Below are 53583 nucleotides of genomic sequence, written 5' to 3'. Positions count from 1 at the left end.
AACGATGGCGTTATTTCAAGAAAAGAAGAACTTTCTTAACTCCGAAGTTCCTAAATTTTTGTGCTATATCAACATTAACCTTTAACACAGCCAAATACTTAAAACCGTTTCAACCTGTTCTGGAGTTAAACACTTCTAAACATCGTTCGACAATTTTTCTCCTTACATACAATGCATCTTCACTAATTTTAAGATTGTTCGACTCGCGCATTTCTGCCATGTCGCAACACTCCTTTTCTGATTTTTTGAAAGGCTTTGTTATCGTTAATTGCTAATTTTCGACCAAATGAAAAGCCACCTTATGATGATAAGGTAGCTTTTTTTGTACTTGTTCTATTCAACTCTCGCACTCATTAGTTCATTAAGATTGAATAAGATTTAATTAATACAATCTAAAAATCCTTCCATCTAAGGAAGAGATTTTTTAATTAACTTCGGCTAGTCTTTTTGCGATAGGCTTCTTCCAATACTGATTTTAAACCTTCACATTTTTTTGAAATAAATGTTGTCCAGAATTTCTTACCTTTTTCTGCAAGTTCTTCAGGAGTAAAACTATTTTCATCAAGTTTTCCCCAACATCCATCCTTCGTCAATTTATCCCAGAAGATATAATCAGCGTATATTCGATTTTCTGTTGGAACATCCGAACCCATAGATTTTAGTTTTACAAGTTCAGGACATAACCACATTGCGGTACATACTGATAATAAACCACCGTGCATCTCATTAAGTCCTTCTAATCCAGCTGCTTTAATAGCTTCTTCCCAAGGAGTACGACCGTTATGATGAGGGGTTATAACAATCAAATCTTGATACTTATAGTTGATATGCTTGATAAACGCTGCTTCCCAGTAGGAACCCCCGTGACCACAACAAAGAACGAACTTTTTAAAACCCTGCCTATTTAAATTAACTATAATCTCTTCTAACATATTAGTTAATACATTAGGACTTACAGTAACCGTTCCTTTACAGTTAGCGTGTTCTTCAGATGTATTAAAAGGAAGAGTAGGTAATACGTAAGCATTTAACTCTTTCCCATAGGCTTCAGCATATAATTCTGCAATTAAAGTATCCAAATGCATCGGTAAATATGGACCGAATTGTTCCGTGGCTCCAACAGATAAAATAGCTGTATCCGTGCCACTTTCTAATAATTCTTTTGTAGAATTTTTATAACTAAGCATATAAATTCCTCCATATTGTTTATTAATTTTTATCTTATCGGATTTTTGTTCATTCCAACTCACTCCTATCATTAATCTCCAATCATTTAATTCAACAAGGACTAAATAATTCCTTTTAAATCAATAACCAACACCCTCAGCTTATTTAACTAAACTGCTCCGTTAGTTAAATAAAAATCAACATGGAAATTTAACAGAGCCAAAAAGAAAAGAATTTGTACGCGGGAAAATGGTTGAACAAGGAAAAAGTAATCGGAAATAATCCGGTTGCTTTTTTTACAGGCAAGCGTCCACCGCTGCACGAAATTTTGTTTGCCCATCCATGCAAATATTTTGCAATGCCGGGCTCTGCGAAGGAAAGAGTAAATGAGAAAAATAACCCGTATTTCGAACGGCTTGAATAAGAAACCAAAAACCGCCGTTGTAACGGTAAACCATAAGCGGTGTTTTTTCCGTGGGGTAAGCACCATTGGTAAACAAGCAAGATTGTCACTGGAATAATGGAAGCAACCAGTGGAAAGCTTCATAAAAAAGCAAAAAAATATCGGCAAAGGTCCCCAAAGTTTTGAGGGTTATAGCCTTTTTGCGCCGATATAACGTGGTTTCCAATAAGGATTATTCAGGCTGTCGATTTTTACCCCTTGCGATACGGAATGGATGACTTGGTTATGGCCAATATAAATGGCAACATGCGATACTCCTCTTGTATAGGTATGGAAGAAAACCAGATCTCCCGGTTTTAATTTCGATTTGCTGACTTTTTTGCCTTTTGTATACATGGCGGCTGCTGTTCTTGGGAGGGTTTTTCCGTTCTTTTTGTAAGTATATTTTACAAATCCTGAACAATCAAAACCGGATGGAGTAGTTCCGCCCCATTTATACGGCGTGCCAATGTAATGTTTTGCTGTTTTTACAACTTTTGCCGGTGAGTATGTAGCGGCTTCCGTTTGTTTAGATGGAAGCAGAAAACCAAAACCTAACATACAAGAAAGCAGTATTGGAGCTATCTTTCTCATTTTTCCACCTCTATCTCGTAATCACGCAAATCCAATATACCAATTTTTGTCGAATTTTTGGTTACGCTAACATTAAATAATATTACAAAAACATTACATAAACGACAAAATTTTAAATGAGTGGCACTGTTCTGTCTTAATAAACAGAGGGTTCAGTTTCCAATCTTTTTTGTTTGTTAAGGGGAGTGCCGTTCAAACTGGCAGAATTATGTCTAATTTTGAATTAAAAATTTATTTTTATATAATGGAAGCATACTCCACTATTGAAAGGAACGATCTCGATGATTGTCAGGTCAGAAGAAGATTTGGAAGGATTAAAAAAAATCGGCCGGCTCGTTGCGGCGATCCGCGACGAATTAAAAGAGAAGGCAAAACCCGGCATCTCGACGAAAGAATTGGATGAATTGGCAGGTAGAAGATTTGAAGAAAACGGGGCAATTTCAGGCCCAAAAGGAGAGTATGATTTTCCGGGTTACACATGCATCAGCGTAAATGAAGAAGTGGCACACGGAATCCCCGGAAACAGAGTACTGCGCGAAGGGGATCTTGTGAATGTCGATGTATCGGGATCGTTGAACGGATATTATGCCGATACGGGGATCTCTTTTGTGGTTGGAAAAGGGGATTCGGAACTTTTCGCCCTTTGCGAATGTGCGCAAAGGGCGTTCGACCGGGGCCTTGAAAAGATCAGGGCTGGGAAAAAACAAAACCAAATCGGTCGGGCGGTTGAAAAAGAAGTGTACAGAAGCGGATTCGAGGTGCTGCTGAATTTGACGGGCCACGGTGTAGGAAGGGCGCTGCATGAAGATCCGGAGTATATTTTAAATTATTACGATCCGGAAGATACAGATTTGTTACAAGACGGTATGGTCATTGCATTTGAACCGTTTGTGTCGACCGGCGCCGATGAAGTGGTCGAATCAGGTGACGGATGGACATATGTGACGCCGGACGGGAGTTTTGTGGCGCAAGTGGAACATACCGTCATTGTAACAAAAGGCAAGCCTATCGTTTTAACGCGATGACTGGGGAAACCGCCCGGATACGGTGTGCCAGCCAGCCCGCAAACAGCGATAAGATGATGTCTTTCGGAAGCGGCACAGCCATCCAAAGCCAGGCCATTTTGTAACTGAACGCCTGCGGGGCCTGTGCCCAAATTTTATAGGCAGCGTACATCCAGTTGGTTCCTATGAAATAATTGAGAACCAGACCGATGATGGCAGCGATGAAGTACGCTGTTAGATTTTGGCGCTTTTCAATGACTTTGCCGGTTGCATATGCGGCTGCAATAAAACTGAGAATGAATCCGAATGACGGGCTTACGACGGTTTGGAACCCGCCGCTGAACTGCGCAAAAACCGGCGCCCCCAATAAGCCGATCAGCATATAAGCAACCATTGATAGGGCCCCGAGCATGCTCCCGAGTACTGCCCCCGCCAGCACGGCAAAAAAGGTTTGTAATGTAATCGGCACCCCTCCGACGACAAGAAACGGCGCAATTGATGTAATATTTGCCCCAATCGCCATCAGCGCGGCAAACATCCCCGCATAACACAAGTCAATGGCACGGAATTTTTTTGCTGACATTTATTCCACATCCCTTTTTCTTGTTTTGTATACTAATAGATTAAAAAAACAGTAAATATATGTCAACTTAAATTTTAAATAGGTTTACATATAAGCCGGTTTGTTTCAAAATGAGCGGTTTTAGCACTAAAGTGTGGAATGGAATATAGTTGAAGTTTTGGTTCATTCCAAAATGGGGTTGTGCGTTCCCATTTGAAGTTGTTCCATCCCCCGAAAAAGCAGAGATCTAATGGAATTTCGCAAATGCAAAAAGGAATCTGTATTATCATATTGAAGTTAACGTTAACGTAAATAGTATGATAGTTCAAAAGACAGGAGGGGAGTGAGGTGCCTTATACCACATCCGAATTGGCGGGCGAGTTCGACGTGACGACCCGGACGATCCGCTACTACGAAGAACTCGGCCTGCTTAAACCAAAACGCGCTCCGAACGGCAGAAGATGTTACTCCAAAAAAGACTACACAAGGCTAAAACTCATTTTCCGCGGGAAACAATTACACTTTACTCTCGAAGAAATCAAAGAAATGATTGAGCTGTTTGACCGCGACCGCACCGGTATCAAACAATTGGAAAAAACGATTGAATACGGCGAGCAGAAACGGCAGGAAGTCATCCGGAAAATTCAGGAACTTCGGGAACTACAGGCCGAATTGGAAAAATACTTATCTGACTTTCAAACACGCTTAAAAAAGCTAAGGGAGGAGCAGGGATGAACATTCCTGAATTATTGGCACGAAATGCACGAAAGTATCCGTTCCAGGAAGCCGTTGTTTCACCGGATGAACGGCTGACGTACCGGGAACTGGACAAAAAAGTGAACCGTTTGGCGAACGCTCTTCAAAACCGCGGCTTCCGGCCGGGCGCCGGAGCGGTAATCATGATGCCGAACACTGTTGAATTTGTCATTTCTTATTTTGCCGTACTCCGCCTTGGCGGCATAGCGGTACCGATCAATGCTAAATCAAGCCGTGCTGAACTCGAATATATTTTAGAGCACAGCGAAGCATCCGCGTTTTTGGTTCATGAACGGCTTTTTGACGGCATAAAAAAGGCGGAGTTTCCGGAGCAACTTTTGAAAATAAAAACCGGTACTGCTGCATCCAGTTGGCAAACTTTTACAGAACTGATCGGGAACGCGACCGATACGGAAATCCGCTGCCTTTTAAAGGAAGACGATGATGCATCCATTCTCTACACTTCCGGCACGACAGGGAAACCAAAAGGCGTGCTGTTTACTTGCCGTAATATTTTGACTTCCGCTTGGATGATGTGTGTAGAAATGTCGATGAAACCGGAAAGCAGAATTTTGCATATGATGCCACTCAGCCATTCGGCACCGTTGCACCTGTTTTTGGTTGCGGGCACGATTGTAGGTGCAACCCATGTGCTTTCGCCTGTTTTTACGCCGGGAGCGCTGGCCGAAACGGTCGAACAAGAACGCATTACCCATTTCTTTGGTGCCCCTGTTGCTTATTTGTTTACGGCAAAACTGCCAAATTTGAACGATTACGATTTATCCAGCATGCAATATTGGGTGTACGGCGGCGCACCGCTTTCAAAACAGGAAGTCGAAATGGTGCAGAAAGCTTTTCAAACAGACCGACTTGTATGCGTTTACGGTCTGACAGAAGCGGGGCCAAGTGGAACCTTGCTGCTACCGGAAGAACACAAAGAAAAAGCGGGAAGCATAGGGAAACGCGCAGCCCTTGGAACGGAAATCAGGCTTGTGAATGATCAAGGGGAAGAAGTGGGAATGAAAGAAGTCGGTGAAATCGCGTTATATGGGGAGAGTGTGATGAAGGGTTATCTCCGCGATCCCGAGGAAACAAACCTCGTCTTACAAAACGGCTGGCTGCTCACGGGTGATCTTGCAAGAAAAGATGAAGACGGCTTTTTCTGGGTAGTAGACCGAAAAAAAGATATGGTCATCTCAGGCGGCGTCAATGTGTATCCGAAAGAAATCGAGGATGTGTTGATTAACCATCCGAAAATAAAAGAAGTTGCGGTCATCGGTGTATCGCATCCGGAATGGGGCGAAACTGTAAAAGCTTTTCTCGTGTTGGAGGAACCGATCGGTGATATTGAAGGAGAATGCAATCGCTTCCTATCTGGAAAACTTGCCTCCTATAAAATTCCAAAACTGTATGAAGTAATCGATGAGCTGCCGAGGAACGCCACGGGCAAAATTCAAAAACAAGTGTTGAGGGGGATGACGAATGAACTTTTATCTTGACGACCCGAATTTAGGACGGCTGCTGCAAAAATATTTAGATCCGCAGTTTTTTGAGTGGGCTGAAAAAGAATGCACCGAATTCGGGGCGATGTGTGCGGAGGAGATCGATGAGCGTGCGGCGCACACCGACCGCGAAGGCCGGCCGAAACTCATCAAATACAACCGTTACGGGGAAGATGTGTCAAAAGTATGGGTGAATGAAGGCTATTTAAAAACGGTTGAGCAGGTATACAACAAAGGAATTGTCGGCTATGTCCATAAAAACATTCCAGATTTGGGCCGTAGAGGCAACTATGTGTATGCGTTTACGCAAGGCTATTTGTTGTCGCAGGCGGAACCCGGGTTTTACTGCCCGGTAACCTTGACGGCGGCGGCTGCATTTTTGCTCGACCATTACGGAAGCGAAGAACTCAAACAGGCCTATTTGCGGCAGCTCATTTCAACGGGGGAAGTTGAGCGTTTTGAAGGGGCGACTTTTTTAACGGAACGGCAGGGCGGCTCTGATGTCGGCGCCAATGAAACGAGGGCAGTTGCAGAAGGGGGCCATTACCGGCTTTACGGTGAAAAATATTTTGCCTCCAATGCAGGGATGTGCGGCGTGGCTATGGTATTGGCAAGGCGTGAAGGGGTGCCGTCCGGAACGAAAGGCTTAAGCTTATTTTTAGTGCCGTGGGAAAAAGAAAACGGTGAAAAGCACGGCATTTATATCCGCCGCTTGAAAGATAAACTCGGCGTGCGCGCGGTGCCGTCCGCCGAAGTCGTGTTTGATGGCGCGAAAGCTTATCTCGTGGGGGATCCTGCGAAAGGTTTTTACTATATGATGGAGGCGTTAAACCTTTCGCGCGTCTGCAATGCCGTTGCTTCAATTGGTATTATGCGCCGGGCTTACAGGGAAGCACGGGCATATGCGCTAAGAAGAACGGCATTTGGCCATAGGCTTGCCGATTACCCGATGGTGAAAGAAACGCTTGTCAAAATGGCGGCGAAGCAGGAAGTTGAAACAAGTGCCGTTTTCAGACTTGCCCGACTTTTTGACCGGACTGCTTTCGGAAAAGCGGATAAAAAAGAACAAATCATGGCGCGCCTTCTGATTGCACTCTTAAAAATGGAGACGGCCGAGCAGGCGATCCATTTTGCGCATGAAGCGATCGAAATGCACGGAGGGAACGGCTATATTGAAGACTTTGTCACACCAAGGCTTTTGCGCGATGCACAGGTGCTTACCGTCTGGGAAGGGACAGCCAATATTCTCGGACTTGAAGTGCTGCGCCTGATGCGGAAATTCAACGCCCATGAAATGTTCATTAAAGAGATGAAAAGAAAAACTTCTGTCTTGCAGGCGGGAGCCTTGTTATCTGCCGGGATTGAACAGCTGGAAGAAACTTGCCGGTTTGTCATGGAAGCGAAAGACGAGGCAGCCCAAACTTACCATTGCAAACGGATCGCCAAGCAAATGGTGAAAATTTTCGAAAGCGTGGTCGCGTTGGAAGATGCAGGGACCGGGGAACGTCAAAAATCCGTTGTCGAAGCATTTCTTCAGTTAACATGGCATGATCCGCTTTGTATCGACCCGGAAATGGCTTTCGTAAAAAATTTTGATGAAATTGTATTGGAAACGGTTCTGGGAAATTAGTGCGGCTGTCACGGAATTTCTTATGGCGAATACACTAAATGGAAAAAGCCTGGATAAAGAGGTGATCCATTTTGTATTGGCAGCAGCCTTATGCATATTTTTATCCGCCACAGCATGAACCGGTTTCACGGCATCACAGGCCGAAATATACGTTTCCGCCGCAGCATCAGCCGAAACAGCCGGGGATCGAGAAGCTGATGAACCCGCGCCCGTTGGTGGAAGATCTATCGTATTCGGGATCGGGCAAATTGAAAAATAAAATGGCAATTGTGACCGGCGGGGACAGCGGAATCGGGGCGGCCGTTGCGATTGCTTTTGCCAAAGAAGGCGCAGATATGGTAATCCCGTATTTTTACGAGTACGAAAACGAAGATGCCGAGCGCACGAAACGGAGAATTGAAGAGCTGGGGAGGCGGTGCCTGCTTATTCCAGGGGATTTGAAGGAGCCGGCTCATTGCCGGAATGTGGTGAAACAAACGATCGACACTTTCGGGCGCCTGGATATTCTTGTCAACAACCATGCGATGCAGTTTACCCAGGATAACTTCCTCGATATTACAAACGAGCAGTGGGATTTGACGTTTAAAAACAATATTTACAGCTTTTTCTATATGGTAAAAGCCGCGCTGCCTTATTTGAGAGCGGGCAGTTCGATCATCAATACAACATCGGTTGCTGCTTATGAAGGGCATAAATCTTTGATTGACTATGCCTCGACAAAAGGAGCGATTGTGGCATTCACAAGGTCGTTGTCGCAAAATCTTGTTAAGAAAGGGATCCGTGTAAATGCGGTGGCGCCCGGTCCGATCTGGACGCCGCTGATCCCGTCGAGCTTCAGCGCTGAGCAGGTTGCAAAATTCGGACGCGACGTGCCGATGAAACGTGCCGGCCAGCCGTATGAACTGGCGCCGGCTTATGTATATCTTGCATCCGGTGATTCCAGCTATGTTACCGGGCAGGTTCTTCATGTTAACGGCGGCACGATTACCGGATCATAGAAGTTAAGATATCCACATAAATCGGGGATTCGGAACATGAACGCGTGTGAATTTTGCATGAAAAAAAGCTGAACTCGCATGAATCTGCGTAGCAAATCTGCATGAAGTGTAAGCTGCGTTCCAAAAAAGAAGATAACTTACTCGTTATCTCCTTCATCATGCTTCTGAGAATTATCCAAAAATTGTTCGGTGAAATCGACCAGCGCCCGCTGTTTCATCAGCCTGGACAGGGCCGCGCCGACAAAACCGGTTTTCACTTTGTGGCTGCGTTCAAAAGCGCGGCCGATTTTATTGAACAAATCGGAGTTTTCTTCATAATCTTTGTATGACTTCCATACCCTTTTGCCGTTTACCATCATGGCGCAGCTCTGTTTAAATACGGTTGTGTACCGCGACGAACGGTATTCGCCAAGGTGCATCGAAGTATTGGAAAGATAATCAACCCCGAGCAGCAAAATATACCCGTTCTTATCGTAAATGCGGGCGAGCGGGGATTTTTCCCCGAACGGGAAGTCAAGCGAGTGGCCTTCCACAATATATTTTGCGTCACGGCCCCATGCTGTAAACGAACAGTTTGGGTGATTGCTCCTTAAAACGCCCGGGAATGTCCGGAAAAGTTCAGCAATCCGGCCCATCCCATAAGTGGGGGTAATCCGCGGATCGAAGGCCGGTATGGATTTGCGGATCTCATCCCACCATTCTTCCGGGATAGGCGGATTTTCCCAATAAGCCGGATCCGAATTATTCGTTGTTTGCGCCGGCATCACAATGGTCCCTTGATTGGTAATGACTTCCATTAATGCTTGGATTACGGCAACTTCTCCCCCGCAAACCCAGCCAATCGAGCTTAAAGAAGAGTGGACGATCACGGTCATGCCTTCCGCAAGCCCCAGTTTGCGGAAATCTTCCATAAGCCTTTCTTTTGTGACCAAGATATGTTTTTTGCGGATGACTTGTTCTTCTGACATACAGGCTTCTCCAATCTTGCATATTTTTATTGTAATGTTTCTCCGGGCTTGCCTCATATCCTTTAATATTGAAAAAGTTTTCCAAGATAAGGAGAAGAGGCAGAACATGGCAGTGTTTTTTAAAGGAGCGCTGATTCTGATCGGTGTCGCTTTTATAGGAGAATGCATTGAATTTTTGACCAATATGGTGCTAGCGAACGAACTCGGGGCACATGGCATGGGTTTGTATATGTCGATTTTGCCGGTGATTTTTTTAATTGTGACGATTGCCAGCATGGAACTGCCGATCTCGATTTCAAAATTTATTGCTGAAAAAGAAGAAAAATACCACCGCGGCATGCTGCAGTATACGATCCGCCTGACGATTCTGTTTGTGCTTCTTTTGATGGCAGCAGCCGTTTTGTGGCTTCACGCACTGCCGGTTTTCCGGCATTACCATCCGTATATCCGTTGGCTGATCGTTGCCCTTATCCCGATTATAGCATTTTCCTCGATCGCAAGAGGGTATTTTATGGGTGTCCAGCAAATGGGAAAAATTGCCGTCGCCAATTTCCTGAGAAAAATCATGCAACTCGTTTTGCTTGTTTTTCTATTCCATTGGATTCAGTTTGATTTGGAGCTGTCCATTTTCATTGCGCTGTGCACGCTTGTCGGGAGCGACCTGATTGTGCTGCTGTATCTTTTCCATATGTTTGTGCTACAAATGAAAATGCTGAAGAAAAAAGAACAGGCGGAGATGGGCGGGAAAACGATCCGGAGAAGTTTGCTTGCAGTTTCCCTGCCGACAACTGGCATGCGCGTCTTTCATTCGATTACAAACGCCATTGAGCCATTTTTTATTAAATGGGTGCTCGTCAAATCGGGTATGACGGAAACAATGGCGAATGAACATTTCGGGCTGATGGCGGGCGTAGCTTTTACGATCGGTTTTTTCCCGGCTTTTATTGCCCACTCCTTATCAACGGTGCTGATTCCGACCGTTTCGGAAGCATACGTCAAAAAAGACGGCTTGAAGCTGCAAAAACTGTTGCAGCAGGTCATGATGATGACATTCGTTTACGGGTTGCCGGCCGTAGTGATCATTTATCTATTCGCTGTTCCACTCGCTGCGCTGTTTTCACATTCTGCCGCCGCGGCCGTTTATGTGCAGCTTTTATGGCCGTATTTTTTGTTCCATTATTTTGTCATTCCGATGCAGGCGTTTTTAATCGGGCTCGGGCTGGTCAGGGATGCATTGGCGCATTTTGTTTGGTCAACGGCCGTGATGTACTGTCTGATTTATTTTCTCGGCGTCAATCCGCAGTATCAAATGGCGGGTGTCATGATCGCAATGAATACGGGGACGCTTCTTGTAATGATGATGCATTATTTAACGATTTGCAAAAAAATTGAAGTTTCCCTCATTTTGCGGAAGCCGATGAAACACACATTTTAACGCGCTTATGGACATGCGGCATTCCTTACGTTTAAAATGGGGGAAACAAGGAGGGATGATGATGCTTGAATTTATTGGCTGCGGCAGCGCTTTTCATACGGAACTCGGAAACAATAGCGCTTTTTACATAAAAGGCCAGACGCTTTTTCTCATTGACTGCGGGAGTAGCACATTTGCAAGGCTGCGGGAATCAGGGATTTTGCAAAAAGCGGACCGAATCCATGTCGTTTTGACCCATACGCATGCCGACCACGTAGGATCGCTTGGGGATCTGGTGCTTTATGGTTATTGGATCATAGGGAAAATGGCGGAGCCGGCTGTAACGGTCTATGCGCCTAAAGACTTAAACATCCGTATGCTATTGGACATGATGGGCGCGGAGGAAAAAACGTATATCCTGAAAGAATTCACTCCCGGAGAAGAGATTGAAATTCCAGAACTTTCTATCCGGTTTGAAGCGGTTCCGGTCAGGCATGTTCCCGAACTGCACTGTTTCGGCTATGTGCTGAGGATTCAAAACGAGTTGATTTATTACAGTGGCGACTGTTGTGAAATTCCCGCGTCTATTTTAGAAAAACTAACCGGCGGTGCATTTGGCGCTTTTTATCAGGATACGTGCAAAGCGGATTACGAAGACAATGTGCACTTGTCGCTCCGCAAATTGGCAGAAATCATCGGCCCGGCATTCAGGGATAAAGTGTACTGTATGCACCAGGACGAGGGTTTTGACAGGGATGAAGCTGAAAAACTCGGTTTTCAAGTTGTAAAACCATACGGAGAAAAGTAAAAACACAAGGGCATGGTACCCTTGTGTTTATTTGGAAGGCCTGTACCCGGCTTTTTTCGCCTGCGCCTCTGTACAGAACCATACAATATTGTCCTTTGTCCGGTTGTAATATGGATTCCCCGGTAAATGATAAATTTTGCTGTTTGCATTGCCTTTAATTTTTCCTTTGCAGACCATGTTGCTTTCCTGGTCATCTGCAGGGTTGTTTTGGTATGCACTTGAGCTTCCGGCCCCGCCCGTACCGGACTGCTTTGCGGATGATGATTTCGCAGCGGCAGTTGATTTCGAGCAGCCGTTAAATCCGGAATCGGTGGCATATCCTTTTTGAGACCAAATATGTAAGTGCTTGTTTTCTGCAATCTTTTCGTCTTTTTCGTATTTTGACAAATATTTGTACGGCGGATGATAAATATAAGCGACCCGGGCATAACCGTCTTTCAGCAATTCTTCCTGCACCGATTTTCCATTTACATACACATAGGCAAGAAGACGGCCGTATTTATCGCGGGTATCGCCGTTTGTTTCGAATTCCAGCGTCAACTTGCCGCTGTTGACCAATTGTTTATTTTTGTTATAGGCACTCACGGCATACGGCTGGACGCAGGTACCCGGTTTTTTCTCTTCCGGTGTATCCACCAGCAAATAGCGCACTGTTTTTTCTTTCCCTTTATAGATGACTTTGATTGTATCCCCATCAACCGTTTCTACCAATGTTGCGGCATGCTGGTTGGATGGAGTGGAAATTTTTTTATGTTTTTTTACTGCAGGTACCGCAGCCTCAGCCGGTTTGCTTTTATCTTCTTTAGGATTGCTGCCGGACTTGCCGGCGGTGTTTTTCGCTTTGGTAGCAGCTGTTTGATAATCACTCTTTTGATGCGTTGTATCCTGTGTTGGTGCCGTGATTCCGAAAAGAATGAAAAAAATGATGGCAAGGATGAAATATCCCGTACTGGAAGAAAACTTTGTTTTTTTCTTTGCCCAAAAGCCGAGGCGCGGGAAGAAAAAACTTAAAAAAGCAAAAAGCAAGGACAGGAATGCGAAAGCCAGGAAAAAGCCGTTAATATGTGAAAACAAAAATTTAACGGCATTTATGACAACAGCGATGACCGCCAGAACGACAAAAAATCCAAGGCAACCAAAGCCAGCTTTTTTCATTTTATAATCCCCCTTAAAATTTCCACGCAATGACATCCTGAAAGCTTTGGAGCCATGGGAAACGACATGATAAAAAGCACAAGGGCAACCTTCCCTTGTGCTTTCTCTCTATATAAGCGGCCCCGAGAGGACTCGAACCTCCGACGCACGGTTTAGGAAACCGACGCTCTATCCACTGAGCTACGGAGCCATATCTGTGTTGTTAAAATGAACAGATATTATTATATACGAAAAAGTTGTTTTTGAAAAGCCTTTTTGCATTTTTCGGCGGATTTGTTGCAGCTTTACTAAGGTATCCAGGCGAGGACGGTTTTCTTCTGCACGTAGAGAAATAAATTTGTGATCCATCTTGCAATGGCACCGATGTTGTTTTATATCTTTAGTAATATATTAATCAATTTAACCGTAATAAATTCAGTTTAAAGCACTTCCAAATCTTTATTTTTTGTGGAGGATAAAGGCAAATTTTCCTGCCACGAGATTTCCCGCTTCTAATTCTAACCCCTTGAATAGCATATGGAAAAGGGGGACGGTATATGTAAGACGTCTATCAGGTTGGCATGATCCCAATCATCATGGGCTTGGGGGAAATGTTCAAGCGGATCGGGTTTCCGGCAAAATATTTCCCGCTTCTTGCCGTTATTTTCGGCCTCGGGTTCGGAATTTTTTATACCGGAAGCAATTTGAAAGAAGGGATCATCAAAGGGTTTATGCTCGGGCTGTCAGCGAGCGGATTGTAAAGCGGCGCGAAACATATGGCGGGAAAGTGACCGGAATTCAGTTTAAAAGATATGTAGGGAGTGAGGGAAACGAAAAGGGGTGAAGAAAATGTTTAAACTTTTTCTTGATCCCGGGCATGGAGGAAAAGACCCGGGCGCAACAGGAAACGGGCTGGAAGAAAAGGATATTACTTTGGTGATTGGCAAAAAAATCCGGACCATTTTAACAAATGATTACGAAAATGTTTCCGTAAAAATGTCGCGGACGACCGATACATTTATTTCCTTGGAAGACCGCACCGATACAGCGAACAGCTGGGGTGCTGATTACTTTCTCTCGATCCATATTAATTCAGGAGCGGGGACGGGATTTGAAAGTTATGTTTACCCCGATGTCTGCTCCCCTACCACAACATACCAAAAGACGATCCACCAGGAAGTGCTGAAACTCAATGATTTACAGGACAGGGGCAGAAAAGAGGCCGACCTCCATGTGCTCCGGGAATCGCGCATGCCGGCGTTGCTGACGGAAAACGGCTTTATTGACCGGGCAAGCGATGCGGCAAAAATGAAACAAAACAGCTGGATAGAAGATGTCGCGCAAGGGCATGTCAACGGGTTGGCCAAGGCGTTCGGCCTGAAAAAGAAGAGCGGGGCAACGTACCAGAAAGTGGTCAAAGGGGATACAGTCTATTCGTTAAGCAAAGAATATGGTTCCAGCATCCAGCAAATCAAGGAATGGAATAATTTGGATGATGACTATACGATCTATGTCGGGGAAAGATTGCGCGTAAAATAAGAAAAAAGCAGGGGCTATCATCGGCGCCTGCTTTTTTCCATTGAATATGTTCTCTGTGTTTTTCCATTACTCCGATGCCGGGTTTGCTTGCAACTGGTTATACAGCGCATAAGCCGCGTTGCTGATCGTCACCTCGTCCTGCGATTGGGCTTGTGCCGCCGCAGGAGTTGAATCCGACTTGCTTTCGGCTTCCAATCTTTGGATTTCCACTTCAATTTGCTGCAATTGCGTCTGCAGCTGCTTTAACTGCTGAGAATTGTCCGTGGATCCCGAAGAAGAAGCACTCAATTGTTTAATTTCCGCTTCCAGTTCTGTTTTTTGCTTTTGCAATTTTTCCAATTGGGATGAAGAACTGGATGAAGCTGCTGCCGTGCTTGTAACGGTTTGGAAAGAAACTGAACTGATTTGCATCAATGTCACCTGTTTCGTAAAAAATTTGAATTCCCTGCCATTATAGCCTTTCGTATCTTAAAAAAGGCTTAAAAAACCGGCGCTAAAGGCCGGCTAAAAGAAAGGGGGGTAAGACAAATAGGGCAATTTGTCCAGCGTGTTTGCTTGCTGCTTGTCCTCGCTACACCGTTTATGATAAAGGCCAAATCCTAAAGCGCTGTGAAAAAAATATAATATTTTAATGAGGATTCCATAAGATTGGGTTAACCCAGATTCTCCAAAACGGGGATCAGGTTGTCGAAAAAAGGCTTTACAATAAAATCTTTCGCTCCGCTTTGAAGAGCTTCCAGCATGAGCGACTTTTTCCCGAGCGCAGTGCACATGACCACATTGGCGTTTTCGTCGATTTTCATCAATTCTTTTAACGCCGCGACCCCATCCATGTGTGGCATCGTGATGTCGAGCAGGACAATATCAGGGCGGTATGCCGTATATCTTTCCACCGCTTCCAGGCCATCACTGGCTTCGGCAACAACCTGGTAACCGTGCCTCTCCAGCAATGCCCTCAGTTTCATCCGCATAAACATCGAATCATCCACAAGCAAAACGTTTTTTTTCATTGGAGCCACCGTCCTTTTTCCAGGTGTACATTCATGATGTTTGGCCGGCCAAGCCGTCTAATTTATTTTACCATGGAAGTGTAGGGAAATTGTCATGTGACAAAGGTACTAAAAAATAGGAAAAACTGGGCGAAGCAATCTCTCAGGTGAACGTTTTAATTTTCATAGCCGTTGATGACAAGATCGAGCTTCCCTGTTTCCGGGTCAATCACGAGGCCGTGTACCGGCACTTTTTTGTCCATGAGCGGATGATTTTTAATGATACCGACGCTTTTTTCGACACTGTTTTCCACTCGGTCAAAACCGCTCAGCCATTCGCCCAGGTCGATCCCAGCGTTGGTGAGCGTCTCAATGGTTTTTTCTTCTACCCCGCGTTTTTTCATATTCGTAAGCACAGATTCCCCTTTTAAACCAGTCATGCCGCAGTCATAGTGGCCGATGACGAATACTTCATCCGCCTTCAACTGGTAGATGGCGACAAGCAGGCTCCGCATCGTGCTGTCAAACGGGCTTGTCAGGATGGCCCCGGCGTTTTTCACGATTTTCGCATCGCCGTTTTTAATATTCATCGCCTTATGTAATAATTCGATAATCCTTGTATCCATGCAAGTAAAAATTACCATGCGCTTGTCCGGAAATTTGGAAGTGGTATAAGGCTCATACTCTTTTTTCTCCACAAATTCCTCATTGAAAGCCATAATGTTATCCAATAATGTCATCACATCTCATCCTTTCCAGAATATTTTAAAATACAACCGCCATGAATGAAAGTAAAAACGTTTAAAATGGTGATTAATATTCAGTCCCAAAGTTTGCAAAAAATAATAATACGTGGTACATTTAATTCATAGTTATTTTATAGGAAATGGAGGGATTAAGATTGGGCAGAGAATTTGATGCGCTGTTCGATGAATGGTCCCACTCTTATGATCAAACAGTTTCCGGCAAAGATTCCGAATACGGGGAAGTATTCTTTCAATATGATAAAATTTTGGATGCTGTCGCTGGCCGTGCGGAAGGGTTTGTTATTGAATTTGGCCCCGGCACCGGGAATTTAACGGGAAAACTGCTGCAGAGAGGGCTGTCTGTAATTGGCATAGAACCTTCTGCCAATATGAGAAAAATTGCACAACACAAGCATCCGAGTGTTAAAATAACAGATGGGGATTTTTTAAATTTTACAGTCCCGAAAAAAGTGGATACGATTGTGAGCACCTATGCTTTTCACCACTTGACGGATGCAGAAAAGCGGTATGCCATTTCCTTGTACCGGGGGTTTTTAAACCCTGGCGGCAAAATTGTTTTTGCCGATACCGTTTTTAAATCAGAGGAAGCAAAGCGGGAGATGATCCAGGAGGCAAAAAACAGAGGGTTCAGCCGGCTTGCAAAAGACTTGGAAAGCGAGTACTACACGACGGTCCCTGTGCTAGCTTCTATTTTCAAAGACAATCATTTTGAAGTTTCGTTCGATCCATTAAACCGTTTTGTATGGTTGATTGATGCAAAATTGAAAGGAGTGCATGACAATGGCTGAAATGCAAAAAATGAATGTAGAAAGTTTTAATTTGGACCATACGAAAGTAAAAGCGCCATACGTGCGCCTCGCAGGGGTGAAAGAAGGAATTCACGGCGATGTGATCCGCAAATACGATATCCGTTTCTGCCAGCCGAACAAAGAGCATATAGAGATGCCGGCACTTCACTCACTGGAACATATGATGGCGGAATTCGCCCGCAATTATACAGACAAAATTGTGGATATCAGCCCAATGGGTTGCCAAACCGGTTTTTATTTTTTGGTCATCAATTTGGACGATTATAACCAGGTGCTCGATATCATTGAAAAAACATTGAATGACGTGCTTCAAGCAACCGAAGTGCCGGCGTGCAATGAAACGCAGTGCGGCTGGGCGGCGAGCCATTCATTGGAAGGCGCGCAGGAGATTGCAAGAAAGATGCTGGCAAAACGTGATGAATGGGCACAGGTTTTTGCCGAATAACGGGGACGCTTCAGATGAAGTTTGCAAAAAATGTCCATGAACTGGTCGGCAACACGCCGTTGGTGGAAATTACGGCATTTGATCTGTCGGAAGATGTCCGCCTGTTTGCAAAGCTTGAGTATTTAAATCCGGGCGGTAGCATCAAGGACCGGCTCGGCGCATACCTTTTGGAGCGAGCGTTTAAGGAAGGCAAACTGAAGCGCGGCTGGACGATCATTGAACCGACCGCCGGCAACACGGGGATCGGGCTTGCGCTGGCTGCGATCCGGTTCGGTGTGCGGGCAGTGTTTGTCGTGCCGGAAAAATTCAGCATGGAAAAGCAGACGCTGATGCGGGCGCTCGGAGCGGAAGTCATCAACACGCCGACTGCGCTCGGCATGGAAGGTGCGATTGCGAAAGCGAAAGAACTCCTTGCCGAAACGCCGAATTCTTATTTTCCGGGCCAGTTTGAAAATCCTGCCAACCCGGAAACCTATTATAAAACGCTCGGCCCTGAAATTTGGGATGCGCTCGACGGCCATGTCGATGTTTTTGTGGCGGGCGCCGGCTCCGGAGGCACTTTTATGGGCACGGCCCGTTTTTTAAAGGAGAAAAATCCGGATCTGAAGGCTGTGGTCGTGGAACCCGAGGGCTCGATTTTAAACGGCGGCGAGGCGCACGGCCACCGCACGGAAGGGATCGGCATGGAATTCTTGACGCCGTTTATGGATCGCTCGTATTTTGATGCGATCCACACGATTTCGGACGATGCGGCTTTTAAGCGGTTGGCGGAAGCGGCCCGCCTTGAAGGCCTTTTGATCGGCAGTTCTTCGGGTGCCGCATTAGAAGCGAGCCTGCGGGAAGCACAGCGGGCAAAACCGGGCACCCATATCGTTACGATTTTCCCGGACAGCAGCGAACGGTATATCAGCAGCGGGATCTATTCTGGTTGATTCGTCCATGTAATTGTATTACCGCGTATTTTGGAATTTCTGCGGAAAAGCGAACAAGGCAGCCACGGATTGTCTTGCGGAAAGATATAAAAAAGGAGATGGATCGATGCGTAAAAAAACAAAATTCATTCACGGCGGCATCAGCCGTGACCCATATACAGGTGCCGTTTCCGTGCCGGTTCACCATGCGAGCACATTCAAGCAGGACGGCGTCGGCAATTTTAAATATGAATACGCAAGGACCGGCAACCCGACGCGCGAAGCATTGGAGAAACTGATCGCCGATATTGAAGAAGGCACGCGCGGTTTTGCATTCGGCTCCGGAATGGCGGCCATTACGGCAGTTATCCAGTTATTTTCGGCCGGCGACCATATTTTGGCGACCGATGATGTGTACGGCGGCACTTTCCGCGTGCTGACAAAGGTGATGAACCGCTTTAATATTGATGTGACATTTGTCGATACAAGCAATTTGGATGCGGTGCGGGCAGCGATCCGGCAGAATACAAAAGCAATTTATGTGGAAACGCCGACCAATCCGCTGTTGAAAATTACGGACTTGCGGGCGATTGCTGGTGTGGCGCGTGAAAACGGGTTGAAATTTATTGTGGACAATACATTCAGCACACCGTATTGGCAAAATCCGCTTGTTTTAGGAGCGGATATTGTTGTGCACAGCGCGACGAAATATCTCGGCGGGCATAGCGATGTTGTTGCCGGACTCGTGGTTGTAAAAGATGAGCGGCTGGCCGAAGACCTGCATTTTATCCAAAATTCAACAGGCGGCATTCTCGGCCCGCAGGACAGCTGGCTTTTGATCCGTGGCATTAAAACACTGGGCGTGCGCATGGAAGAAATTGAAGCAAACACGCGGAAGATTGTTGAATTTTTGGTGGCGCATCCTGCGGTTGAAAAAGTGTACTATCCGGGCCTTGCGGATCATCCCGGACATGAAGTGCACCGTTCCCAGGCCGATGGGTTCGGCGGTATGATCTCTTTTACGGTGGAATCCCAGGAAAAAGCGCTGGATGTTTTGAATCAAACCCGCTATTTTACTTTGGCGGAAAGCCTGGGCGCGGTGGAAAGCCTGATTTCGATCCCATCGCTGATGACCCATGCTTCGATTCCGCGCGAACGCCGGCTTGAACTCGGCATCGAAGACGGCTTGATCCGCATCTCAGTCGGAATTGAAGATGCAGAAGATCTGCTTGAAGATTTAGGGAATGCATTAGATTAGAATTTAAGCCTGCTCTCGTTGGGGAGCGGGTTTTTTGTTTATAAAAGAGCAATTAAATGTATTAGCAGGAAAAAAAGATAAGTACGCACATTCTGATACTCTAAAAGTGATTCACTCATCATTGAATCAAGGATTCCATATTATGAATTGAGATGGTTTCTTCAAATCTAATCTAAAAATATTGCTTACAATCTCCTCACCTCCCTCAACCATCCATACACCAGAAATGGAAAATACCGTAAATACGACCTGAGCATATTGTAAAAATTTTTTCCACTTTATGAAACCTGTGCCATTTTAAACCGTAATAAAAGTACATAAAAAAATTGATGAAAGGGGCCCGTGCAATAGAAGGGATGTGTTGCATATGGAAGTGTTTGGCGTGCCGATTGAGACGGCATATTTGGCTGTATTGATCACGGCAGGCTGTTTGACGGTGCTTTATTTGCTGTTTAACGATTTGCTCGGCAGTATAGCGGATGCGGTCAATTTTATCCATCCTGCTCTGATCCTGGCATTTTTCACCTTTTTCTCGGCAGGCGGGTATATTTTGGAAAAACTGACACCTCTTTCCCATCTGCTCATTATCACGATTTCAATTGTTATTGCCTTGATATTGGATACATTGCTGAACGTGTTTGTGTTCGTTCCATTGTCCACTGCTGAAGAATCGCTCGCCTACACGGAAGAGTCTTTGAAAGGAAGGGTTGGAAAAACGATTCTTTCGATTCCGAAAGGCGGATTTGGGGAAGTCGTGATTGACAGCAAAACCGGAACGATTTCAAAACCGGCTGCCAGCGTGCAGGACACGCAGATCGAAGAAGGGACGCAGGTGCTGGTCATTGAAGTGAAAAATGGCGTGCTGTATGTCGTGCCTTACGAAAATTACCGTTTGAATCATGAAACATTTTATCAATCATAAGGGGGGAACCGCATGTTTGCAAGCGGAATAATGGGCATTTGGATTATCATTGGCATTGTTGTATTTTTGGTGATTGCACTGATTGGCGTATTTATTACAAAATACCGGACGGCGGGCCCGGATGAAGCATTGATCGTCACCGGAAGTTTTTTGGGCGGCAAAAACGTCCATGTCGACGAAGCGGGAAACCGGATTAAAATCATCCGCGGCGGAGGGACATTCGTATTCCCGGTGTTCCAACAGGCAAAACCGCTCAGCCTGTTATCGAGCAAACTGGAAGTCACAACGCCGGAAGTCTATACCGAACAAGGCGTTCCGGTTATGGCCGACGGGATTGCGATTATCAAGATCGGCGGATCGATCGGGGAGATTGCCACAGCTGCCGAACAATTTCTCGGGAAATCAAAAGAAGACCGTGAAAATGAAGCGAGGGAAGTGCTGGAAGGCCATTTGCGCTCCATTTTAGGTTCCATGACCGTTGAAGAAATCTATAAAAACCGCGACAAGTTTTCGCAGGAAGTCCAGCGTGTCGCTTCCCAGGATTTGGCGAAAATGGGGCTCGTTATCGTATCCTTTACAATTAAAGAAGTAAAAGATAAAAACGGTTATCTCGATGCGCTCGGAAAGCCGCGGATTGCCCAGGTCAAACGGGATGCTGACATTGCGACCGCAGAAGCGGAAAAAGAAACGCGGATCCGCCGGGCAGAAGCGTTAAAAGAAGCAAAACGCGCAGAACTCGAGCGGGCAACAGAAATTGCGGAAGCTGAAAAGTTCAACCAATTAAAAATTGCCGAGTTCCGCCGCGAGCAGGATATTGCAAGGGCGAGGGCCGACCAGGCGTACGATTTGGAAACGGCCCGTTCCAAACAGGAAGTGACGGCACAGGAAATGGAAATTAAGATAATCGAACGGCAAAAGCAGATCGAACTGGAAGAAAAGGAAATTTTACGTCGCGAACGCCAATACGACTCCGAAGTGAAGAAAAAAGCGGATGCCGACCGTTATGCTGTGGAGCAGGCCGCGATTGCGGAAAAAATGAAGCAAATCGCCGAAGCCGATGCCCATAAATACCGCATTGAAGCAATGGCAAAAGCGGAAGGGGAACGCGTCCGCATCGATGGTACGGCAAAAGCGGACGCCCAGCGCGCCCAAGGGGAAACCGAAGCGGAAATTATCCGCCTGAAAGGTTTGGCGGAAGCGGAAGCAAAAAGAAAAATTGCGGAAGCATACGAACAGTTCGGCCAGGCTGCTGTACTTGACATGATTTTGAAGGTGCTGCCTGAATACGCGAAACAAGTGGCGGGCCCGCTTTCCAATATCGGCTCCATTACAGTTGTCGATACGGGCAGCGGCACAAATGGGGGTGCGAACAAAATCACCGGTTATGCCACCGACCTGATGGCAACACTCCAGGAAACGTTGAAAGCATCGAGCGGCATCGATATCCGCGAAATGCTCGAAAGTTTATCCGGAAAACAGCAGGCACAAGTCCCGCAGCCGGAACCGGTTTTGATGGAACAGGAAGTAAAATAGGGTACGGCAAGTGCCTTTCCATTTTTGACTTTACCGGATAAACCCCTTCTGGTAGGTCAGAAAAAAGTAACGGAATTCATCAAATAAGAGTTGACGGTAGGAAGAAAAATCATACACTTCCAAAAAAGCTTCCAAATCTTGGCGAGAGAAGGAGTCCAAAATTCCGGAAAGTTCAATGGGTGTACGCAAATGCTGATACAGCTGCCCGAGCCCAAAATATTCGAACGTGTCGGCAATTTGTTCGTTTGTCATCAAAACACCTGCTTTTTCTATAGTATATTCTATTGTTCACCACCGATAGAAAATCAAACACAAAAAAACGGCTGGAACCGCGCATTACCCGATTCCAGCCGTTTTATCATCCTAGGGGAAAATCCTGCGTACTGTGCTAATCCTGTCCCCAATGTGTTTTCCAAAATCGCTGCACTGAAACTGTGGCAAAGGCAGTCAATTCTGCAGCCGCGCCCCTTTCGAATCTTCAGCCAGCTTATTTCTTGGTGATGGTCAGCAAGTTTTTGACTCCGGAAAACTCCCGGACCTGCAAAACCTTATTTCGCTGCGTCTGCAGTCATTTTGTTGATGAACTGGAGGGAGCGGCCTGCGCCGACAACGACGGATTGCAGCGGATTTGGCGCCAGGTGCACAGGCACGAAAATTTCGTTGCTCAGCCATTCCTGCATGCCTTGCAAAAGGGCGCCGCCCCCGGTTAACACAATACCGCGGTCTACGATATCTCCGCTCAATTCAGCCGGGCAGTCTTCCAACGTTGCGCGAATCGTTTCCAAAATTTGCAGAAGTGAGTCGCGCAATGACTCTTGGATTTCATAAGAGCTTAATATCACGGTTTTCGGCAGGCCTGTCACAAGATCCCGTCCGCGGACTTCAATTGTCTGTTCCCGATGGTCGACTAAAGCATGGCCGATTTCCATTTTGATTTGTTCCGCGGTCCGTTCGCCGATTAAAAGGTTGTACGTTTTTCTAACATGCTGCATAATATCATCATCCATTTTATCGCCGCCGATCCGGATCGTATTATACGTGACAACGCCGCCGAAAGAAATGATGGCGACTTCTGTCGTGCCGCCGCCAATATCGACAACAACATTCGCGATCGGTTCATCTACAGGCAGATCGGCGCCGATTGCGGCGGCAACCGGTTCTTCAATTAAATGGACAGCTTTGGCCCCGCTGTTTTTTACCACATCTTCAATGGCACGGCGCTCAACCGATGTTGCGCCGGATGGGGCACATACAATGACATTCGGCTTGCGGATGGAGATGCCGCTTTGTTTATTGATTTTTTTCATAATTTGTTTCAACATTTCTGTCGTCATGTCAAAATCGGCAATTACGCCGCCTTTTAGCGGGCGGACAACCGTAATTTTTTCCGGCGTTTTGCCGATCATGGCTTTTGCCTCATGCCCGAAGGCGAGCACTTGTTTTGTTTGGTTATCTATTGCCACAACGGATGGCTCGTCCAAAATCACGCCTTCTTTTTTAGAATACACCAAAACATTCGCAGTTCCTAAATCGATTCCAATTTCGTTCCCTGAAAACATGTATTATGTCACCTAACCTTCATGATCTTTTAAAGCATAGTATGGTACCATAGTCATTCCCATTCAGTATAGCTTTTTTTGTCCGTGCCGTCGGTAGCACTTTCTTCCAATCCATCACATTACAAAAACATGTCGCGGCAATTCCTTAAAAATCTGTAAAAAGGCTGCAGCTACCATACAAAATTAATCTTTTTGTAAAATTTTTCACAATGGAGGAGAAAGGAAAAATTCCTTTTGTGACAAAAAGGAATTTTTTCTGCAGAACAGGTTCTTCAATCTTATAACATGGCGTTTGAAAAATAGCGCGCCATTTCCTCACTTTGTTTTTTTCGCAGCAATCTTTGTTCGGCACGCTGTTTTGCCGTTTCATTTAACCAGCGCTCCTCATCTGTTTCCGGAACGACTTCGGGCACCGGTGTCGGTTTCCCGTTCTCATCAAGCGCCACAAAGGTTAGAAAAGAAATGGCGGCAATCGATGTTTCTTCTGTTTTTAAGTCTTCCGCACTAACCTTTACAAAAACTTCCATTGAGGTGCGGCCAGTCCAGGTCACTATCGCTTCAACTGTGACGACATTCCCGACGCGGATCGGGGCAATAAAATCGACAGAGTCGGTCGAAGCCGTTACAACGGTGCATCTGGCCAGTTTGGCGGCCGCAATCGATGCTGTATCATCAATATAAGCCATTAATTTTCCCCCGAATAGCGTGCCAAGGTGGTTTGTATCCGGCGGAAAAACATAGCTTGTTTTCACTGTGCGGGTTTCACGCATATATTTTTTTTGTCTGTTTCCCAAAAATCTCACTCCATTATGTTGATGCCGCTCGTGGCGGCGGTTTAACTTTTCCTTTTATCATATAAAAAATTATAACAAAATCGGCTGTAATATACGAACAAAAACGTAAAGAAAAAAGGCTTCCATCCGGAATTTTTTCAAAGAAAAATCAGGTTCAGCAAATAAACCTGATTTTTTCATTTTATTTCCGATTTTTTTCATTTTCTTCCACATATGGATTTTTTTCATTCCGCGGCAGATCCTCGAATGGTGTCATCATGTCCACTCCGTCCAGTTCTTCTTCGTATTCTTTATATTCTTCATTTGGATAAATTTTTACATGTTTGCCGGAAATGTCGTTACCTGAGAAATTTTCAAAGTCTTCCACATAGCCGTCATGATCGTCCGATTCCGTGTACATTTCGTTATAGCTGTCCGGTGGGGTTTCAAAATCGGAAGGTGATTCAGAAGTGCCCCATTTCGCAACAGCCTGCCAGGAATCTTCCGCATCAAAGACAACCGACTCATCTTTTGAATCGTCGAAATTGAATTTTCCCCACGGCGGATTGAGCACATCTTCTTCAACGGACCGGTGCCCCGGGATCGTAGAATCCGGGCTGTGCTCTTTGCAGTACAGCGTTGACGGGAGTGCCTCCAGCCGCTCGATCGGGATGTCCCTGCCACATTTTTTGCATTTTCCGTATGTGCCGTCTTCCATTGCTTTAAGAGCTGCCCTGATTTTTTCCTCTTCATATTCGGCGTGGTTATTCAGAGCAATATCTTTTTCCCGTTCATACAGTTCAGTTCCGGTATCGCCAGGATGGTTGTCGTAACTCGAAAGTTCTCCGACGGAATCATAAGGGTGCGCGGATTCTAATTGATAATGGTTATTTTGGTCCAATTCTTTTTGAAAGCCGTCAAGTTGCGACTTTAAAATCGTTCGGAAATGGTCCAGTTGTTGTTGTGTAAGCATCTTTCACCACTTCTTTCTTTACAAAGGTGTGTTGATGATTTTTACTACCGAAGCAAAGGGCACAAACTTTTCAAAAGTAGTATGGATCAAAATGCCGCTGTTCATGAAAAAAAGTCTGCCCGGTTTCATGTACCGGACAGACGTCTTTTTTCATATTGCCGGAACATCACGATATACATGCCAGCACTCGCAACAGCTAAAACAGCCAGGACGGCAAACGTTCCTTTGTAGCCGATCATGCCGGCCAAGGGGATCGATATCGGTGCAATTGTTCTGCCGAGTGTGTACCGCAGGCTTGCAGCTGCAAAATATTGGGCACGCATGTCAGGAGGCGAGAGCTTGGAGACAAAGTTTTGCTGGATACCCGTTACAACCAGTTCGCCGAGTGAAAACAGGAGCATCGAGAAGATAAATCCAAAGCTTGATATCCAGACGCCGAATAAATAAATGGAAACGGCATAAAGCAGCGAAGACAGCACAAACACGTCCCGTTCCCTGTATCTCGCCATCCATTTCGTAGCCGCTACGGAGAAAAGGGCGACAATCAGGCCGTTTTCGGATAAAATAAAACCGAACAGTTGCTCTCCGGTAAAATGGATCGGGTTGAAAAAATCGGCTTCATCGAAGGCTTTTTTCGTATAGACCGGCAAGATGAGATCAAGCTGCATATACGTCTGGGCGACGAGAATGCCGGCAAAGATAAACAGCATAAAAATTTTATCCTTGATGATGACCTGGTAGCTTTGGGCCTGCTCCACAAGGGAACTGTACCATTTTTTCTCTTTTTTGGGATGACCGTTTGCAAAAAGCGGTGCTGTTTCGCGTGTGTATCTTACGAGCAGGATGCCGAGCACTAGGCATGAAAGGGCTGCGAAAACTAGCAGTTCGAAACGGTAATGCGCAAAGAAAATCCCGCCGATCACCGGCCCGACGACGACTGAGATATTGACGGATGTGTAAAAAACGGCAAATACATGGCTACGGTTTTTTTCATCGACAACATCGGCAATCATTGCCTGGCTCGCCGGATAATAAAGCGAACCGAATACGCCGGAGACGGAAAAACAAATAAAAGCCACAAGAGCAGAGTCGAACCATGGCGAGTTGGCAAACCCAAAAAACAAAAAGGCGATGCCCTGTCCGAACGAAGAGAGCACCATCATTTTTTTTCTGCCGAAGCGGTCGGCATAATAACCGCCGAGCAGGTTGGCAATGGCGGAAAAAACTTGCGAAACAATTAAAAGGGTGCCTGCAAGCCCCGTACCGAATTCCTCGGTGAAGTAAATGGTCAAAAAGGGGAAGAACATCCAAAAGGTGAGATTCATTAATGATTCCCCGAAAAGACGGACTTTTAAATTTTGGTCCCAATCGCGTATTTTCATAAAAATGTCCTCATTTGTCAGAATAGACGTCAAAACTATCATACACAGAAAAATTTTGAAAAACAACGATTAAATGAAAAGTTAGAGGACTGTTTTTTGGAATGGACCTATGCGAAAATGGAACGCAACCCTGCCAGTTTGGAACGGAAGAAGCGGGCGAAATGACTAAAATACCATGAAAGGAAGCTGTTCGAATGTACGAATTAAAACGAATTTACGAAAAACCGGGAGATGACGGCAAACGGGTGCTTGTTGACAGGATTTGGCCGCGTGGGGTTTCGAAAGAAAAAGCCATGCTGGATGATTGGATGAAAACCGTGGCACCGACGCCCGCACTGCGGAAATGGTTCAACCACGATCCGGAAAAGTTTGCCGAATTTGGAGCCAAATACACGGAGGAACTGGACAACCTGGAGGACCGGACGGAACTGGACCGGCTGATCGAGTGGGGGCAAGCGGGAAACGTTACCTTGCTGTACGCAGCAGAAGATGGGGAGCACAATCATGCGGTTGTGCTGAAAAAGTATCTTGAACAAGCGGAACACCGGGCAAGTGAATAAACCCCCTCCAAGTGTTAGTTTGTTAAAAGCTGCCGGTAAGATAACCAATTTTTGACAAGATCTTCAAGCGTATATTGATCCAAAACAAAGAGAAATGCAGCAAGCGCTTCATGCAAAACATGCTTCAATCCGCAGACAGGGGTAATGATACATGCCCCGCCTTCCATGCATTCCACCAATTTAAAGTCGTCTTCCGTGCAGCGGATGATTTCCCGATATTGATCTTGCGGGGTGGTTTAGCAAGGCAAATCCCGCCCCCGCGCCCGCGTACCGTTTTAATGCCCCTGATTTTGCTTAATTCATAAGTAATTTTCATTAAGTGATTTTTTGAAATACCGTAATCATCCGCAATTTCTTTAATACTGGCCAATTTGCCGTCTCCCATCGAAGCCAGGGAAATCAGTTCACGCAACGCGTAATCTGAGTAATTCGTTAAACGCATTTGTATCCCCCATATACTTGTTTTCGAAAAAAACTGCAGAAAAAGGAGATTGTGACAAATCTTTTAAAGATGTATTTTGGATAATTACTTTAATGAAAAGAAAACACTATCTTAAAGATATATTTTAAATATTACTATTTAATATTTTTACAAAACGATGTTTGCGGCCCGGTTCCTTTCTTGAAAAATGCCGTCCGCATTTTAACTGAACTGGGCGTTCCGCAAGAAAGCATCCGCTATGAATTTTTCGGCCCGGCCATGCAGCTTGAGCCGGTTCCTACCGTCTCCTAAAAAGGGCGCGTCAGCTGACGGCGCCCTTTTAGCTTAATGATGGTGCATGCTGTTTTTAAACGCTTCGTGCGGAATCATTTGTTCCTCATCATAGTTGCTGCCTTTATGCTATTTTTCATCCGTCATCTGGTCTTTCGGAAAATTGCCCGGATGGCCTTTTCTTTTATAGCTGAACAGCTTTCCTCGTCCCATACTGGTTCCTCCTTTCATGACCATAGCGTCCCTAAAACATACGGGAAAATATGTAAGAAGATGCGTTATAATAAAGGAAAAAGCGAAAAGGGAGCCTCTATGGATTTCACGAGAATCACTGAAGAAAAGATCCGAAAAGCTTATGAAGAAGAAAAATTTGAAAATTTACCGGGATTTGGGAAGCCGCTTCCGAAAGACCCGCTGTCAGGCGTGCCTGAAGAACTTCGAATGGCTTACCATATTTTGCAAAACGCCGGCTTTTCCCCTGAGGAAGCAAATTTAAAAAAAGAATTGATGATAATAGAAGATTTAATCAAGCAATCGGAAAATGAACTGGAAAAGGAAGGCCTCGAAAAGAAGTTGAGCGAGAAACTACTGACGTATAACCGGCTGCTTTCCAAAAAACGGATCAAAACAAATTCCGCTATCTTTAAAAACTACCGCGAAAAAATCGAAAAGAAACTGTTTGATTAACCGTATGCCCAAAAAATGAACATATTTCCCGCTTTTTTACTACACAGTGCCAATTTTCATCCGATATAATGAATGAAGACATCATAATAATCAGGTGAAAAATATGGACAAATCATCTATTTTCGGCATTATTTTGGGCGTTGTTGCGATTGGTGCCGGCATGGTTCTAAAAGGCGTGAGCCCGAGCGTCTTGATTAATCCAGCCGCAATTTTAATTATTTTGGCGGGAACCGCTGCAACCGTCATTATTGCCTTCCCGATGAGTGAACTGAAAAAAATCCCAATGCTTTTTAAAATTATTTTTACGGAACAAAAGCTGATGAGCACAGAAGAAATTATCGAGTTGTTTTCCGACTGGGCACAGATCGCCCGCAGAGAAGGTTTGCTTGCGCTTGAAGCAAAGGTGGACGAAATCGATGATCCTTTTTTGCGGAACGGGTTGAGCCTTGCGATCGATGGACAGAGTGTCGAATATATCCGTGATGTGCTGAGCGAAGAAATTGAAGCGATGGAAGAAAGACACCAGATGGGGGCCGCCATCTTTTCTCAGGCGGGAACCTATGCGCCGACTCTCGGTGTTTTAGGGGCGGTATTGGGGCTGATTGCTTCGCTCGGGAACATATCAGATACCGAAGTGCTCGGCCATGCCATTTCCGCCGCCTTCGTTGCAACATTATTGGGAATTTTTACAGGGTATGTATTATGGCACCCGTTCTCCAATAAATTAAGGCGAAAATCCAAAAAAGAAGTAAGAATAAAGGAAATCATGCTGGAAGGGATCCTATCCATCCTGGCGGGCGAATCCCCGCGCGTCATCGAACAAAAACTGGCTTCTTATTTGCCGAATGAAAAACGGAAAAAGCTGGTGGAAGAAGAGACAGAAGGCAGAGTGGCGACAAATGAGTAAACAGCGGAAGAAAGAACATGAAGAAGAGCGCATAAGTGATTCCTGGCTGCTGCCTTATTCCGATTTGTTGACCTTGCTTCTGGCCTTGTTTATCGTACTGTTTGCAATGAGCTCGATTGATGCCGAGAAATTTCAGAAATTCTCTAAAGTCTTTAACGGCGTGTTCGTTGGCGGGACGAGCTTCTTTGATTATACGAAGCAGACGTCTGGTGATGAAAATGGCACATCTGATACGGAAAAATTTCTCCAGCAAAAGAAAAACGACCAACAGAAAAACGGAAGTGCCACAATGAACAGCACCAAAGCCAACAAAGATACCCAATTGAAACAGACCCAACAAAAAATCAATACATATATAATGGAAAACCACTTGAAAGGAAAATTTGAAACTTCTTTAACGAGTGAAGGGCTGCTGATTACGATACGGGACAATGTGCTGTTTGATTCTGGGAAAGCTACGGTGCGGAAGGAAGATGTGAAAACCGCGAAGCAGCTTTCCAATCTGCTTGTCATGGATCCCCCGAGAAGCATCATCATCAGCGGGCATACGGATAACGAGCCGATCCATAATTCTGTCTATAAATCGAATTGGGATTTAAGCGTGATGCGCGCAACAAATTTCTTAAAAATCATTTTAGAGAACAAAAAATTAAATCCAAAATATTTTTCCGCCAAAGGATACGGGGAATATCACCCGATCGCATCCAATAAAACAGCTGCCGGCCGGGCAAAAAACCGGCGGGTGGAAGTGCTGGTCCTGCCGAAAAAACAGTCGGGTGGAATCGGCCAATGAACCTTGGGTTGATGATAGCGCCCGGGTTTTTTCTGTAATTCCCCTGAATCGTAAATCCTTACTCATAAAATCATCATCTTTATATGCTGAATTTCCATTATTTGGCATACAGATGCATATCATTTGTTTGAAGAAATACACATGGGGTAAAATAAAATCATCCCACGATTAGAAAAGGAGATGTGTACAATGGCCAAAAAAGTTGCTGTACTTGTCACAAATGAAGTGGAAGATTCGGAATACACCGAACCTGTAAAAGCTTATAAAGAAGCTGGCCATGAAGTTGTCAATATTGAAAAGGAAGCCGGAAAAACGGTAAAAGGGAAACATGGTACCGAAATTCATATTGACAAAGGCATCGATGAAGTCAGCGTGGATGATTTTGATGCATTGCTCATTCCGGGCGGCTTTTCTCCGGATCAGCTCCGTGCCGATGACCGCTTTGTCAATTTTGTAAAACAATTTATGGATAGGAAAAAGCCGGTGTTTGCCATTTGCCACGGCCCGCAGCTTTTGATTACCGCAAAAGCACTCGAAGGCAGGGCGGCCACAGGCTATAAATCGATCCGGGTGGACATGGAATATGCAGGTGCAAAATTCCGTGACGAAGAAGTTGTCGTATGCGGGAACCAATTGGTCACAAGCCGCACGCCAGACGATATTCCTGCATTCAACCGTGAATCTTTAAAAATTTTAAATGCATAAAATTTACGATACAAAAACCTGCTGCCTGTGAAATGACAGCAGGTTTTTTTACTTTGCGAACTCCGCCGATTAACGATATGATAATAAGAAGTGAGGAAACAGAACTGCGTTTTTACATAGAATAATGGTGCAACAACGAAAGGAAGTCGGAAAATGATTACTTTGAAATCACAAAGGGAAATCGACATGATGAAAAAAGCAGGCGAACTTCTCGCCGATACGCATAAGCAAATCGCAAAAATGATTAAACCTGGCATTACGACATGGGAAATTGAAGAATTCGTGGACCGGTATTTAAGGGAACACGGGGCAACCCCGGAACAAAAGGGTTACCAGGGTTACAAATACGCGACATGCGCCAGCATCAACGATGAAATTTGCCACGGTTTTCCGCGGAAAACACCGCTCAAAGAAGGGGATATTGTCACAATTGACATGGTCGTAAACCTGAACGGGGCCCTTGCAGATTCAGCATGGAGTTATCCGGTCGGAAAAATCAGCGAACAAGCGCAAAAGCTGCTTGATGTCACAAAAGAGGCGCTTTTTAAAGGTATTGAACAGGTTAAAGCTGGAAATCGGATCGGCGATATCGGCCATGCTATCCAAACGTATGTGGAAGCGCAAGGGTTTTCGGTCGTCCGCAACTTTATCGGCCACGGCATCGGGCCGAAAATCCACGAAAAGCCGGAAGTCCCGCACTACGGCCTGCCGCATAAAGGCCCACGCATTAAAGAAGGCATGGTCTTTACGATCGAACCGATGGTAAATATCGGAACCTACGAAACAAAGATGGATAACAACGGCTGGACTGCACGCACGATGGACGGTTCGCTGTCCGCCCAGTATGAACATACTGTGGCAGTCACGAAAAACGGTGTGGTCATCCTCACCGACCAGGATGATGAAAGAGGCTGTTTCTAAAGCTGTTTTAAGGGACAATTTGGGGAATATCTAAGCCGGATGATTTAATAAAAACGCTAAAAGACATTTCAAAGTAAAAATTTTTGTCAAAAATGTTCTTAGAGACGCTAAGGCCCAAATCGAGGTAAAAGTTAGGTTGGAAAGGTCTTTAGAGAGTTGCTAAGGCCCGATTCGGGTAAAAAATTATAGCAAAGAGGCCATTAAAAAGGCGCTAAAACCCATTTTGGCTGTAAACACAAGCGAAACCGGTCTTTAAAAATGTGAAAAGAGCCCATTTTAGATGAAATATTTAATCCATGGCATTTGAAATTTTTTGCCAAAAAAAGGGCTGTCCAAAGCATTTGGGCGAGCCCTTTCATCAAATTATGCTTTTTCAAACTCCCGAGTTCTTCCACGATTGCCTGCATTTCATTCGGACTGACGTATTTTTCTTCATCCATTTTATAAAGATCAAGCAAGTCGTCGTAACGGTCCAGGCTGAATTGGGATGCCTGCAATGCCGCGACATTGCCCATTTTTAATTTGAATGTAATTTCCTGCACCATGAATGCCATATTGCGCGCCGATTTTTCGGAAAGATCCACAGTATCACTCTTTTCGCGTATTGTTCATATCCCCCATTATACCGGAATGCCACCCGATCCGCTACGGATAAAAAACGTTTCATAGCGGCGGGACAGGGAAATATAAATGGTAAACCGGACGCAAAGAGGGTGATGAGAATGGATAAAATTGCGGTTCAAGCGGAGCAAAAGCGCTCAACCATTGCAACTTTGATGGAAAACTCGAAACGGAATGACATTACAGGGATGGCTGCGCAGTTATCCTACTTTTTTCTTTTATCATTATTTCCATTGCTGATCTTTTTGTTCACGATGCTTCCGTATTTGCCGATCAAAACTGATGATGTACTCAATATGGTTAAACATTTCGCGCCGCGTGAGTCGTTTGACCTGATCAATGCCACATTAAAAGAAATCTTGACGAACCGGCATGGGGGGCTGCTGTCATTCGGGATGATCGCCACGCTTTGGTCCGCTTCAAACGGCATGAATTCGATCATCAAAGCGTTAAACCGCGCCTACAAAGTAAAAGAGTCACGGCCGCCTGTCATGCAGTTCCTCATGTCCGTGATGCTGACATTGGGCATGATCATCGTTTTTGTCGTGGTCATTTTGATTCCTGTATTTGGGGAGCAACTTATACATTATGTATTTTCCTATTTTGGGATCCCGGACCATTTAAAAAATGTTTTGACCGTTTTAAGATGGATCTTGACACCTGTGCTGCTTTTCCTCATTTTCAGCGTGCTGTACTTTTTTGCGCCAAATGAAAAATTCGGCTGCTTAACAGTCGTGCCGGGCGCCATTTTTGCAACAGTCGGGTGGATTGCAGCGTCCCTTGCCCTATCGTTTTATGTCAACCATTTTGGAAATTACAATGCCACATACGGAAGCCTCGGCGGCATGATCATCATGATGCTTTGGTTTTACATCAGCGGCATTATCCTCATATTTGGCGGGGAACTGAATGCGATTTTAAACAACAAACACAAAAATTGCTAAAATGCCTATCCCGCGTGCTGCGCATATTAAGAATGTTCCGCAGCAATCCAGTTGAGGGAGTGAACATTATGAGTAAAAAAAAGCAAAACAGCAAACAAAAGCCGAAAGGAAAAACATCCGGCTCTGCAAACGGGCAAAACGGCTACCATTAATCGGGCAGAAGGCTGCACGCGGTTTGATGGGCGTGCAGCCTTTATGAATGCTTTGGCCATGCGTTCAATGCAGCCTTTATGAATGCTGTGAAGCGGAAGCTTTGCTTTTTTTGAAACTGAAAATGGCAGACGCCAAAAAAAGAAGTAAAAAGCTGATCAGCAGGAAGAACGCAGGCCCTTTGATATAATCAATGACCAAGCCGCAAAGGTAAGGGCCGGCCATGCTTCCGAAGCTGTACAAAATCCCACACATAATATTTCCGGCCGGGAGCAGCGTTCGTGGCAGCAAGTCGGACATAAAGCTGATACCGAGCGAAAAAGTGGACCCGACGGCCATGCCGGCAATGAAAAAGCAGGCAAATAAAGCAACCGCGGAAGATTTGCTGAGCGCAGCGGCAGCAAAGCAGGCGCACCCGATCAATAGGACCGTGATCAACGTTTTTCGCCTCCCGAACCGGTCGCTCAACATGCCGAGCGGGAGCTGGAAAATAATGGAGCCGATTGCAAAGGCCGGGATAATGAGCGACACTGCATCGACATCGATCCCGTTTCTCAACGCATAAATCGGGAAACTGCTGTTGAGCGACGATTCCATGAACCCGTACCCGAGGGGCGGAAGCAGGGCGACCCAGGCGTATTTCCAAACTTTTCCGAAACGCTGGAACGTGCTGAGAAACGATACATTTTCCAAATCAGATTCGGGATGTTCGTTTTTTAACAGGAAAACGGCCAGCCAGAAGCAAAGGCTGATCATGGATGTCAAAATAAACGGAAGCTTTTCACTGATTTCGACAAGCCTTGTCATCGCCGGGCCGGCTGCAAAACCAAGGCTGAAGAAAAGCCCGTATAAAGCGATATTGCGCCCAAGCCGGCCTTTCCGTGAAAAAGAAGTGATCCATGTCTGGGTTGAAAAATTAAGCATATGGTCACCGATCCCGATCAACAGGCGTAAAACAAACCAAAACCATAAAGACTTCCAGGCGGAAAATAAGAGAAGCGAGGCGATCACGGCCAGGCCGCCGGTTAAAATCATAGGCTTGTACCCGAACTTCCGGAGCGGCGCCTCCATAAGCGGCGATGCAAATAATACGCCAATGTACAGACCGGTCGCATTCAGCCCATTCAACGACGAATCAATTCCATCTTTTTCAAAAATAATAGAGATAAGCGGCAGCAACATGCCTTGTGTGAATCCGGAAACTGAAGTCATCAAAACTAAAATCCAAAAACGCATGCGTTCGTAACGATTCATATGTATACCTCAAGAAGTATTGTACACTACTAACTGTCCAGCTTTAGCGCCTAGCGTATTTCTACGCCTCTTCCATGCAATAAGTCAACATCGGTTTGCCTTTGAGGCTCACCGTGTTTCCTTCATTTCAATTTGGGGCCCTGAAGCGCATACACAGATAAGCAAGCGCCTTCCGCTTTTCTTTTAGCATAATCATATCAGAAATATTTGGCAAGCCAACTGTTCTTTTGTAAAATTTTAAAGAAAGCGGTCGACCAAAGGAGGATGATCATGAATAAAGTATTTGCGATTATGGTATATATCGGGGTCCCCGTTTCTGTTACCGGGGCGCTTTTGCACTGGCCAAGTGTTCTTATGTTTGCCATTTACTGCCTGACCATTATTGCCCTTGCAAGCTTCATGGGGCGGGCGACTGAGAGCCTTGCCATCATTTCGGGGCCGCGGATCGGCGGTTTATTGAATGCGACATTCGGAAATGCAGTTGAATTGATCATTTCGCTGTTTTCCCTTCAAGCCGGGCTACACCAGGTCGTGCTTGCTTCTCTGACGGGTTCTGTCCTGGGGAATTTGCTGCTCGTTGCCGGGATGTCGTTTTTGGTCGGAGGCATTAAGTATAAAAGGCAGAAATTTAATGTGTATGATGCTAGGCACAATTCGGGTCTGTTGATTTTTGCGATTTTTATTGCGTTTGTCATCCCTGAAATTTTTTCCATGAATTTATCGGACAGGGACACGGTCAGCCTCAGTGTCGGTATTTCCATTATTTTAATTGTGCTTTACTTATTTGCGCTGTTTTTTAAACTGGTCACACACCGCGGGATTTACCAGGACAGGGAAGTCCAGCAGCAAGAAGAACATGAAGAACCGGAATGGTCGAGGGGAAAATCCATCATCGTGCTGGCCCTCGCAACAATCGCAGTTGCATATGTGTCGGAAAATCTCGTACATACTTTCGAGTCTGTCGCGGAAAGTTTCGGATGGAGCGAAATGTTTATTGGGATTATCATCGTCGCCATTGTCGGAAATGCTGCCGAACATGCTTCGGCCATTTTAATGGCTTACAAAAACAAAATGGATATTGCCGTTGAAATTGCATTCGGTTCAACACTCCAAGTTTCCATGTTTGTTGTGCCGGTGCTTGTGCTTGCATCACTCTTTTTCGAAAAAGCGATGCCGCTTGTGTTTTCGGTGCCGGAACTTGTTTCCATGATTGCAGCCGTCATGCTCACGATCATTTTGGCGAACGACGGCGAAACAAACTGGTTTGAAGGCGCCACAATGCTTGCCGCATACATTATTATGGGAATCGGCTTTTATTTGCTGTAGGCGGATATTTTAGCCCGTGCAGGAAAAAATAACGGTACGTTCGTGAACATCTTGTGAAAGGAGCAAACATCGATGAAATTGATGCGGACGATCCTGATTTTTCTGCTTATCGCGCTTGCAGCTGCCCCGGCCGGAGAAGCGAAGCCGGTAAACAAGCAGGTAAAAATTCCCCAGTCAGTTCTGAATATCACGAAAGAAAATACTTATCCGAATCCGTCACAGGACCTGCCTTATTTGCAGCCGAGCGATTTTACCGAAAAACTATTGAAAACTTCCAATGTAAAAATTGAAAATCCGAATTTGATCCGGATGCTGAATGAAACGAGCGTGAACCACTCGTTTTTGTCGCTCGGCCTGCGCGCGAGAATTTATTTAGGGGAATGGCCGCTGAATTATGAATCCAATGAAACTTCGCCGAATTGGCAGTATCAAAAAATCAATACAAATTATTTTGATAACCGCGGCGGCAATGCCAACTATAAAATACACTACGTCCAAGAATCGCAAAAAGTGGTACGCGGCGGCCTGACCGCGAAGCTTCCGAAATCGGATGATGTCAAAAAAATGATGCTGCTGAAAGCAATGGAAAACTCAAATCTGCCGCTTGCCTTTGATACAATCATAGGCGCCGGCACGAAAAAAGACCACGAATACAACATCCCGCCGAAACGGCTCGGTTATTTGTACGCTTATGCTCCGGCCGTCAACGAAAAGGGGAAAGTCACGTACGGTGAAGTGTACCTCGTGTTAAAAGGCACGAAACGGGAAATCATGGTGAAAAACGTCACCTCCCACGGCATCGGCGCCTGGATCCCGATTCAGGATTATGTATCGTTTGGCTTTGCCGTCACAGAACAGCCAAAATAATGGGACAAAGCTGTCTTCCGGGCAGCTTTTTTCTATGCGCGGAATAGAGTATACTATAGGTTAGAAAAGCAATGCCGTGAGGAGGATTTTTTTGGGAAAGGCTGTTTACGACAAAGACCAGCAACTTGTGTATTTAAAGGAACGCCTAAATATGTTTTTGGAAGTTTTGGATTCACTGGATCCAGAAGCCACCGGTCTTGAAGATATCGACCGGCTTCTCCAAATGATTGATGAGATCGAAGTGAAAATCGAGCAATTCAAAAAACGTAAACCGGCTCCTTCCTTGTAAGCCGGTTTTTTATATGCGTGTGAAATTTTTTCGTACACAGGGTTCTCTTCTTGCCCGAATTTCTGCCAGCAAAAATTAACAACGCCTGCATATACTGCCAGCATTGCCGCCAACGGAAATGAAAAAAATAAGGAAAACCACACAAAGGAGTTTGTTTGCCATGAAAAAAGGATTTGTTACTGCCTTTGCGGTTTTTCTGTTTTTTTCGGTATTCCCCCACGTTGAGACTTTTGCCATTGCCAACACCCCGATCCACTGGGGTTTCAATAAAGGTAAAAACGGACAGCAGGCGGATGCCGGTGCCGCCTATAACGCAGTTTTGCAAAAATATGGCGGAGTTTATAAAGGCAACCCGAAAGACAAATATTTGTACCTGACATTTGACAACGGGTACGAAAACGGGTATACTCCAAAAATTTTAGATGTATTGAAAAAGGAAAAAGTCCCGGCGATCTTTTTTGTCACCGGCCACTATTTGAAATCACAGCCGGATCTTGTGAAGCGGATGGTGGCGGAAGGCCATATTATCGGCAACCACTCCTGGGGGCACCCAGATATGACGCAAATTTCAGATGCGCAAGTGCGTGAGGAACTGGCAAAAGTCAAAGAAGAAACCGCGCGCATCACCGGCCAGAAAGAAATGAAGTATTTGCGCCCGCCGCGTGGCATCCTGAGCGAACGGACCATGCAGCTTGCCAATGAAGAGGGGTACACCCATGTCCTCTGGTCGCTTGCTTACCAGGACTGGGATGTAAACCGCCAGCATGGCGCCCGGTACGCCTACGACAGCATCATGTCGCAAATCCATCCGGGGGCAATCATTTTACTGCACACTGTGTCCAAAGACAATGCGGAAGTGCTCGAACGCGTGATCAAAGATCTGAAAAAACAGGGATACAAGTTCAAAAGCATGGACGACTTTATGAAAATCGAGAAGGTGAAGAAATAAAGGGACCAGGATATCTGGCCCTTTTTCTATAAAGCCGGGTGTCAGAAAGTCAACGGTTTGAATGTAAAATCAGCGGGAAATAGCTGAAAATCGGCGGTACGGTTTAAAAATTTGTGCGTGCAGTAAAAAGACGCTTGTATGTCGTCATTACGCATGGAAAGTGCGGGGGGATTTTTCATTCTTAGCTGCGGAAATCAGGCACAAACCTTATTTATATCAGCGGAATACGGCTTGAAATCAGCACCTCCGCTCAAATTAGAGGAAGGGTATCTTTTGATTTTCAATTTTCCAGTCTGCCTATGTTATAATGACAAAAAACGAATCGAGAGGAAGCCATGTGGGAGAAAACAGTTACGATCAATGGCCCGTACAATTTTGACCGGGCTCTCGAACGTTTGAGCCTCGATCCACTGCAGGCCGTGGATCCGCTCAAACGGACGGTAAAAATTCCAATCTACGGTGAAGTACCTGAAACAGCATCCATTAACGCAATCGGGACAACGGAGGAGCCGGCGTTTCTCATACAAGGAGAAAATCCGGACACGGCCGAAACCGTTGCAAAGCGGATTTTTCATCTGTTCCAATGGGATACGGACATCGCCGGCATTATCAGCCATTTCACCGGAACCGCTCTCGAACCGCTTTTTGAAGAACACCGCGGCACGCCATTTGTGCTCGATTATTCACCGTACGCCTGCCTGGTGAAATGCATCATCCACCAGCAACTGAATATGAAATTTGCCCATACCCTGACGGAACGGTTCGTCTACACATTCGGGTTCCAGAAAGATGGCGTCTGGTTTTATCCTCCGCCCGAAAAAACTGCCGCGTTAAGCGTCGCGGATTTGCGCGCACTGCAGTTCAGTGAACGGAAAGCCGAGTACGTGATCGGCCTGTCAAAACTTGTCGATTCCGGCGAACTGGACTTGGCGAAATTTGAAACAAAACCGGACGGGGAGATTTTAAAAAACCTCACGAAAATCCGCGGCATTGGGCCGTGGACGGTGCAAAATTTCCTTATGTTCGGGCTCGGCCGCCTGAACTTGTTCCCGAAAGCGGACATCGGCATCCAAAACGCACTGAAAAAACTTTTCCAGCTCGAGAAAAAACCAACCCACGAAGAAATGGACGCTTACGCAAAAGACTGGGAGCCTTACTTAAGTTATGCCTCCCTTTACTTATGGCGCAGCATTGAATAAAAGGACGGATTTTATGCAGAAACAAGCAGCAATCAAAGTGAAACAACAATTTCCTCTGATAATCAAGCGGCTCGGCATCAACGGGGAAGGGGTCGGCTATTTTAAAAAAACGGTCGTTTTCGTGCCGGGCGCGCTGCCGGGCGAAGAAGTTGTTGCCGAAGCAAAACGCGTACACCCGAAATATGTGGAAGCAGTCGTGAAAAAAGTGCGCAAACGCTCACCGCACCGCGTGAAACCCCCGTGCCCGGTTTACGAACAGTGCGGCGGCTGCCAGCTCCAGCATCTTACGTACAAACAACAGCTCGTCGAAAAACGCGACATCGTCATCCAGGCACTCGAACGCCATACGAACCTGAAGATAGACGAGCTTGACATCCGCGGGACGATCGGTATGGACAATCCGTGGCTGTACCGGAATAAAAGCCAGTTCCAGCTCGGCGAAGGCCACGGCAAAATCATCTCCGGGCTCTACAGTCTTAATTCCCACCGCCTGATTAACGTCCCGGAATGTATCGTCCAGCACCCGCTGACGAACAAAGTCACACAGGTGGTCACGCAAATTTTAAACGATTTCCATATACCGGTTTACAATGAAAAAACCGGAAAAGGGATCGTGCGCACAATCGTGACGCGGGTCGGCATCCAAACCGGGCAGGCTCAAGTTGTGATGATTACGGCCAAAAAGGAACTGCCGCGCAAAGACACCATCCTGGCTGAGATCAAAAAACGCCTGCCCGAAGTCGTTTCCGTCGCGCAAAATATCAACGCGAAAAAAACTCCCATTATTTTCGGCGACGAAACGATCCACTTGTCCGGAAAAGAAATCATCGAAGAGCGGCTAGAAGAATTTACGTACGAACTCTCCGCACGCGCCTTTTTCCAGCTCAACCCGATCCTGACGGTGAAACTTTACAATGAAGTGAAAAAAGCGGCCGCGCTGACCGGCAAGGAAAAAATCGCCGATGCGTACTGCGGCGTCGGCACGATCGGACTGTGGCTGGCAGACGGCGCATCGGAGATCCGCGGTATGGACATCATCCCAGAAGCCATCGAGGACGCGAAGAAAAACGCCGCCGCCCACAACATCCCGAACGCCCATTACTACGCAGGCAAAGCGGAAGTCCTCCTGCCGAAATGGCTGGACGAAGGATGGCGCCCGGACGTTGTCATTGTCGACCCGCCGCGTTCAGGCTGCGATGAAGCCCTCTTACGTACAATTTTAAAGGTGAAGCCGAAGAAGTTTATATATGTTTCATGCAATCCTTCTACATTGGCGAAAGACTTGCAGATGTTAAGCAAGGCTTATGAAGTGGCGTATATGCAGCCGGTCGATATGTTCCCACAAACGGCACACGTCGAGTGCTGTGTGTTGCTCGTGAAAAAATAGAAGATATATAAGGGTCCGAGAATCGGTAAAAGATTCTCGGACTCCCATCTTCCTTTATTTCAATTCTCTCTATTAGTTTGTGAAGCATTTCTTCGTCGAGAATAGGGTTTTTCACAAATTGCTCGACTTGATTGATTAGCTTTGTAAAATCAATGGTTTGCTTTTGGTGAAGTAATCCCTGTTCTAATTTTGCTTTTTCCTCATTTAACTTTGCAAGCTGGTTGCCATTATCCTCAATGAGCAATCTGTATTCTTCGTCTTGGATTTCGCCACGTATTTTCATACGAAGTGCAACCGTTTTATCTTTCTTTAAGTGTTCAATCTCTTTGAGAATGTTACCGAGTCGTTTTTGATCTCGTTGAATGAACTTTGCCATTTTCTTCTCAATATCCTTTTGAAAGGATTTAGTGGAAAGTGATGAAAACATCTGTTTTATATCATCTGAAATTACTTCAATCAATTCACTTTCCCTTACATAGTGGTCAGAACATTGTGTGTGGCCATGCTTATTATAGGTTCCACATACGTAGCCTTTGCGATTTTTTTTAAAGTGCATGCTCTTTCCACAATCAGCACAGAAGGACATATTTGTGAAAAGATGTTTTTTTGCATATGGCCGTTTACGTTTTCTTTCTGAAATTAGTTGTTGAACAACAAGAAAGTCATCTTTTGAGATGATCGGTTCATGCGTGTTCTCAATAACAACATAGTCATCCGGGCTATTTTTTCTACGTCGTTCGGAAGTGACATTTATGGTAGTTTCCCGTTGTTGAACAAGATGACCGATGTAATGAGGATTTTCCAGTATTCCCCTTATGGTAGATCCATGCCAAAGTGAACTTGAATTCCTTTTTCCCGCAATCTCTGATGGAGTAGGAATCCCTTCCTTTAAAAGTTCTTTTGCAATACTGTCAAATCCCTTTCCCAAAAGGTAAGAGTTGAATATTTGGCGTACTACATCTGGTGTGTTATCATTTCTGATTTTCAATACTCCATTTTCAACATAATATCCATAAGGTGGAATGGAACCTTTAAATTTCCCACCTTTTGCTCTTACTTTCAGAGCGGTCTTCACACGGTCACTTGTCCGTTGTGATTCCTGTTCGTACATCCAGGCGTATAATCCAAACATCTGTGTGTTTCCAGAGAGTGTGTCAATGGCACCGTCCAATGTAAGAATGTGTATGCCACGATTTTCTGCAAGATTTTTAATTTCATAAGATAGTTGTCCATTCCTTGCTAACCGTGACAATTCTTTTGCTAGGATGATGTCAAATTTTTTCATTTTCGCATCTTCAATCATGCGTTTCAATTGAGGACGCTTCTTCGTTTTTGTGCCAGATTGGACATCCAAATAGATGTCGTATAAATCCCATCCCTTTTCGGATAAAAGATTCATAAACAATTCCTTTTGGTTTTCAAGAGATTGTTTTTGTTCTTCTTTGTTTGTTGATACTCGAATGTAAATTGCAGCTTTCAAGCCACTTCCTCTCCTTTCTTGTCTGAAGAGTCAGTGGAATTCACCTTATTATTATCATAGATTTCCTTGATAAGTGCGTCAATTTTTTCATTCAAGATGGATTTGTAAATGTCTTCGAGGGTAATCGGGGATTGATCGTTGAAGATTCTTTCGGGGGTCATTCTGTTTTCCTCCTGCTGTTTTTATTTTTTGTTGGAATCAAATGATATGGGGATGATGTGGAGACACCGAAGGAATTTGATTCGAGGGTGTTTACCTTCGGTTATGATTTAATCTTACACAAGCCCGTAATTGAAAATCAAAATTCTTAGGTTCGAGGGTCAAAAAATTTTTTCACAAAGGGACGTTTATAAGTAAGAAGGAAATGGAGAAATGGGAAAGGCTAGTCCAAGAAATGTAATCATTTGCATGTGTAAGATAAATCCATTGGTGTACATAGTGAAGGCTGTATGTCATTGGAAAGGAAAGAGGATGGAAGAATAGTTGACACAATTCGATAACCAATAAACGAAACCGTAAAGCAATTCGTCTTTACGGTTTTTTCTTGTAATCAGACTTTGGTAAGTGTTGGAACTAACAGAGTGCAGAATCTTTACTTTTATGAACATGTTGTCATACAGTTGAACGATTTTTTACGGGCTTTGATGAATATTTTCTTTACAACTACATAGCATGCAATACTTCGTGACACATTGGTTCCTATCCATGTGTTGGAGGTCATATAAATTAGTTTGGGACGGGAAAAACAGAGTTCTGAAAACTCTTGACAACAAAGGGATTCACTATTCCCGTGAACGAAAATAAAGGAGATGGTTTAATTTGATTCACACATTTGAAATGATGTTGCTCATAGCCTATTATGATGTTCAACATTTATTTTCCATGTACAGTGTAAACATTAACAAGTATGACTACTTTGGAGCTGCGGTTAGACAACTTAACAGTGAAGTAAAAAAGAGATTTCCTGCCTATTCTATTACTTGGATGAACTGTCGTGCGGATGGGGATTGGCATCTACATCTGAAGGTGGATGCTGTCAAACTGTTGAATAGAGGAGAGATTATAGAAGATGATTATGATTTGATAGAATCCGATATTCGAAAATTCCTTATCCGACACTTTGGACATTCGGATTATTTCGATTCTCATACGCTAACAAGAATTGATTATAGAATGGATGTGGAAATGCCAAATCCAAAAGACCGGGAACTGTTATTTCATCTACTTGAAAAATACACTGCTAAATATGCCTACAAACAAAAAATCAAATGGGGGAAGGATGAAAATGGAAATCCTTTTAAATATGACACATCGCAATATCATAAATGTAACAGTACGGAGTTGTTCATTTATGATAAAGAAGAAGAACGGATTGCAAATGGTGAGAAAATCCAACCGTACGAAATTGGCCGGGTCAGATACGAACTGAGATTGAAAAATGGTCATCTCAATAGTATGAAAAGAAATGATAAAGGAAAAGGCAGGCCAAAGAAATTAAGAAGCTACTTTTCATACCAACTATGGAAAGCGTACATGGAAAAGCACGTTCTGCCCATCGTTCACCGAGGTGATTACTATAAAATCACTGAAGCTGAGAAGCTAATTGGTCACAGTCAATTTTCAAAACGAAAAAAAGAAAGTCTTCGCAATTTCTTCGTTATGATCTCCAAAGGCAGCATTGACACCCCTAAGAAACACATGTCCCTACCTACTTATCGGAAATACCTTCATGAACTCGAAAGTATCGGAATAAATCCCATTCTCATTCCAAAAAACCGTACCGATTACCCCAATTGTTTAAAAAACCCTTTCAAAATCTAAAAATATTTGAACATAAAACACTGAAGGTGTTTAAAATGTGTTGCTCCTAACACTATAAACACATTTCAAAAAATTGTCCAAAAAAAGACAAGAGCTGTTTCATGGCTCCTGTCTGCCTTCTGGCTTATAGCGGTTCATTGCGTCAATCAGTGCTTGAGCTATTACATCTTGAGTTTTTAAATGAGGATAATATTCTTCGCAAAATTGGCTGAAATTCTCGTAAATGGCACTGTTCATCCTAATGCTTTTGTTGACGAACTCGGCATCTTTACTGTAGATGCGTTTATCTAGCAGTAAATTCCCCGCCTCTTCAAAATGATGAACAACTTTCTTCAAGGTATCTAAATGGTTCTTGATGAAAGTTATTTCATCACTGTGTTCGGTAGTGGTACTTGCCGTTCGTTCCGCTTCGGAGCGGACAAACGGATAGTATTTCTTGTCCGCTTGATGATAAAGGTAATCTCCCTCCCTCATAAGTTTACTGAAAGTGCTTGAAGGAATTCCAAGAAGTTTGCTGATTTCCTTCAAATCATACTTTTGTAGCATTTTGTTGACTTCCTGTACTCTTTTTGTTGGTGGCATTGAAATGAATGTGTCTTTATCCAATTCACAAAACCCCTTTCTTTTTATGAAGTTAATGTATGATAGATAAAAATCTATTCGATATAACTGTACCTTCACTGTATTTTGTACAATGTATAGGGTGCGTTTCATCACGAAATAAAGATTGACTCTACCAATCAAAAAGTTATATACTGTATTTGACAATAATAAGTCAAATGATGGATTTAACATTCGAATGGGAGGTGTAACATGCAACTTGGTGATATTGCTCAAATACAAACCGGCCTTGTTCTAAGCAGAAAGAAAGCGGAAATGCCATATGAAGCAAAAGCTACATACAGTCTCCTCTCACTCAAAAATATAAGTGAAGACGGATTCATCGAAAATGATTCGTTTGAAGCGTTTATTAGTCATGATAAGCTGGATGACCATTATTTTACTGCAGAAGGCGATGTCCTGATGCGGCTGAGCCAGCCGTATACGGCTGTATATGTAGACAAGCACCATACCGGTTTACTGATTCCATCCTATTTTGCGATTATAAAGGTGGATCAGGAAAAAGTTTTGCCTCAATACTTGGCCTGGTATTTGAATACATCAAATGTAAAGAAGGAATTAGAACGCTCGCAAGCTGGCAGCAGGATTCCCAGCACCAATCAGCATGTCATCAGAAATCTTCCTTTTGAACTTTTGCCCACTTCCAAGCAAAAAACGCTGATCGAGCTTTATCAGCTCCACCAAAAGGAAAAAAGGCTTTACAAAAAATTGATGGAAGAAAAAGAGTTGTATTTTCAAACGATTGTCCAACAAATTTTGAAGCAGGGGGAAAGAAAAAATGGCTGAACAAATAACACAGGATAAAATTAACAGTGTGCTATGGCAAGCTGCCGATACTTTTAGAGGAAAAATTGATTCATCAACATATAAGGACTATATTCTGACCATGTTGTTCATCAAGTACTTGAGTGACACTTACAAGGAACATCTGGAAGAATATACGAAACGTTATGATGGAAATGAGCAGCGGATTCAGCGTGCATTGTCACGAGAACGATTTGTATTGGATGAACAATCCACATTTGATTATTTATATAGTAAAAGGAACGATCCTGAAATTGGCGAAATTATTAATAAAGCATTAGAGCGGATTGAAAATGAAAACACCGGCAAGCTGCGTGGCGTTTTCCGCAATATCGACTTTAACAGTGAAGCTATTCTCGGCAAAGCAAAAGAACGGAATGCCATGCTTCGTTCCTTATTGGAGGATTTTCAACAGCTTTCCCTTCGCCCATCGCAATTGGGCAATGAAGATATTGTCGGAAATGCGTATCAATACATGATTGGCCTTTTCGCTTCAGATGCCGGGAAAAAAGGCGGGGAATTCTATACGCCTGCCGAGGTATCAGAACTGCTTGCCCGACTGGTTAAGCCGCAAGAAAATGACCGTATCTATGACCCAACTTGTGGTTCAGGCTCTTTGTTGATAAAAGTGGCCAAACAAGTACCGAGCAGGAAAGTTGCCATTTACGGACAGGAGCGAAATGGTGCCACTCACTCATTAGCTTTGATGAACATGTACTTGCACGGCATTGATGATGCGAAAATTGAATGGGGCGACACACTCGCCAACCCGTTGCATCTGGAAGACGGCAAACTAATGAAATTCCAGGTCATCGTGGCCAATCCTCCTTTCTCATTAGACAAATGGGCAATGGGATTTGCCGGTGAAGGAAACACAGATAAAAAATTTAAAATGGAAGCAAGCCTTGACCCATATAGAAGATTTGAATGGGGAGTTCCACCAAGCTCAAAAGGGGACTACGCTTTCGTTCAACATATGCTGTATTCATTAGCGGAAAACGGAAGAATGGCGACGATCCTGCCTCATGGTGTTCTTTTCAGAGGATCGAGTGAAGGAAAAATCCGTAAACAAATTATTGAGTTGAATCTGTTGGATGCTGTCATTGGATTACCAGAAGGTTTATTCTACGGTACTGGTATCCCTGCATGTATCATGGTATTCCGAAAAGACCGCACAAGGAAAGATGTCTTATTTATTGACGCATCTGGTGAAGGAAACTATGAAAAAGGGAAAAACCAAAACAAATTAAGAGAGCAGGATATTCAAAAAATTGTCGAAACGTATGAGAAACGGGAGACAATCGACAAATATTCCTATGTTGCAACACTCGACGAAATCAAAGAAAATGATTATAACTTAAACATCCCTCGCTACGTCGATACCTTTGAAGAAGAAGAACCGGTTGATATGGAAACAGTGAAAGAAAATATTGTAACCATTAAGAAGGAACTTCAAGAAGTTGAAGAACAAATGGAAAATTATTTGAAAGAATTGGGATTGTAGGTGAAAAAGTGGCGAAGGAAAATCTGAAAAATTTGTACCCATCTGATTGGAAAGAGTACAAATTTGATAAATTATTTGATTTTGAAGGTGGGTTATCAATTTCAAGAGCTAATCTTTCAAATGAAGGTATATGTTACTTGCATTATGGAGATATTCATAAATCCGATGATAATTATATAGACATTGAGAAGAGCTATGATCTAATTCCTAAATACAATGAATCTTTAAATAATATTAATAGAAAGTTTCTTCTAAATGATGGAGATATTGTTTTTGCAGATGCTTCTGAAGATTATGAAGGAATTGGTAAATCCGTTGTTGTAATAAATCCAAAAAACATTCCATTTATAAGTGGGCTTCATACAATTGTTGCTAAGGATAAATCAAATTTATTAAACAACGGCTATAAACGTTTTTTCTTATTAGACTGGAATATCCGTAAACAAATGATGCTTATTGCAACTGGAATTTCGGTTTATGGAATTAGCAAAAATAAAATAAAAAATGTAAAAGTATATTTGCCACCCATTGAAGAACAACAAAAAATATCCTCCATCCTTTCCACTTGGGACAAAGCCATTGAGCTAAAAGAAAAGCTGATTGAGCAGAAAAAACAGCAGAAAAAAGGGTTAATGCAGAAGTTGTTGACGGGTGAAGTGAGGTTGCCGGGGTTTGAAGGAAAATGGAAAGAAGTAAGAATAAAAGATTTAGGTACTTTAAAAGGAGGAAGTGCTTTTCCTGAAAAATATCAAAATGTAATAAGTGGTAAGTATCCGTTTTTCAAAGTATCTGATATGAATAATGAAGAAAATGAGAAGTATATGTTAAATGCGAATAATTATATTAACGAAGAGATTCGCTCAGAAATAAAAGCAACCATCATTCCAAAAAATTCAATTATTTTTGCAAAAGTAGGAGCAGCACTTTTATTGGAGAGAAAAAGAATACTTAAATATGATTCTTGTATTGACAACAATATGATGGCCTTAATTGTAAAGGAAAATATTGATTTTAACTACGTTTATTATTTGTTACTTAACATGAAATTAAGTAGATTCTCAAATGTAGGAGCCTTACCATCATTGAACTCAAATGATGTTTATAGTTTAAAATGCAGATTACCAATGGATTATGATGAACAGAAAGCTGTAGCGGAATTATTGTCTCTTTTTGATAAAGAAATAGATCTCTTACAGAATGAATTAATACAAATAAAACAACAAAAGAAAGGCCTTATGCAATTACTATTAACTGGAAAAGTTCGAGTGAAGGTGTAATACCTTTGCTCCTCTCCTATTTTTTACAATGGAGGTGTAAATGTGATAAGGGAAAAGAGTTATGATGAACGATATATAAGCCAAGTTCCTGCAATCGAAGTGTTAACCAATTTAGGGTATCAATATGTATCACCAGAAAAAGCGAATCAATTGCGTTCGAATCTCCACGATGTTTTGTTGAGAACAGTTTTGGAGGATAAATTGAAAGAATTAAACTCCTTTGAATACAAAGGGGAGATTCGTAAGTTCAGTGATACCAATATTCAACAGGCGATACGGGATTTAGATGAGTCGTTAACCAATGGATTAGTGAAAACAAATGAAGCCATTTATGAAACAATGATGAACGGACGGAGTTATACAGAGTTTTTACCAGATGGTTCAAAGAAGTCGTTTACGATTCAGTATATCGACTGGAAAAACATAGACAACAATGTATTTCATGTAGTGGAAGAATTCGAAGTTGAACGTATGGATGGGCGAGGAACAGTTCGACCTGATATTGTCCTGTTTGTCAATGGGATTCCTTTTGCTGTCATTGAATGTAAAAGAGCATCTATTTCCATGAGCCAAGGAATTAGTCAAATGATTCGTAATCAAGGAAAAGATTATGTTCCGCATTTGTTTAAGTTCGTTCAATTGGTCATGGCAACAAACAAAAATGAAACGATGTATGCCACTTGTAATACACCGAAAAAGTTTTGGTCTGTATGGCAGGAGGAAAAAGAGGAGTGGCTTGAGTCTTGGTTGGATCAAACGGTAGAGGGCAGACTTGCAACCACACAGGATAAGAACATCATCTCTTTGTTTCATCCTGAGAGACTGCTTGAAATTACGCAATTCTTTACACTGTTTGATAAAGATATAAAGAAAGTAGCTCGTTACCAACAATACTTTGCCATTAAAGAAATCATTAAGACTATTGAGGAGCGGGATGGAAACGGTAATCGCCAGAGTGGTGTGATTTGGCATACTCAAGGCTCCGGTAAATCCCTCACCATGGTGATGTTAGCTAGATATATCCTATCAGAGCTGCATGAATACAACCCAAAGGTTGTTGTCGTAACAGACCGGGTAGAGTTGGATAAACAAATTCATAAAACATTTAGCCATACAAGGTTAAAAGCGAGCCGAGCGACTTCAGGTGGTCATTTAGTCGATCTCATCAATGACAACAACTCGGATATTGTCACAACGTTAGTTCATAAGTTCGATTCGGCATCAGTTAAGCAAAAACCAATCGAATCAAGGGATGTCTTTGTATTGGTTGACGAGTCACATCGAACGCAATACGGTGAACTTCATATTAAAATGAAAAAAGTTTTTCCGAATGCGTGTTATTTAGGCTTTACAGGAACCCCATTAATGAAGAAAGAAAAAAGTACAATGATAAAGTTTGGGAAGCTCATTCATAAATATACCATTGCAGACGGGGTTCGTGATAAAGCCATTGTCCCTTTATTATATGAAGGAAAAATGGTGGAACAGACGGTGAACCAGAAAGCGATTGACCGCCGTTTGGAAATGATTACCCGGAATTTAAACGACAAGCAAAAAGAGGAAGTCAAAGAGAGATGGAGCAAATACGAGAAACTGGCCTCCTCCGAACAGCGGATTTATTTAATTGCGGAAGACATTAACAAGCATTTCATGGAAAACTACAAAACACAGGGCAGCCAGTTTAAAGCAATGCTGGCGACGAACAGTAAAATTGAAGCCATTCGCTATTTAGAGGCCTTCGAAGAGTTGGGCGATTTGAACTGTGCCGTTGTCATCTCTCCCCCTGACCAGCGGGAAGGCCATGAAGTGGTAGACGAGGAATCAAAGGATAAAATTCAGCGTTTCTGGAAACGGATGATGAATCGCTACGGAACGCCTGAAAAATATGAAGATGCCATTAAAGATGAATTTGTCAACGGGGATGAGCTTGATCTGTTAATAGTTGTTGATAAATTGCTAACAGGCTTTGATGCTCCTCGTGCCACAGTCCTTTACGTCGATAAACCGATGAAAGAACACACACTCCTTCAAGCAATTGCCCGTGTCAATCGACTTTATGAAGGAAAAGACTATGGATTAATCATTGATTATCGTGGCTTGTTGGACAAACTGGATGAAGCAATGCAGATGTATTCCGGTGCTGGATTGGAAAACTTTGATCCTGAAGATTTAAAAGGTGCGATTTATGATGTTATTAGTATCATTGGTTCGTTAAGGCAATACTATTCCGATTTACTGCAAATATTTGCACCGATTAAGAACAAAAATGATAGAGAAGAGTATGAGGTATGGTTGGAGGATGAAGAGCGTAGAGAAGGTTTCTACAACGTTTTAAGCAATTTTGGAAGAAACCTTGGAATTGCTTTAGAGTCTGAAAAAATCTATAATGCCTTACCACCTGAAGAACTGCAAAAATACAAAAAAGACTTCAAGTTTTTCCAGGATTTGCGAAAAACTGTAAAGCTAAGGTATTCGGATACGATTGACCATAAAGAATATGAGGCAAAAATGCAGAAGTTGATGGATAACTACATTTCTGCAGAGGAAGTCATTCGTATTACTAATCCAGTTGATATTTTAAATACAAAGGCTTTTGAAGAGGAGATAGAACGACTTGGTTCCAAACGTGCGAAAGCCGATGCGATTCGGACTCGTTTAACAAAGAGTGTTCATGCAAAATGGGACGAAAATCCTTCCTACTACAAAAAGTTTTCCGAACGAATACAAGAAGCCATTCAAGAATATCGAGACAAAAGGATCTCCGAAGCTGAATATTTGAACCGTATGAAGGATATTATGAAGGATTATCAGAGCGGTCAAACAACGGAACAATATCCTAACGTGATTAAAGAAAATCGCAATGCACAAGCCTTTTATGGCGTTACAAAGGACATTTTGAGTGAAACGAAAGAAACGGCTGCAAGTTATGACACGAATACGTTAGGTGAGTTGGCATCCGAAATGGATAATATCATAAGGGAACATCAAAAAGTAGATTGGCATGATAATTTGGAGATTCATAATCGAATTGCACAAGAACTGGATGATCTTCTCTTTGATTTTAAAGAAAAGCACAATATAGATATTGACTTTGATACGATTGATAAGATCATTGAGCAAATCAAAACGGTTGCTCTAAGACGTTACTAAGGTAGGTTTTAGAATGGAAAAACATCAGATCGAGTACGCAAACAAAGTCATTGATTTCGTTCTGAAACGTAAAAACGTGAAAAATGTAAACCTCCATGTCAAACCAGATATGACGATTGAGGTTACTGCAAATGACAGAGTACCGTTAGACTTTATTTCTGATTTTGTAAAATCAAAAGGCTCGTGGATTCTCAAAAATGTGGGGCAATTTAAGGACGTACAGCCCTTAAAGCAAAGTGAACGTGAATATGTAAGTGGAGAGACATTTAAGTATTTGGGAAAACAATATCGTTTACGGGTTCAGAAGGCAACGGAAGAAGAAATGGTGAAATACTTTCGTGGATTCATCTATTTGTATGTGAAAGACACTGATAATGTTATCCGAAAGGCAAAGCTGCTGGACGAATGGTATCGAGAAAAAGCCCAAATGATTTTCGATCAATCACTTGAAAAAATGTATCCTATGGTACAAAAGTACGGAGTGGTGAAACCAGAAATTGATGTAAGGTTGATGAAAGCTCGTTGGGGTTCTGCGTTAACCGATAAGAATACAATTCTTTTGAACTCTGAACTCATAAAGGCACCAAAATACTGTATCCACTATGTAGTTCTCCATGAACTCATTCATTTTAAGTACAATGACCACAGTGAAAACTTCTACCAAATGCTTTATTCATTAATGCCGGATTGGGAGAAGAGAAAAGTGATTCTGGATGAAGAAGTTGTAAAGGATTTGTGAATTAGAAATTGAATCAACCAACCAGAAGGCGGCTTCTAACTTAAAGTAGAATCTGCCTTTCTGATTGAGACTCATTAACTTCCTTTATGCCATGTATTCAAACCGAATTAATTATGATTTAGTATTTAGGTTGAAATTATCAAAACTCGCTTTAATCTTTATTCATTTATTGGTTGTATTGTAATCTATTTTTTTGTAGATTTATAGTTTAGATATTACGAGGTGAAAGTATGGCACTCATAAAGAGAATGGTATCTTTAATTGAAAGAATGGCAAATAGATTAAATCAGTTCGATCCGGATAAAACAATGAAATTGTTAGATTGGACAATTCGAAAATTTAGAATACAAGCGAATGCACATCTACATAATAATAAAGTGATTTACAGAGGGGAAGTCTATTGGTGTTATTTAGGTGAAAATATAGGAAATGAAGAGAGTAAAAAAAGACCAGTCGTAATCATTCAAAATCAAAAAGGTAATGATCATTCTCCTACTACGATTGTAGCACCTATTACTAATGCTACAATAGATCTTCCAATTGCTGTACCAATTAATAGAGCTCAAAATCCAAATGTGACAGGAACAATAGATTTGGGACAGATAAAAGTTGTTCATAAGGCAAGATTAATTGGGAATAGTATAGATAAATTAAAGAACTCTGAGCTTAAAAAAGTGGATATGGCAATAATGAAATCTGTAGGTACGTATAACCATTTAATTCGGGAACAAAGGAAGTTTGAACAAAAAGAAAGATATGCAAAAAGTTTGAACCAGGTGTTAAGTGAAATCAAGAAGGAGCTTGGAATTACTAAAAATGAAGATATTCTCAATGCAATTAAATCAATAAAAAGCAAATAATTATTGACCTTTTCCCCGGGTTATGTTTTAATAAAAGTACAGATAGAGCTTATCCTAGTTAGGATAAGAGGAAAAAGGTTTATATTCAGAATGAAGAGGAGATTTTTATCTTCTCTTTTTACGTATTATGGTTATTTTTTAAGATCTTGACTCATAATATATAACAGATGGTGCTTGGTGTTGTATACACCAAGAGGAAAATGTCCATCATCAGAAG

At 43.6% G+C, this 53583-nt stretch carries 52 protein-coding genes, 1 tRNA gene and 3 pseudogenes; 36 read left to right on the top strand and 20 right to left on the bottom strand.

Annotated elements, in window-relative coordinates; translation table 11 throughout:
* Positions 1-428: 428 nt before the first annotated feature.
* Complete coding sequence (locus tag GBH70_RS09410) at positions 429-1250, bottom strand: creatininase family protein (RefSeq protein WP_253693682.1); 822 nt, start codon at positions 1248-1250, stop codon at positions 429-431.
* 170 nt (positions 1251-1420) lie between these two features.
* On the opposite strand from GBH70_RS09410, the gene GBH70_RS16755 reads away from it, so the two are divergent.
* Complete coding sequence (locus tag GBH70_RS16755; protein ID WP_172968301.1) at positions 1421-1591, top strand: hypothetical protein; 171 nt, start codon at positions 1421-1423, stop codon at positions 1589-1591.
* A 168-nt stretch (positions 1592-1759) separates the two neighbouring features.
* On the opposite strand, the gene GBH70_RS09405 is transcribed toward GBH70_RS16755, so the two are convergent.
* The gene (locus tag GBH70_RS09405) at positions 1760-2203 is read right to left on the bottom strand and encodes a C40 family peptidase (RefSeq protein ID WP_151680800.1); all 444 of its coding nucleotides are present in this window, start codon (positions 2201-2203) and stop codon (positions 1760-1762) included.
* Between the two features lie 281 nt (positions 2204-2484).
* Between GBH70_RS09405 and map (GBH70_RS09400) the strand changes: the two genes are divergently transcribed.
* Positions 2485-3228 (top strand): type I methionyl aminopeptidase, encoded by a 744-nt coding sequence (gene map, locus GBH70_RS09400; protein ID WP_151680799.1) that lies wholly within the window; start codon positions 2485-2487, stop codon positions 3226-3228.
* On the opposite strand, the gene GBH70_RS09395 is transcribed toward map (GBH70_RS09400), so the two are convergent.
* Entirely contained in the window at positions 3209-3790 is a 582-nt protein-coding gene (locus tag GBH70_RS09395; RefSeq protein WP_151680798.1) for a biotin transporter BioY, read from the bottom strand. The two genes, map (GBH70_RS09400) and GBH70_RS09395, sit on opposite strands and share 20 nt — an antisense overlap.
* Before the next feature lie 327 nt (positions 3791-4117).
* Here GBH70_RS09395 and GBH70_RS09390 point away from each other — a divergent pair, with 327 nt between their 5' ends.
* From GBH70_RS09390 to GBH70_RS09375, 4 genes are all read left to right on the top strand, one after another.
* Positions 4118-4504: a MerR family transcriptional regulator gene (locus GBH70_RS09390; protein WP_151680797.1), complete on the top strand. Its 387-nt coding sequence runs from the start codon at positions 4118-4120 to the stop codon at positions 4502-4504.
* Positions 4501-6024: a class I adenylate-forming enzyme family protein gene (locus GBH70_RS09385; RefSeq protein WP_151680796.1), complete on the top strand. Its 1524-nt coding sequence runs from the start codon at positions 4501-4503 to the stop codon at positions 6022-6024. The genes GBH70_RS09390 and GBH70_RS09385 overlap by 4 nt, the downstream gene beginning before the upstream one ends.
* Entirely contained in the window at positions 6008-7657 is a 1650-nt protein-coding gene (locus tag GBH70_RS09380; protein WP_151680795.1) for an acyl-CoA dehydrogenase family protein, read from the top strand. The genes GBH70_RS09385 and GBH70_RS09380 overlap by 17 nt, the downstream gene beginning before the upstream one ends.
* A gap of 71 nt (positions 7658-7728) precedes the next feature.
* Positions 7729-8655 carry an SDR family oxidoreductase gene (locus GBH70_RS09375; RefSeq protein ID WP_151680794.1) on the top strand — a complete coding sequence of 309 codons (927 nt, stop codon included), beginning with the start codon at positions 7729-7731 and terminating at the stop codon, positions 8653-8655.
* A gap of 137 nt (positions 8656-8792) precedes the next feature.
* Here GBH70_RS09375 and GBH70_RS09370 read toward each other — a convergent pair whose 3' ends face one another.
* Positions 8793-9623, bottom strand: coding sequence for an AAC(3) family N-acetyltransferase (locus GBH70_RS09370; protein WP_151680793.1), 831 nt, complete (start codon positions 9621-9623; stop codon positions 8793-8795).
* 106 nt (positions 9624-9729) lie between these two features.
* On the opposite strand from GBH70_RS09370, the gene GBH70_RS09365 reads away from it, so the two are divergent.
* Both GBH70_RS09365 and GBH70_RS09360 read left to right on the top strand, forming a co-directional pair.
* Positions 9730-11058, top strand: a complete 1329-nt coding sequence (locus tag GBH70_RS09365; RefSeq protein ID WP_151680792.1) for a polysaccharide biosynthesis protein — start codon at positions 9730-9732, stop codon at positions 11056-11058.
* Positions 11059-11119: 61 nt separating this feature from the next.
* Complete coding sequence (locus GBH70_RS09360) at positions 11120-11845, top strand: MBL fold metallo-hydrolase (RefSeq protein WP_151680791.1); 726 nt, start codon at positions 11120-11122, stop codon at positions 11843-11845.
* A gap of 27 nt (positions 11846-11872) precedes the next feature.
* Here GBH70_RS09360 and GBH70_RS17590 read toward each other — a convergent pair whose 3' ends face one another.
* Positions 11873-13000, bottom strand: a complete 1128-nt coding sequence (locus GBH70_RS17590; protein ID WP_151680790.1) for a thermonuclease family protein — start codon at positions 12998-13000, stop codon at positions 11873-11875.
* Positions 13001-13117: 117 nt separating this feature from the next.
* Positions 13118-13190: transfer RNA gene (locus GBH70_RS09350), tRNA-Arg, on the bottom strand.
* Between the two features lie 370 nt (positions 13191-13560).
* On the opposite strand from GBH70_RS09350, the gene GBH70_RS09345 reads away from it, so the two are divergent.
* Positions 13561-13740, top strand: coding sequence for a hypothetical protein (locus GBH70_RS09345; RefSeq protein WP_151680789.1), 180 nt, complete (start codon positions 13561-13563; stop codon positions 13738-13740).
* A gap of 88 nt (positions 13741-13828) precedes the next feature.
* On the top strand, positions 13829-14518 hold the full coding sequence (locus tag GBH70_RS09340) for an N-acetylmuramoyl-L-alanine amidase family protein (protein ID WP_151680788.1): 690 nt from the start codon (positions 13829-13831) through the stop codon (positions 14516-14518).
* A gap of 66 nt (positions 14519-14584) precedes the next feature.
* On the opposite strand, the gene GBH70_RS09335 is transcribed toward GBH70_RS09340, so the two are convergent.
* From GBH70_RS09335 to GBH70_RS09325, 3 genes are all read right to left on the bottom strand, one after another.
* Positions 14585-14929: a FlxA-like family protein gene (locus GBH70_RS09335; protein ID WP_151680787.1), complete on the bottom strand. Its 345-nt coding sequence runs from the start codon at positions 14927-14929 to the stop codon at positions 14585-14587.
* Positions 14930-15171: 242 nt separating this feature from the next.
* The gene (locus GBH70_RS09330; protein WP_151680786.1) at positions 15172-15528 is read right to left on the bottom strand and encodes a response regulator; all 357 of its coding nucleotides are present in this window, start codon (positions 15526-15528) and stop codon (positions 15172-15174) included.
* A 155-nt stretch (positions 15529-15683) separates the two neighbouring features.
* Positions 15684-16247 carry a beta-class carbonic anhydrase gene (locus GBH70_RS09325; RefSeq protein WP_151680785.1) on the bottom strand — a complete coding sequence of 188 codons (564 nt, stop codon included), beginning with the start codon at positions 16245-16247 and terminating at the stop codon, positions 15684-15686.
* 161 nt (positions 16248-16408) lie between these two features.
* On the opposite strand from GBH70_RS09325, the gene GBH70_RS09320 reads away from it, so the two are divergent.
* From GBH70_RS09320 to floT, 6 genes are all read left to right on the top strand, one after another.
* Positions 16409-17062 (top strand): class I SAM-dependent DNA methyltransferase, encoded by a 654-nt coding sequence (locus tag GBH70_RS09320; RefSeq protein WP_151680784.1) that lies wholly within the window; start codon positions 16409-16411, stop codon positions 17060-17062.
* Entirely contained in the window at positions 17055-17528 is a 474-nt protein-coding gene (locus GBH70_RS09315) for an S-ribosylhomocysteine lyase (protein WP_151680783.1), read from the top strand. The genes GBH70_RS09320 and GBH70_RS09315 overlap by 8 nt, the downstream gene beginning before the upstream one ends.
* 14 nt (positions 17529-17542) lie before the next feature.
* Entirely contained in the window at positions 17543-18460 is a 918-nt protein-coding gene (locus tag GBH70_RS09310) for a PLP-dependent cysteine synthase family protein (RefSeq protein WP_151680782.1), read from the top strand.
* A gap of 106 nt (positions 18461-18566) precedes the next feature.
* On the top strand, positions 18567-19697 hold the full coding sequence (locus GBH70_RS09305) for a bifunctional cystathionine gamma-lyase/homocysteine desulfhydrase (protein WP_151680781.1): 1131 nt from the start codon (positions 18567-18569) through the stop codon (positions 19695-19697).
* Between the two features lie 367 nt (positions 19698-20064).
* Positions 20065-20619 carry an NfeD family membrane protein gene (locus tag GBH70_RS09300; protein ID WP_172968300.1) on the top strand — a complete coding sequence of 185 codons (555 nt, stop codon included), beginning with the start codon at positions 20065-20067 and terminating at the stop codon, positions 20617-20619.
* Between the two features lie 12 nt (positions 20620-20631).
* Complete coding sequence (floT, locus tag GBH70_RS09295) at positions 20632-22152, top strand: flotillin lipid rafts scaffold protein FloT (RefSeq protein ID WP_151680779.1); 1521 nt, start codon at positions 20632-20634, stop codon at positions 22150-22152.
* A 30-nt stretch (positions 22153-22182) separates the two neighbouring features.
* On the opposite strand, the gene GBH70_RS09290 is transcribed toward floT, so the two are convergent.
* The 5 genes from GBH70_RS09290 to GBH70_RS09270 form a co-directional block, all read right to left on the bottom strand.
* Positions 22183-22404: a hypothetical protein gene (locus GBH70_RS09290; protein WP_151680778.1), complete on the bottom strand. Its 222-nt coding sequence runs from the start codon at positions 22402-22404 to the stop codon at positions 22183-22185.
* Between the two features lie 296 nt (positions 22405-22700).
* Positions 22701-23711, bottom strand: coding sequence for a rod-share determining protein MreBH (gene mreBH / locus GBH70_RS09285; protein ID WP_151680777.1), 1011 nt, complete (start codon positions 23709-23711; stop codon positions 22701-22703).
* 278 nt (positions 23712-23989) lie between these two features.
* The gene (locus GBH70_RS09280) at positions 23990-24505 is read right to left on the bottom strand and encodes an acyl-CoA thioesterase (RefSeq protein WP_172967515.1); all 516 of its coding nucleotides are present in this window, start codon (positions 24503-24505) and stop codon (positions 23990-23992) included.
* Positions 24506-24686: 181 nt separating this feature from the next.
* Positions 24687-25457: a TraR/DksA C4-type zinc finger protein gene (locus GBH70_RS09275; RefSeq protein WP_151680776.1), complete on the bottom strand. Its 771-nt coding sequence runs from the start codon at positions 25455-25457 to the stop codon at positions 24687-24689.
* Between the two features lie 125 nt (positions 25458-25582).
* Positions 25583-26839, bottom strand: a complete 1257-nt coding sequence (locus tag GBH70_RS09270; protein ID WP_151680775.1) for an MDR family MFS transporter — start codon at positions 26837-26839, stop codon at positions 25583-25585.
* A 194-nt stretch (positions 26840-27033) separates the two neighbouring features.
* Here GBH70_RS09270 and GBH70_RS09265 point away from each other — a divergent pair, with 194 nt between their 5' ends.
* Complete coding sequence (locus GBH70_RS09265; protein WP_151680774.1) at positions 27034-27399, top strand: DUF488 domain-containing protein; 366 nt, start codon at positions 27034-27036, stop codon at positions 27397-27399.
* A 14-nt stretch (positions 27400-27413) separates the two neighbouring features.
* Here the strand turns inward: GBH70_RS09265 and GBH70_RS09260 are convergent.
* A pseudogene (locus GBH70_RS09260) lies at positions 27414-27841 on the bottom strand (Rrf2 family transcriptional regulator).
* Between the two features lie 582 nt (positions 27842-28423).
* Between GBH70_RS09260 and GBH70_RS09250 the strand changes: the two are divergent.
* The 5 genes from GBH70_RS09250 to map (GBH70_RS09230) all read left to right on the top strand — a co-directional run bounded on the left by GBH70_RS09250 (position 28424) and on the right by map (GBH70_RS09230) (position 32124).
* Entirely contained in the window at positions 28424-28798 is a 375-nt protein-coding gene (locus tag GBH70_RS09250) for a DnaJ family domain-containing protein (RefSeq protein WP_151680773.1), read from the top strand.
* 103 nt (positions 28799-28901) lie between these two features.
* Positions 28902-29705 (top strand): flagellar motor stator protein MotA, encoded by an 804-nt coding sequence (motA, locus tag GBH70_RS09245; RefSeq protein ID WP_151680772.1) that lies wholly within the window; start codon positions 28902-28904, stop codon positions 29703-29705.
* Entirely contained in the window at positions 29698-30498 is an 801-nt protein-coding gene (motB, locus tag GBH70_RS09240; protein ID WP_151680771.1) for a flagellar motor protein MotB, read from the top strand. Before motA ends, motB begins: the two co-directional genes overlap by 8 nt.
* Positions 30499-30687: 189 nt before the next feature.
* Positions 30688-31203 (top strand): type 1 glutamine amidotransferase domain-containing protein, encoded by a 516-nt coding sequence (locus GBH70_RS09235; protein ID WP_151680770.1) that lies wholly within the window; start codon positions 30688-30690, stop codon positions 31201-31203.
* A 153-nt stretch (positions 31204-31356) separates the two neighbouring features.
* Positions 31357-32124 carry a type I methionyl aminopeptidase gene (map, locus tag GBH70_RS09230; protein ID WP_151680769.1) on the top strand — a complete coding sequence of 256 codons (768 nt, stop codon included), beginning with the start codon at positions 31357-31359 and terminating at the stop codon, positions 32122-32124.
* A gap of 368 nt (positions 32125-32492) precedes the next feature.
* On the opposite strand, the pseudogene GBH70_RS17800 reads toward map (GBH70_RS09230), so the two are convergent.
* A pseudogene (locus GBH70_RS17800) lies at positions 32493-32708 on the bottom strand (DUF1128 family protein); the annotation flags it as partial.
* 138 nt (positions 32709-32846) lie between these two features.
* On the opposite strand from GBH70_RS17800, the gene GBH70_RS09220 reads away from it, so the two are divergent.
* Positions 32847-33689 carry a YihY/virulence factor BrkB family protein gene (locus GBH70_RS09220; protein ID WP_151680767.1) on the top strand — a complete coding sequence of 281 codons (843 nt, stop codon included), beginning with the start codon at positions 32847-32849 and terminating at the stop codon, positions 33687-33689.
* A gap of 228 nt (positions 33690-33917) precedes the next feature.
* Here GBH70_RS09220 and GBH70_RS09215 read toward each other — a convergent pair whose 3' ends face one another.
* Positions 33918-35093 carry an MFS transporter gene (locus GBH70_RS09215; protein WP_151680766.1) on the bottom strand — a complete coding sequence of 392 codons (1176 nt, stop codon included), beginning with the start codon at positions 35091-35093 and terminating at the stop codon, positions 33918-33920.
* A 264-nt stretch (positions 35094-35357) separates the two neighbouring features.
* Between GBH70_RS09215 and cax the strand changes: the two genes are divergently transcribed.
* The 6 genes from cax to rlmD all read left to right on the top strand — a co-directional run bounded on the left by cax (position 35358) and on the right by rlmD (position 41110).
* Positions 35358-36419, top strand: a complete 1062-nt coding sequence (gene cax, locus GBH70_RS09210; RefSeq protein WP_259370054.1) for a calcium/proton exchanger — start codon at positions 35358-35360, stop codon at positions 36417-36419.
* A gap of 72 nt (positions 36420-36491) precedes the next feature.
* The gene (locus GBH70_RS09205) at positions 36492-37286 is read left to right on the top strand and encodes a YfkD famly protein (protein WP_151680764.1); all 795 of its coding nucleotides are present in this window, start codon (positions 36492-36494) and stop codon (positions 37284-37286) included.
* 91 nt (positions 37287-37377) lie between these two features.
* On the top strand, positions 37378-37575 hold the full coding sequence (locus GBH70_RS09200) for an SE1561 family protein (RefSeq protein WP_151680763.1): 198 nt from the start codon (positions 37378-37380) through the stop codon (positions 37573-37575).
* Positions 37576-37735: 160 nt separating this feature from the next.
* Positions 37736-38524: a delta-lactam-biosynthetic de-N-acetylase gene (gene pdaA / locus GBH70_RS09195; protein WP_151680762.1), complete on the top strand. Its 789-nt coding sequence runs from the start codon at positions 37736-37738 to the stop codon at positions 38522-38524.
* A gap of 335 nt (positions 38525-38859) precedes the next feature.
* On the top strand, positions 38860-39723 hold the full coding sequence (locus tag GBH70_RS09190; protein WP_151680761.1) for a DNA-3-methyladenine glycosylase family protein: 864 nt from the start codon (positions 38860-38862) through the stop codon (positions 39721-39723).
* 13 nt (positions 39724-39736) lie between these two features.
* Positions 39737-41110: a 23S rRNA (uracil(1939)-C(5))-methyltransferase RlmD gene (gene rlmD / locus GBH70_RS09185; RefSeq protein WP_151680760.1), complete on the top strand. Its 1374-nt coding sequence runs from the start codon at positions 39737-39739 to the stop codon at positions 41108-41110.
* 442 nt (positions 41111-41552) lie between these two features.
* On the opposite strand, the pseudogene GBH70_RS17165 reads toward rlmD, so the two are convergent.
* Both GBH70_RS17165 and GBH70_RS16750 read right to left on the bottom strand, forming a co-directional pair.
* Positions 41553-42590, bottom strand: a pseudogene (locus GBH70_RS17165) (recombinase family protein); the annotation flags it as partial.
* A complete protein-coding gene (locus GBH70_RS16750) occupies positions 42587-42751 on the bottom strand; it encodes a hypothetical protein (RefSeq protein WP_021837185.1) in 165 nt (54 codons plus the stop codon). The pseudogene GBH70_RS17165 and the gene GBH70_RS16750, both read right to left, overlap by 4 nt.
* Before the next feature lie 658 nt (positions 42752-43409).
* On the opposite strand from GBH70_RS16750, the gene GBH70_RS09175 reads away from it, so the two are divergent.
* Positions 43410-44411, top strand: coding sequence for a hypothetical protein (locus GBH70_RS09175; RefSeq protein WP_151680759.1), 1002 nt, complete (start codon positions 43410-43412; stop codon positions 44409-44411).
* Between the two features lie 99 nt (positions 44412-44510).
* Here GBH70_RS09175 and GBH70_RS09170 read toward each other — a convergent pair whose 3' ends face one another.
* A complete protein-coding gene (locus tag GBH70_RS09170) occupies positions 44511-45017 on the bottom strand; it encodes a hypothetical protein (protein ID WP_151680758.1) in 507 nt (168 codons plus the stop codon).
* Between the two features lie 207 nt (positions 45018-45224).
* Here GBH70_RS09170 and GBH70_RS09165 point away from each other — a divergent pair, with 207 nt between their 5' ends.
* The 6 genes from GBH70_RS09165 (at position 45225) to GBH70_RS09140 (ending at position 53366) form a co-directional block, all read left to right on the top strand.
* Complete coding sequence (locus GBH70_RS09165) at positions 45225-45818, top strand: restriction endonuclease subunit S domain-containing protein (protein ID WP_021837188.1); 594 nt, start codon at positions 45225-45227, stop codon at positions 45816-45818.
* Positions 45811-47340 (top strand): type I restriction-modification system subunit M, encoded by a 1530-nt coding sequence (locus GBH70_RS09160; protein WP_151680757.1) that lies wholly within the window; start codon positions 45811-45813, stop codon positions 47338-47340. Before GBH70_RS09165 ends, GBH70_RS09160 begins: the two co-directional genes overlap by 8 nt.
* An 8-nt stretch (positions 47341-47348) precedes the next feature.
* The gene (locus tag GBH70_RS09155) at positions 47349-48617 is read left to right on the top strand and encodes a restriction endonuclease subunit S (protein WP_151680756.1); all 1269 of its coding nucleotides are present in this window, start codon (positions 47349-47351) and stop codon (positions 48615-48617) included.
* Between the two features lie 42 nt (positions 48618-48659).
* Positions 48660-51767, top strand: coding sequence for a type I restriction endonuclease subunit R (locus tag GBH70_RS09150; protein ID WP_151680755.1), 3108 nt, complete (start codon positions 48660-48662; stop codon positions 51765-51767).
* Between the two features lie 13 nt (positions 51768-51780).
* Positions 51781-52506 (top strand): M48 family metallopeptidase, encoded by a 726-nt coding sequence (locus GBH70_RS09145; protein ID WP_151680754.1) that lies wholly within the window; start codon positions 51781-51783, stop codon positions 52504-52506.
* 230 nt (positions 52507-52736) lie between these two features.
* Positions 52737-53366 carry a type II toxin-antitoxin system PemK/MazF family toxin gene (locus GBH70_RS09140; RefSeq protein WP_151680753.1) on the top strand — a complete coding sequence of 210 codons (630 nt, stop codon included), beginning with the start codon at positions 52737-52739 and terminating at the stop codon, positions 53364-53366.
* The last annotated feature ends 217 nt before the right edge of the window (positions 53367-53583 follow it).

Origin of the sequence: Weizmannia acidilactici, from assembly GCF_008974225.1 — a bacterium.
Classification (GTDB): Bacteria; Bacillota; Bacilli; order Bacillales; family Bacillaceae_C; genus Weizmannia; species Weizmannia acidilactici.
Note: the sequence above shows the minus strand (reverse complement) of the source record. Positions and strands in the feature narration are given on the sequence as shown.

What these genes read in the sequence shown, in the direction of transcription:
- pdaA (WP_151680762.1), top strand. Translation starts at nt 37,736, where the DNA reads ATGAAAAAAGGATTTGTTACTGCCTTTGCGGTTTTTCTGTTTTTTTCG.
- GBH70_RS09395 (WP_151680798.1), bottom strand. Translation starts at nt 3,790, where the DNA reads ATGTCAGCAAAAAAATTCCGTGCCATTGACTTGTGTTATGCGGGGATG.
- GBH70_RS09345 (WP_151680789.1), top strand. Translation starts at nt 13,561, where the DNA reads ATGATCCCAATCATCATGGGCTTGGGGGAAATGTTCAAGCGGATCGGG.
- floT (WP_151680779.1), top strand. Translation starts at nt 20,632, where the DNA reads ATGTTTGCAAGCGGAATAATGGGCATTTGGATTATCATTGGCATTGTT.
- map (WP_151680799.1), top strand. Translation starts at nt 2,485, where the DNA reads ATGATTGTCAGGTCAGAAGAAGATTTGGAAGGATTAAAAAAAATCGGC.
- rlmD (WP_151680760.1), top strand. Translation starts at nt 39,737, where the DNA reads ATGCAGAAACAAGCAGCAATCAAAGTGAAACAACAATTTCCTCTGATA.
- GBH70_RS09300 (WP_172968300.1), top strand. Translation starts at nt 20,065, where the DNA reads ATGGAAGTGTTTGGCGTGCCGATTGAGACGGCATATTTGGCTGTATTG.
- GBH70_RS09290 (WP_151680778.1), bottom strand. Translation starts at nt 22,404, where the DNA reads ATGACAAACGAACAAATTGCCGACACGTTCGAATATTTTGGGCTCGGG.
- GBH70_RS09380 (WP_151680795.1), top strand. Translation starts at nt 6,008, where the DNA reads ATGAACTTTTATCTTGACGACCCGAATTTAGGACGGCTGCTGCAAAAA.
- GBH70_RS09220 (WP_151680767.1), top strand. Translation starts at nt 32,847, where the DNA reads ATGGATAAAATTGCGGTTCAAGCGGAGCAAAAGCGCTCAACCATTGCA.
- GBH70_RS09165 (WP_021837188.1), top strand. Translation starts at nt 45,225, where the DNA reads ATGCAACTTGGTGATATTGCTCAAATACAAACCGGCCTTGTTCTAAGC.
- GBH70_RS09145 (WP_151680754.1), top strand. Translation starts at nt 51,781, where the DNA reads ATGGAAAAACATCAGATCGAGTACGCAAACAAAGTCATTGATTTCGTT.
- GBH70_RS09235 (WP_151680770.1), top strand. Translation starts at nt 30,688, where the DNA reads ATGGCCAAAAAAGTTGCTGTACTTGTCACAAATGAAGTGGAAGATTCG.
- GBH70_RS09325 (WP_151680785.1), bottom strand. Translation starts at nt 16,247, where the DNA reads ATGACATTATTGGATAACATTATGGCTTTCAATGAGGAATTTGTGGAG.
- GBH70_RS09215 (WP_151680766.1), bottom strand. Translation starts at nt 35,093, where the DNA reads ATGAATCGTTACGAACGCATGCGTTTTTGGATTTTAGTTTTGATGACT.
- GBH70_RS09340 (WP_151680788.1), top strand. Translation starts at nt 13,829, where the DNA reads ATGTTTAAACTTTTTCTTGATCCCGGGCATGGAGGAAAAGACCCGGGC.
- GBH70_RS09335 (WP_151680787.1), bottom strand. Translation starts at nt 14,929, where the DNA reads ATGCAAATCAGTTCAGTTTCTTTCCAAACCGTTACAAGCACGGCAGCA.
- GBH70_RS09370 (WP_151680793.1), bottom strand. Translation starts at nt 9,623, where the DNA reads ATGTCAGAAGAACAAGTCATCCGCAAAAAACATATCTTGGTCACAAAA.
- GBH70_RS09270 (WP_151680775.1), bottom strand. Translation starts at nt 26,839, where the DNA reads ATGAAAATACGCGATTGGGACCAAAATTTAAAAGTCCGTCTTTTCGGG.
- GBH70_RS09360 (WP_151680791.1), top strand. Translation starts at nt 11,120, where the DNA reads ATGCTTGAATTTATTGGCTGCGGCAGCGCTTTTCATACGGAACTCGGA.
- GBH70_RS09310 (WP_151680782.1), top strand. Translation starts at nt 17,543, where the DNA reads ATGAAGTTTGCAAAAAATGTCCATGAACTGGTCGGCAACACGCCGTTG.
- GBH70_RS17590 (WP_151680790.1), bottom strand. Translation starts at nt 13,000, where the DNA reads ATGAAAAAAGCTGGCTTTGGTTGCCTTGGATTTTTTGTCGTTCTGGCG.
- GBH70_RS09385 (WP_151680796.1), top strand. Translation starts at nt 4,501, where the DNA reads ATGAACATTCCTGAATTATTGGCACGAAATGCACGAAAGTATCCGTTC.
- GBH70_RS09205 (WP_151680764.1), top strand. Translation starts at nt 36,492, where the DNA reads ATGAAATTGATGCGGACGATCCTGATTTTTCTGCTTATCGCGCTTGCA.
- GBH70_RS09330 (WP_151680786.1), bottom strand. Translation starts at nt 15,528, where the DNA reads ATGAAAAAAAACGTTTTGCTTGTGGATGATTCGATGTTTATGCGGATG.
- GBH70_RS09365 (WP_151680792.1), top strand. Translation starts at nt 9,730, where the DNA reads ATGGCAGTGTTTTTTAAAGGAGCGCTGATTCTGATCGGTGTCGCTTTT.
- cax (WP_259370054.1), top strand. Translation starts at nt 35,358, where the DNA reads ATGATCATGAATAAAGTATTTGCGATTATGGTATATATCGGGGTCCCC.
- map (WP_151680769.1), top strand. Translation starts at nt 31,357, where the DNA reads ATGATTACTTTGAAATCACAAAGGGAAATCGACATGATGAAAAAAGCA.
- GBH70_RS09305 (WP_151680781.1), top strand. Translation starts at nt 18,567, where the DNA reads ATGCGTAAAAAAACAAAATTCATTCACGGCGGCATCAGCCGTGACCCA.
- mreBH (WP_151680777.1), bottom strand. Translation starts at nt 23,711, where the DNA reads ATGTTTTCAGGGAACGAAATTGGAATCGATTTAGGAACTGCGAATGTT.
- GBH70_RS09140 (WP_151680753.1), top strand. Translation starts at nt 52,737, where the DNA reads ATGGCACTCATAAAGAGAATGGTATCTTTAATTGAAAGAATGGCAAAT.
- GBH70_RS09190 (WP_151680761.1), top strand. Translation starts at nt 38,860, where the DNA reads ATGTGGGAGAAAACAGTTACGATCAATGGCCCGTACAATTTTGACCGG.
- GBH70_RS09315 (WP_151680783.1), top strand. Translation starts at nt 17,055, where the DNA reads ATGGCTGAAATGCAAAAAATGAATGTAGAAAGTTTTAATTTGGACCAT.
- motB (WP_151680771.1), top strand. Translation starts at nt 29,698, where the DNA reads ATGAGTAAACAGCGGAAGAAAGAACATGAAGAAGAGCGCATAAGTGAT.
- GBH70_RS09275 (WP_151680776.1), bottom strand. Translation starts at nt 25,457, where the DNA reads ATGCTTACACAACAACAACTGGACCATTTCCGAACGATTTTAAAGTCG.
- GBH70_RS09160 (WP_151680757.1), top strand. Translation starts at nt 45,811, where the DNA reads ATGGCTGAACAAATAACACAGGATAAAATTAACAGTGTGCTATGGCAA.
- motA (WP_151680772.1), top strand. Translation starts at nt 28,902, where the DNA reads ATGGACAAATCATCTATTTTCGGCATTATTTTGGGCGTTGTTGCGATT.
- GBH70_RS16750 (WP_021837185.1), bottom strand. Translation starts at nt 42,751, where the DNA reads ATGACCCCCGAAAGAATCTTCAACGATCAATCCCCGATTACCCTCGAA.
- GBH70_RS09250 (WP_151680773.1), top strand. Translation starts at nt 28,424, where the DNA reads ATGGATTTCACGAGAATCACTGAAGAAAAGATCCGAAAAGCTTATGAA.
- GBH70_RS09405 (WP_151680800.1), bottom strand. Translation starts at nt 2,203, where the DNA reads ATGAGAAAGATAGCTCCAATACTGCTTTCTTGTATGTTAGGTTTTGGT.
- GBH70_RS09265 (WP_151680774.1), top strand. Translation starts at nt 27,034, where the DNA reads ATGTACGAATTAAAACGAATTTACGAAAAACCGGGAGATGACGGCAAA.